Source organism: Streptomyces sp. NPDC040405, from assembly GCF_055595765.1.
Map to the genome: position 1 here is coordinate 57672 of NZ_JBVIVI010000005.1, position 55584 is coordinate 113255.

At 70.4% G+C, this 55584-nt stretch carries 56 protein-coding genes and 1 pseudogene (2 of these 57 running past the window's edge); 27 read left to right on the forward strand and 30 right to left on the reverse strand.

The window, feature by feature from the left end; translation table 11 throughout:
- The 9 genes from ACZ59A_RS21405 to ACZ59A_RS21445 form a co-directional block, all read right to left on the reverse strand.
- A protein-coding gene (locus ACZ59A_RS21405) for a hypothetical protein (protein ID WP_470960692.1) crosses the window boundary here: on the reverse strand, positions 1 to 572 show its 5' portion. It extends 196 nt beyond the left edge of the window; the window shows 572 of its 768 coding nt (coding positions 1-572); it begins with the start codon at positions 570 to 572; its stop codon lies beyond the left edge, outside the window.
- 70 nt (positions 573 to 642) lie between these two features.
- Entirely contained in the window at positions 643 to 1095 is a 453-nt protein-coding gene (locus ACZ59A_RS21410; RefSeq protein ID WP_470960693.1) for a toxin-antitoxin system YwqK family antitoxin, read from the reverse strand.
- Between the two features lie 121 nt (positions 1096 to 1216).
- Positions 1217 to 1603, reverse strand: a complete 387-nt coding sequence (locus ACZ59A_RS21415; protein WP_470960694.1) for a YwqJ-related putative deaminase — start codon at positions 1601 to 1603, stop codon at positions 1217 to 1219.
- Positions 1596 to 2072 (reverse strand): SUKH-3 domain-containing protein, encoded by a 477-nt coding sequence (locus tag ACZ59A_RS21420; RefSeq protein ID WP_470960695.1) that lies wholly within the window; start codon positions 2070 to 2072, stop codon positions 1596 to 1598. Before ACZ59A_RS21420 ends, ACZ59A_RS21415 begins: the two co-directional genes overlap by 8 nt.
- Positions 2073 to 2100: 28 nt before the next feature.
- Entirely contained in the window at positions 2101 to 4638 is a 2538-nt protein-coding gene (locus ACZ59A_RS21425; RefSeq protein ID WP_470960696.1) for a YwqJ-related putative deaminase, read from the reverse strand.
- The gene (locus tag ACZ59A_RS21430) at positions 4635 to 5027 is read right to left on the reverse strand and encodes a DUF6507 family protein (protein WP_470960697.1); all 393 of its coding nucleotides are present in this window, start codon (positions 5025 to 5027) and stop codon (positions 4635 to 4637) included. The genes ACZ59A_RS21425 and ACZ59A_RS21430 overlap by 4 nt, the downstream gene beginning before the upstream one ends.
- 40 nt (positions 5028 to 5067) lie before the next feature.
- A complete protein-coding gene (locus tag ACZ59A_RS21435) occupies positions 5068 to 5379 on the reverse strand; it encodes a pore-forming ESAT-6 family protein (protein WP_470960698.1) in 312 nt (103 codons plus the stop codon).
- A 33-nt stretch (positions 5380 to 5412) separates the two neighbouring features.
- A complete protein-coding gene (locus ACZ59A_RS21440) occupies positions 5413 to 5745 on the reverse strand; it encodes a hypothetical protein (protein ID WP_470960699.1) in 333 nt (110 codons plus the stop codon).
- 196 nt (positions 5746 to 5941) lie between these two features.
- Positions 5942 to 6553 (reverse strand): hypothetical protein, encoded by a 612-nt coding sequence (locus ACZ59A_RS21445; RefSeq protein ID WP_470960700.1) that lies wholly within the window; start codon positions 6551 to 6553, stop codon positions 5942 to 5944.
- 252 nt (positions 6554 to 6805) lie between these two features.
- On the opposite strand from ACZ59A_RS21445, the gene ACZ59A_RS21450 reads away from it, so the two are divergent.
- Entirely contained in the window at positions 6806 to 7681 is an 876-nt protein-coding gene (locus ACZ59A_RS21450; RefSeq protein ID WP_470961750.1) for an RNA polymerase sigma factor SigF, read from the forward strand.
- Between the two features lie 76 nt (positions 7682 to 7757).
- Here the strand turns inward: ACZ59A_RS21450 and ACZ59A_RS21455 are convergent, their stop codons facing one another.
- Positions 7758 to 7925: a hypothetical protein gene (locus ACZ59A_RS21455; protein WP_009716824.1), complete on the reverse strand. Its 168-nt coding sequence runs from the start codon at positions 7923 to 7925 to the stop codon at positions 7758 to 7760.
- 142 nt (positions 7926 to 8067) lie between these two features.
- Between ACZ59A_RS21455 and ACZ59A_RS21460 the strand changes: the two genes are divergently transcribed.
- From ACZ59A_RS21460 to ACZ59A_RS21470, 3 genes are all read left to right on the forward strand, one after another.
- Positions 8068 to 8421 (forward strand): PRC-barrel domain-containing protein, encoded by a 354-nt coding sequence (locus ACZ59A_RS21460; RefSeq protein ID WP_470960701.1) that lies wholly within the window; start codon positions 8068 to 8070, stop codon positions 8419 to 8421.
- A gap of 71 nt (positions 8422 to 8492) precedes the next feature.
- Positions 8493 to 8663, forward strand: a complete 171-nt coding sequence (locus ACZ59A_RS21465; protein ID WP_470960702.1) for a hypothetical protein — start codon at positions 8493 to 8495, stop codon at positions 8661 to 8663.
- 10 nt (positions 8664 to 8673) lie between these two features.
- Positions 8674 to 9843 (forward strand): glycosyl hydrolase family 8, encoded by a 1170-nt coding sequence (locus tag ACZ59A_RS21470; RefSeq protein ID WP_470960703.1) that lies wholly within the window; start codon positions 8674 to 8676, stop codon positions 9841 to 9843.
- 551 nt (positions 9844 to 10394) lie between these two features.
- Here ACZ59A_RS21470 and ACZ59A_RS21475 read toward each other — a convergent pair.
- The 10 genes from ACZ59A_RS21475 to ACZ59A_RS21520 form a co-directional block, all read right to left on the reverse strand.
- Positions 10395 to 11147 (reverse strand): polyprenyl synthetase family protein, encoded by a 753-nt coding sequence (locus ACZ59A_RS21475; RefSeq protein ID WP_470961753.1) that lies wholly within the window; start codon positions 11145 to 11147, stop codon positions 10395 to 10397.
- A 129-nt stretch (positions 11148 to 11276) separates the two neighbouring features.
- Positions 11277 to 12953: a sensor histidine kinase gene (locus ACZ59A_RS21480; protein WP_470960704.1), complete on the reverse strand. Its 1677-nt coding sequence runs from the start codon at positions 12951 to 12953 to the stop codon at positions 11277 to 11279.
- Positions 12950 to 13639: a response regulator gene (locus ACZ59A_RS21485; protein ID WP_470960705.1), complete on the reverse strand. Its 690-nt coding sequence runs from the start codon at positions 13637 to 13639 to the stop codon at positions 12950 to 12952. The genes ACZ59A_RS21480 and ACZ59A_RS21485 overlap by 4 nt, the downstream gene beginning before the upstream one ends.
- A 189-nt stretch (positions 13640 to 13828) precedes the next feature.
- Complete coding sequence (locus ACZ59A_RS21490; protein ID WP_468049908.1) at positions 13829 to 14506, reverse strand: response regulator; 678 nt, start codon at positions 14504 to 14506, stop codon at positions 13829 to 13831.
- Positions 14503 to 16434 carry a PAS domain S-box protein gene (locus ACZ59A_RS21495; RefSeq protein WP_470960706.1) on the reverse strand — a complete coding sequence of 644 codons (1932 nt, stop codon included), beginning with the start codon at positions 16432 to 16434 and terminating at the stop codon, positions 14503 to 14505. The genes ACZ59A_RS21490 and ACZ59A_RS21495 overlap by 4 nt, the downstream gene beginning before the upstream one ends.
- Before the next feature lie 2 nt (positions 16435 to 16436).
- Positions 16437 to 16868: a hypothetical protein gene (locus tag ACZ59A_RS21500; RefSeq protein ID WP_468049904.1), complete on the reverse strand. Its 432-nt coding sequence runs from the start codon at positions 16866 to 16868 to the stop codon at positions 16437 to 16439.
- Between the two features lie 128 nt (positions 16869 to 16996).
- A complete protein-coding gene (locus tag ACZ59A_RS21505) occupies positions 16997 to 18445 on the reverse strand; it encodes a hypothetical protein (RefSeq protein WP_470960707.1) in 1449 nt (482 codons plus the stop codon).
- Between the two features lie 24 nt (positions 18446 to 18469).
- Entirely contained in the window at positions 18470 to 20284 is a 1815-nt protein-coding gene (locus ACZ59A_RS21510; protein WP_470960708.1) for a glycosyltransferase family 39 protein, read from the reverse strand.
- On the reverse strand, positions 20274 to 21569 hold the full coding sequence (locus ACZ59A_RS21515) for a glycosyltransferase (protein WP_470960709.1): 1296 nt from the start codon (positions 21567 to 21569) through the stop codon (positions 20274 to 20276). Before ACZ59A_RS21515 ends, ACZ59A_RS21510 begins: the two co-directional genes overlap by 11 nt.
- On the reverse strand, positions 21566 to 22066 hold the full coding sequence (locus ACZ59A_RS21520; RefSeq protein ID WP_470960710.1) for a GtrA family protein: 501 nt from the start codon (positions 22064 to 22066) through the stop codon (positions 21566 to 21568). The genes ACZ59A_RS21515 and ACZ59A_RS21520 overlap by 4 nt, the downstream gene beginning before the upstream one ends.
- Positions 22067 to 22462: 396 nt before the next feature.
- On the opposite strand from ACZ59A_RS21520, the gene ACZ59A_RS21525 reads away from it, so the two are divergent.
- From ACZ59A_RS21525 to ACZ59A_RS21545, 5 genes are all read left to right on the forward strand, one after another.
- Entirely contained in the window at positions 22463 to 23518 is a 1056-nt protein-coding gene (locus ACZ59A_RS21525; RefSeq protein WP_470960711.1) for a S8 family serine peptidase, read from the forward strand.
- A gap of 14 nt (positions 23519 to 23532) precedes the next feature.
- The gene (locus ACZ59A_RS21530) at positions 23533 to 24612 is read left to right on the forward strand and encodes a glycoside hydrolase family 6 protein (protein WP_470960712.1); all 1080 of its coding nucleotides are present in this window, start codon (positions 23533 to 23535) and stop codon (positions 24610 to 24612) included.
- Positions 24613 to 24934: 322 nt separating this feature from the next.
- Complete coding sequence (locus ACZ59A_RS21535) at positions 24935 to 25264, forward strand: response regulator (protein WP_470960713.1); 330 nt, start codon at positions 24935 to 24937, stop codon at positions 25262 to 25264.
- The gene (locus tag ACZ59A_RS21540; RefSeq protein WP_470960714.1) at positions 25261 to 26547 is read left to right on the forward strand and encodes a glycoside hydrolase family 5 protein; all 1287 of its coding nucleotides are present in this window, start codon (positions 25261 to 25263) and stop codon (positions 26545 to 26547) included. The genes ACZ59A_RS21535 and ACZ59A_RS21540 overlap by 4 nt, the downstream gene beginning before the upstream one ends.
- A gap of 214 nt (positions 26548 to 26761) precedes the next feature.
- Positions 26762 to 27460: a signal peptidase II gene (locus tag ACZ59A_RS21545; protein WP_470960715.1), complete on the forward strand. Its 699-nt coding sequence runs from the start codon at positions 26762 to 26764 to the stop codon at positions 27458 to 27460.
- 37 nt (positions 27461 to 27497) lie between these two features.
- On the opposite strand, the pseudogene ACZ59A_RS21550 reads toward ACZ59A_RS21545, so the two are convergent.
- The 6 genes and pseudogenes from ACZ59A_RS21550 to ACZ59A_RS21575 form a co-directional block, all read right to left on the reverse strand.
- Positions 27498 to 27641 (reverse strand): annotated as a pseudogene (locus tag ACZ59A_RS21550) (zf-HC2 domain-containing protein); the annotation flags it as partial.
- Positions 27638 to 28192, reverse strand: coding sequence for an RNA polymerase sigma factor (locus ACZ59A_RS21555; RefSeq protein ID WP_468049885.1), 555 nt, complete (start codon positions 28190 to 28192; stop codon positions 27638 to 27640). The gene ACZ59A_RS21555 and the pseudogene ACZ59A_RS21550, both read right to left, overlap by 4 nt.
- 130 nt (positions 28193 to 28322) lie before the next feature.
- Positions 28323 to 29138, reverse strand: coding sequence for a zf-HC2 domain-containing protein (locus tag ACZ59A_RS21560; RefSeq protein ID WP_470960716.1), 816 nt, complete (start codon positions 29136 to 29138; stop codon positions 28323 to 28325).
- Positions 29135 to 29731, reverse strand: coding sequence for a sigma-70 family RNA polymerase sigma factor (locus ACZ59A_RS21565; protein ID WP_050799946.1), 597 nt, complete (start codon positions 29729 to 29731; stop codon positions 29135 to 29137). Before ACZ59A_RS21565 ends, ACZ59A_RS21560 begins: the two co-directional genes overlap by 4 nt.
- Before the next feature lie 171 nt (positions 29732 to 29902).
- Positions 29903 to 30931, reverse strand: a complete 1029-nt coding sequence (locus ACZ59A_RS21570; RefSeq protein ID WP_470960717.1) for a rod shape-determining protein — start codon at positions 30929 to 30931, stop codon at positions 29903 to 29905.
- A 104-nt stretch (positions 30932 to 31035) separates the two neighbouring features.
- Positions 31036 to 32733: a bifunctional 3'-5' exonuclease/DNA polymerase gene (locus ACZ59A_RS21575; RefSeq protein WP_470960718.1), complete on the reverse strand. Its 1698-nt coding sequence runs from the start codon at positions 32731 to 32733 to the stop codon at positions 31036 to 31038.
- A 190-nt stretch (positions 32734 to 32923) separates the two neighbouring features.
- Here ACZ59A_RS21575 and ACZ59A_RS21580 point away from each other — a divergent pair, with 190 nt between their 5' ends.
- The 3 genes from ACZ59A_RS21580 to ACZ59A_RS21590 all read left to right on the forward strand — a co-directional run bounded on the left by ACZ59A_RS21580 (position 32924) and on the right by ACZ59A_RS21590 (position 35747).
- Positions 32924 to 34039, forward strand: a complete 1116-nt coding sequence (locus ACZ59A_RS21580; protein ID WP_470960719.1) for a glycoside hydrolase family 43 protein — start codon at positions 32924 to 32926, stop codon at positions 34037 to 34039.
- A 267-nt stretch (positions 34040 to 34306) separates the two neighbouring features.
- Complete coding sequence (locus ACZ59A_RS21585; RefSeq protein ID WP_470961756.1) at positions 34307 to 34540, forward strand: DUF397 domain-containing protein; 234 nt, start codon at positions 34307 to 34309, stop codon at positions 34538 to 34540.
- Positions 34541 to 34595: 55 nt separating this feature from the next.
- A complete protein-coding gene (locus ACZ59A_RS21590) occupies positions 34596 to 35747 on the forward strand; it encodes a site-2 protease family protein (RefSeq protein ID WP_470960720.1) in 1152 nt (383 codons plus the stop codon).
- A gap of 62 nt (positions 35748 to 35809) precedes the next feature.
- Here the strand turns inward: ACZ59A_RS21590 and ACZ59A_RS21595 are convergent, their stop codons facing one another.
- The gene (locus tag ACZ59A_RS21595) at positions 35810 to 36313 is read right to left on the reverse strand and encodes an ATP-binding protein (RefSeq protein WP_468049873.1); all 504 of its coding nucleotides are present in this window, start codon (positions 36311 to 36313) and stop codon (positions 35810 to 35812) included.
- A 308-nt stretch (positions 36314 to 36621) separates the two neighbouring features.
- Between ACZ59A_RS21595 and ACZ59A_RS21600 the strand changes: the two genes are divergently transcribed.
- From ACZ59A_RS21600 to ACZ59A_RS21630, 7 genes are all read left to right on the forward strand, one after another.
- Positions 36622 to 37485 carry a helix-turn-helix domain-containing protein gene (locus ACZ59A_RS21600; protein ID WP_470960721.1) on the forward strand — a complete coding sequence of 288 codons (864 nt, stop codon included), beginning with the start codon at positions 36622 to 36624 and terminating at the stop codon, positions 37483 to 37485.
- Positions 37486 to 37576: 91 nt separating this feature from the next.
- A complete protein-coding gene (locus tag ACZ59A_RS21605; protein WP_470960723.1) occupies positions 37577 to 39034 on the forward strand; it encodes an aldehyde dehydrogenase family protein in 1458 nt (485 codons plus the stop codon).
- 126 nt (positions 39035 to 39160) lie between these two features.
- The gene (locus ACZ59A_RS21610) at positions 39161 to 39733 is read left to right on the forward strand and encodes a DinB family protein (protein WP_470960725.1); all 573 of its coding nucleotides are present in this window, start codon (positions 39161 to 39163) and stop codon (positions 39731 to 39733) included.
- A 57-nt stretch (positions 39734 to 39790) separates the two neighbouring features.
- The gene (locus tag ACZ59A_RS21615) at positions 39791 to 40444 is read left to right on the forward strand and encodes a PadR family transcriptional regulator (RefSeq protein WP_470960727.1); all 654 of its coding nucleotides are present in this window, start codon (positions 39791 to 39793) and stop codon (positions 40442 to 40444) included.
- Between the two features lie 91 nt (positions 40445 to 40535).
- A complete protein-coding gene (locus tag ACZ59A_RS21620; protein WP_470960729.1) occupies positions 40536 to 41540 on the forward strand; it encodes an ATP-binding cassette domain-containing protein in 1005 nt (334 codons plus the stop codon).
- Positions 41537 to 42322, forward strand: coding sequence for an ABC transporter permease (locus ACZ59A_RS21625; protein WP_470960731.1), 786 nt, complete (start codon positions 41537 to 41539; stop codon positions 42320 to 42322). The genes ACZ59A_RS21620 and ACZ59A_RS21625 overlap by 4 nt, the downstream gene beginning before the upstream one ends.
- 76 nt (positions 42323 to 42398) lie before the next feature.
- Positions 42399 to 43736 carry a hypothetical protein gene (locus tag ACZ59A_RS21630; protein WP_470960733.1) on the forward strand — a complete coding sequence of 446 codons (1338 nt, stop codon included), beginning with the start codon at positions 42399 to 42401 and terminating at the stop codon, positions 43734 to 43736.
- Between the two features lie 18 nt (positions 43737 to 43754).
- On the opposite strand, the gene ACZ59A_RS21635 is transcribed toward ACZ59A_RS21630, so the two are convergent.
- Entirely contained in the window at positions 43755 to 45167 is a 1413-nt protein-coding gene (locus tag ACZ59A_RS21635; protein WP_470960735.1) for a glutamate decarboxylase, read from the reverse strand.
- Positions 45168 to 45243: 76 nt separating this feature from the next.
- Entirely contained in the window at positions 45244 to 45924 is a 681-nt protein-coding gene (gene leuE / locus ACZ59A_RS21640) for a leucine efflux protein LeuE (protein ID WP_470960737.1), read from the reverse strand.
- 125 nt (positions 45925 to 46049) lie between these two features.
- On the opposite strand from leuE, the gene ACZ59A_RS21645 reads away from it, so the two are divergent.
- The 3 genes from ACZ59A_RS21645 to ACZ59A_RS21655 all read left to right on the forward strand — a co-directional run bounded on the left by ACZ59A_RS21645 (position 46050) and on the right by ACZ59A_RS21655 (position 49635).
- On the forward strand, positions 46050 to 46808 hold the full coding sequence (locus ACZ59A_RS21645) for a MerR family transcriptional regulator (RefSeq protein ID WP_470960739.1): 759 nt from the start codon (positions 46050 to 46052) through the stop codon (positions 46806 to 46808).
- 179 nt (positions 46809 to 46987) lie between these two features.
- The gene (locus ACZ59A_RS21650; protein ID WP_470960741.1) at positions 46988 to 47683 is read left to right on the forward strand and encodes a DedA family protein; all 696 of its coding nucleotides are present in this window, start codon (positions 46988 to 46990) and stop codon (positions 47681 to 47683) included.
- Between the two features lie 242 nt (positions 47684 to 47925).
- Positions 47926 to 49635 (forward strand): threonine/serine exporter family protein, encoded by a 1710-nt coding sequence (locus tag ACZ59A_RS21655; protein WP_468049849.1) that lies wholly within the window; start codon positions 47926 to 47928, stop codon positions 49633 to 49635.
- A 76-nt stretch (positions 49636 to 49711) separates the two neighbouring features.
- Here the strand turns inward: ACZ59A_RS21655 and ACZ59A_RS21660 are convergent, their stop codons facing one another.
- Positions 49712 to 50203, reverse strand: coding sequence for an inorganic diphosphatase (locus ACZ59A_RS21660; RefSeq protein WP_254739803.1), 492 nt, complete (start codon positions 50201 to 50203; stop codon positions 49712 to 49714).
- 86 nt (positions 50204 to 50289) lie between these two features.
- Between ACZ59A_RS21660 and dacB the strand changes: the two genes are divergently transcribed.
- From dacB to ftsH, 5 genes are all read left to right on the forward strand, one after another.
- Entirely contained in the window at positions 50290 to 51945 is a 1656-nt protein-coding gene (gene dacB / locus ACZ59A_RS21665) for a D-alanyl-D-alanine carboxypeptidase/D-alanyl-D-alanine endopeptidase (RefSeq protein WP_470960744.1), read from the forward strand.
- Between the two features lie 98 nt (positions 51946 to 52043).
- The gene (locus ACZ59A_RS21670) at positions 52044 to 53183 is read left to right on the forward strand and encodes a zinc-dependent metalloprotease (protein WP_470960746.1); all 1140 of its coding nucleotides are present in this window, start codon (positions 52044 to 52046) and stop codon (positions 53181 to 53183) included.
- Between the two features lie 200 nt (positions 53184 to 53383).
- Positions 53384 to 54505, forward strand: coding sequence for a tRNA lysidine(34) synthetase TilS (gene tilS, locus ACZ59A_RS21675; protein WP_470960748.1), 1122 nt, complete (start codon positions 53384 to 53386; stop codon positions 54503 to 54505).
- Between the two features lie 62 nt (positions 54506 to 54567).
- Positions 54568 to 55107, forward strand: a complete 540-nt coding sequence (gene hpt / locus ACZ59A_RS21680) for a hypoxanthine phosphoribosyltransferase (protein ID WP_468049990.1) — start codon at positions 54568 to 54570, stop codon at positions 55105 to 55107.
- A gap of 268 nt (positions 55108 to 55375) precedes the next feature.
- Positions 55376 to 55584, forward strand: the 5' end (the start) of a protein-coding gene (gene ftsH / locus ACZ59A_RS21685; protein WP_468049842.1) for an ATP-dependent zinc metalloprotease FtsH. The gene runs 1834 nt beyond the window's last position; the window shows 209 of its 2043 coding nt (coding positions 1-209); its start codon is at positions 55376 to 55378; its stop codon lies beyond the right edge, outside the window.

Consider the following 55584-nt stretch of genomic DNA (forward strand, 5'->3'; position numbering starts at 1 on the left):
AGGACAGGCCCATGGGTCCCTGCTGCCGCGTAATACGTGATCCGCCCTTCGGCATCAAGGGCGTCCAAGGTGGCGTTGCCGAGCGTGAGGAAGGGCGTGGTCCTGAGGTTGTCGTGCAGACTCAGGGGTCTGATCGATACGCCGGTCAACTCGAGGAACCCTGCGTGATCGGACAGGAATTCTCCGCCACGCTCGTAGAAGAGGATCAGCGGCTCATAGAGGTCGGCCAGATCGGGAAGTGTTGCCGAGTTCTGGTCTCGGAGCCAGGCCAGGCGTACGGCGCCCCGGCACGTCTTTCGGATGGTGTACGAGGCGATACTGCTGAGTAGTTCGTCCAGCTCCGTGGCGAGTTCGGGCGGCAGGCGGAAGTTCGGATCGACGTAGTCGGTGACGTCGAAGAAAGGCCATGCAGCCTCGGAGGAATATGCCTGAGCCCATAGCGCGGCGCGCCGCAGGTACTCGCGCATCAACAGGCGGCGTGAGCGTGCACGAAGGAATACGGAATTCCAGTCGCCGATCCAGTCGACAGCTCGGAGCCGCTCCAGTGTGATGAATGACAACTTGCCGGGCACGCCACCTTCCCCCATGCGGTCGTACGGAACGATGAGATCGGTCGCGGAGGGCTATAGCCTCCCCGCAGGGTCAGTCTTCGCTCGTGAGCCCCCGCAACGATGCCAGGCCACGATTGCCGGGCTCGTCGTCGTCCCCGACCTCCCGTGGTTCGAAGCTCGCCGCGTTCTCGGCGTCGGAGGCCCATAGGTACCCGAGTCCCTGGCGCTCACTTCGCACGGGAACGTACAGGGTCAAGCCATGCTCTCCGAACACCCGCTCGGAGGCGAGTGCGCCGCTGGGGTGCCACTCCCGTGAAACACCGACGGGGCGCCCCATATGCGCCGTGCCCTCGGAGCGGAGCGTGCCGTCCTTGTACCACTCACGGCTGGGCCCGTCCTGGATGCCGTCCACGTAGGCGTCGAGACTGACCACCGCATCTCCTAGGCGCTCCTCGACCTCACCGGTGAACAGCTCGCCCTGGTACAGCAGGCGTTGGCCGTAGTCCATGTCGACGTCGGGGTCGTCGATGTCGATTCGCTTCACGTTAGCCAGCAGGGAATCCAGTTTCGTCATTCGGCAGATTACCGGTGAACCTGTTCTGAAGGCCATCTACCCGTCTAGTACATGAAGTGTAGGTGGTGTGCCTTGCTCGGGTGTGCCGTTGTCAGAGGATGATGCGCACGCCCAGTTCCTGGAGGAGGAGGGTGCATACGCTGCAAGGTTCTGTGGTCTTGCCGTGATCCGGGTGCCCCTGTCCGCGGATCATCTTGGAGATCATGGCGGAACCCTCGAAGTGTGGAGCCGCCTCTTGGAACGTTGTTGCACGGCCGTCTTCACGCGCGGCGTCCAGGGCCCAGAGCTGGTCGGAAATCAAAGCGGATTCGGCGCAGCTCCCGGTGAAGGACGTGTGTTGCTCTGGCGGTAGTGAGTCAATGAATGCCGAGATAGCAGGGTGAAGATTGACCCTTCCCTCGCCGACCAAGCTGGTGTGGCTGATCACTTTTCCGCCAACCAGCAAGGAAGAGGCTACCGCTGGGAACTGCTCAGACAAAAAAATCCTCCGCGTCCGGATCGGTTACGCCGCCCAAGAAGCGAGAGAATGCGTCGAATTCATTCTCCCCCAAATAGTACCCTCCGGTGTGATGGAGGTGGAAGAGGCGCCCTGTTTCGTCTACCAGTAGAAGCCCCTGCTCGGATGATTCATATCCGATGGGAAAGATTTCGACTCCGAGTCCGAGTGCCAGTTCTTGGATCGATGCGGCATCACCGTCATACCCCACCGTCGGTTTCACGACCCAAGTAACCCCCTGTACCGTGGGGTGGCTGAGGTTGAGCAGTCCATACGCGTGAATGAAACGTACGGCGGCTGGTACTGGTGTTAGGGGCGCTCCCTGTTGTTCGGCGTCCCGCACGCGCACCTGAATGAGATCATCGGCGCGCTCTCCGATGTCACGGCCCGGGGACCAGCCATTCCTGGTCAACCAGTCGCGTACTTCGGGTGGTGGCTGCTCGGAATCCATCAAACGTTCCGTTCCGTGAGTCGATGCATTACGAGTGTACGCGAATGCCCAACTGAGGCAGCACATGTTCGCACGTGTGGCAAGGAGCCAGGAAGTCGCCATGTGCTCGGATGAGCTCGCCCGTTCCTCGGTCGTGCAGGTCGCCGATCTGGCGTGTGTGCATCACGCTCCCATCCAGAGCGTTCCTCGCGTCATCGACAGTGCGAATTGATGTTCCAGTCGGGTCCATCTGATGCAGCCGGTCACTGATCAATGATATCTCGGCGCACTTCCCATGGCCGAAACCTTTCTTTGCATTGGGGGTTGCGTCGAGCATTTCGCCAACGTCCTTGAGGACGCCTTCGAGAACGTGATGAGTGTTCGGCAATTTCTGGCCGTGCATCTTTGTGGTGCTGCTGTGTACGGTAATTATATTGTCATGTAGAAAGCTTCCCGCGCAGCCCTTTTCGAGTTTATTCTGGCCGGGAGGCGCTGCTCCGTCCTTGGCGCCGAAAGCCTCATCCGCAAGCGTACTCGCTTCATGCTCCAGCACTGTCAATTGGCCTTCTGGAGACAGGTCCGAAACGTCTAGGGCCGGGCGTCGGTAGTGGCGCATCTTGTCCGCGCTTTGTCCATGCCAGTCGGGCTGCGGCGTCACATGCTTGCCCTGAGGCTCGCCGTCGGGACCGTTGCCGTCGTGGTGGTTGGGGCCGTCTGCTCCATGTCCGCCGCCACCGTGCGGTTCGGGTGCCGACCCGCCGTGCTCACTGCCTGTTCTGTCGTGCCCGCTGTGGTTTGAGGTGTCGTTGTGGCTGCTGTGGTCGGCGTTGTCGTGTCCGCCGTGATGGGGGGTGTCGGTGTGGTGATTGCCAGAGGGGGGCTCGTGGCTGGCGGTGGGGCCGTGGCCGGGGGCGTGGGCGCTGCCGCCGGGGAGGTGATCGCCTGCGTGACCGCCGGGCAGGTTGTCGCCGACTCCGCCGCCGGGGACGTTGTCGCCGGTGTGGGGGGTGCCGGGGATGTCGTCCCCGACGCGGCCGAGGTCGTCGGCGCTGTCGCCCAGGCGGATGGCATGCTCCGCATTGTCGGCGGTGCGGGCGCCGGTACCGACCAGGGCGGGTTCCTTGACGGGGCTGTCCACGTGGGGCACGTCCGCGTCGGAGGCCGGGTTGGTGGTGGGGGAGTCTTCCTTGCGGGCGTTGTCGATGCTGTCGAGGACGTTGCCGTGTTCGTCGAGGAAGTTGCCGTCCGGGTCGTAGTACCGGGCGGGTTCGCCCGGGTCGGTGGGCAGCTTGGTGGTGCCTTCCGGGAGCGCGGGTACGTCGTCGGGGAGTTTGACGGTGCCGGCGGGGAGCTTGGCCGCGCCCTCGGGGATGGCGGCTCCCTCGGGGAGGTCGATGGTGCCGTCGGGGAGTCTGACGGTGCCTTCGGGGAGTTTGATCGTGCCGTCGGGGAGTTTGGGGATCTCGATCGCTTGGATGCCCTTGAGGCCCTTGGCGATGTCGCCGATCTTGGAGAGTCCTGCTCCGGCGCCCTTGGCGACGTAGGTCATGGGGTCGATGACGCGGCCGACTTTTCCGGTGGCGGAGAGGACCTTGGCGACGGCTCCGGCTTTGCCGGCGCCGGAGGCGGCGCCGCCCGCGCCGCCGGTGAAGACGGTGGTGACGACGTTGAAGGTGACGGCTCCGGCGGCCCGGCCGGGGTTCTTGCCCCATTCGTCCCAGGCGACGAGGGCTTTGCCGGTCTGTTTCATGGTGTTGCGGGAGTCGCGGAGCCAGGAGGGGAGCTTGTCGTCGGGCAGGCCCCAGAAGGCTTCCCTGGCGCCGGGGATGGCGCTGATGGCCAGGCCGGTGCCGAGTTGGGCCAGGCCTTTCCAGGCTTTGCCCGCCGCGTCCCAGCCGTCGACGCCGACGAGGGTGCCCAGGCCCTTGATGGTGCCCCAGACGCCGTCGACGATCACGCCGTCCCAGACGAAGGACTTGACCCAGTGGCCGACTTCCCAGGCGTGGTGCTTTTCCTCGACCGGGTCGCCCCAGGGGAGTTTGGCGTTCTTCAGATCGTCCGCGTTGAACCCGTATTGGTTCTTGGCCTTTGATCCGTCGCCCGCGACCATCTGGGTGCCGCCGAACAGGGCGGTGATCTTGTTGTGGCAGGTGCGCTCGGCTGCCCAGAAGGCCGCGACGGTGGCGGTGATGTCGTCGCGGAGCTGGTTGTGCTCGTCGACCTTGTCGCCGTCGTACTCCCAGTCGTCATCGTCCTTGTTGTCGTTGACGAAGGTCGTGGCGTCGGCTTTGAGGCGGGTGAGTTTGGTGACCAGGGGGCGGATCTCGGTGGCGTACTCCGACAGGGCGCTGGAGACTTTGCCCAGATCGTCGGCGAAGGTGTCGGCACGGTCCTTGACCGGTTTGGTGGTCGCGAAGAGCCGTTCGGCCTCAGGAGCCTTGTAGTAGGCGGACAGGCCCTGGAAGTGGCTGTGGACATCCGCGCCGGTGTCGCGGATGTGCCCGGCATCGGTCTTGAGATCGCCGTGGGCCTTTTCCAGCAGTTCCAGATTGCCGGTGTACTGGGGAATTTCCTCAGGCTTGATCATCCGGTCTGCTTCCCCGGCTTCTTCGGATCCAGGTCCGGCGCGCTCAGGGTCTTGTCCTGGGCCTGCGCGGCCATGTGCAGATCGCCCTTGAGGTACTCGGTCGTGGCATCCATCGCCCCGTTCAGCGACTTGCCCGCACGCGCCGCGATGAACTTCAGATCAGGCGTCGTGTGCTCCGCGAACTGGGACAGGGCAAGGGCAACCAGGCCGCCCTTGGCCTCCTTGCCGCCGCCACCGCCGCCGTCGGCGCTGATGGTGCCCGCATGCTCCGCGGCCGACTGCAGATGCTTCCCGTACGACGTCGCATGCTTCTCGATCTTCGCGGCGAACTCGCCCGTCGTCTTCAGCACACCCGAAATACCCTGCGGTTGCAGGTCCCAGCCCGTCATGCCTTACGTCACGCCCCCCGGCGATTGTCCGCTTCGTAAATCAGCCGATGTTGTCGACGGCGGACTTGGCGCGCGAAAGCGTGTGCTGCGCCGTCCCGTCGTTCTTCTCCAGCACCGTCTTCAGCAGCTGGATGATGCTCTTGACCTCCTGAGAGGCACGGTTCCAGCGCAGTTCCTTGCCGTGGTACTCATCCGCCACGCCGTCCGCGGTGAAGTCGGCCATCGCCGCCTTCACCTGCCCATCGCGCGCCGTGATGACCTGCTCCAGACGCCCGATCACCGCCTGGATGTTGCCCTGGGCGTCCGCCGAAGCGCCCGTGTCGTACGAACGGCGGTCATTGCCAGCAGCCATCAGTCACACCCTCCCCGTCAAGTCCCGCAAAGATCAACGGCCGCCGAAGCGGGCCGCGTCGAAGTTCGCCGACGACATCTGCTGCCGCGCGTTGTCCCCCTGCTCCTGGTCACCCGAGCCGAACGCCGAGTCCATCCCCGACTGACCACCCAGGATCGACGAAAGCGAGCTCTGCAGCGACGACGCGATCTCGTCCGACCGCGCCTTGAAGGAGTCGAAGGCCGCCTTCCCCGAACCGTTGAACTTGCCCTCCAACGGTTCGGCGGCCTGCACCAGCTGGCGGATCAACGTCCCCAGATCCTCGCTCGACCCACGCGACTTCGACTGCAGAGTCGACAGCGCCTGGGCCCCCATGTCGAACTTCATGCGGCTCCCCTTGCCGGACGAGAAGGTCGTTACCGGAGCTATCTTCACAACATCGGGAAACCGTCGCAATGGAGAATCGATCGGCTGTGACACATGCGTGACAGACACATCGGCCCGGCTACGGGCAGGGAGGGCGAAGCGGGACCGGCAGTTCTTCAGCGCCTGTAGCTGTCCTGAACCCTCTGCCCTGGAGCTTTCAGAGGGGGAGTCCGATCAGCCCCCACCGGCGTCGCTCGGCTTCGCCCACGGTTTCGGCCCAGCCGGACAGCAGCGCTGTGAAGTCCTCGAAGTCCGCGGCCCACCCCCCAGGGGATTCGGCGTGGCGCGCGTACGGTTCGCGCAGTTGCGGCAGTACGGGGGCAGCCGCCTGCCAGTAGCGGTTCAGGCGGGCCACGGTCTGGGGGCCGCGGGCGATGAGCGGCCCCGACCGCCACAAGCGAGCGCCGGAAGGGAAGACACCTGCGTCCACGTGCTCAGCGTCGGTGTCGACCTCAGGACCCCACCAGATCAGAGCGCTCAGGAAGCCGTCCAGGGCCACCCGCAGCTCGCGCTCGGCCCCGCCCCGGACGTAGTCCCATGCATGGGCGGCCCAGAAGTGCGGCTTGTACGAGCCGAGGGTGCCGCCGAACTCGTACCGGCCCAGCCAGGACCTGTCCGGCTCGGCAGGCCACACCCACCCCGCGTCGATGTCGAGGTCGCTGTCGTCGTCCGCGTACGCCGCCTCCTGCAGCACCTCGAGCCGGTCGTCCGGTGCGATCTCCATGAGGTGCTCCCAGTCGATGACCAGCACCGTGATGTCCACGCCCATGCCCTGAGGCTAGCCAGCACCGGCTACCGCGTGTAACGCGTTTTCCGTGTGGCGAGCCGGTAGCCGGCCGTCACTCTGAATCCGGCCCTGACCGGTCCAACCGGGCGGGTGGCTAAGTCGGTTGGCGGATCGGGGACCCAGGTGGGCTGCGGCGTCCTCTTCGTTGCTCAAGGAAAAAGGCATGGGGGTGTGAATGCTGGGTAGGCGGGTCCTCGTTCAGCTGAAACAAGCCGAGTGGGCCGGGAGGGCGAAGTGAACGGCACGGCAACCGTGGATTCGTCAGAGCTGACGGCAGGGGAGGCTGAGCGGACGTGCGTGGCGGTAGGGCTGCCGGCCGTGGCGGACCCGACCAAGGTGACGCCACAGGACGCTCGTGCGCTGACCAAGGTCTTCCTCGACCGTCTGACCGAGTTGGAAGAGGGGACGCACGACTATCAGTACGTGCGCAACACCCTGATTGAGCTGAACCTGTCGCTGGTGCGGTACGCCGCGCGGCGGTTCCGCAATCGCTCGGTGGAGATGGAAGACGTCGTCCAGGTCGGCACGATCGGACTGATCAAGGCGATCGACAGGTTCGACCTGAGTCGCGAGGTGGAGTTCACAACCTTCGCGGTTCCCTACATCGTGGGCGAGATCAAGCGGTTCTTCCGTGACACGAGCTGGGCGGTGCATGTGCCGCGTCGGCTGCAGGAGTTGCGGATCGATCTGGCCAAGGCGAACGAGGAGCTGTTCCAGCGCCTGGACCGGTCGCCGACGACGACCGAACTGGCCGAGCATCTCAACCTGAGCGAGGACGAGGTCCTCGACGGGCTGGTGGCCAGCAATGGTTACAGCACCTCGTCGCTGGACGCCCCCGCCGACCCCGAGACCGGTACGACCCGCGTCACCACGTACGCGGACCGGATCGGTGAGGTCGATCCCGCCATGGAGGTCGTGGAGAACCTGCACGCTCTCAAGCCGCTGGTCGAGCAGCTCGGCGACCGGGACCGGCGCATCCTTCAGATGCGGTTCGGCGAGGAGATGACCCAGTCCGAGATCGGTGCCGAGTTGGGTGTCTCGCAGATGCATGTGTCGCGACTGCTCACGAAGTCGCTGACGCGGTTGCGGCGCGGGATGCTGGCCGACTAGGGCGAGCGAGTCTCAAGAGACGTACGAGTGGGGCCCGACCGGGAATCCGGTCGGGCCCCACTTTCCGTGTGGTGGGCTACCAGCGGTACCAGCGTCCTCGGCGCCCGCCCGTGGTCGGACGGACGATGAAGCCGAGCAGCCAGACCGCGAGAACGATCACGGCGATCCACCACAGTGCCTTCAGGGCGAACCCGGCACCGAAGAGAAGGAGCGCGAGAAGCAGTACGACGAGAAGGGGAACCATGATTATCAACCTCCGCCGCCCGAGTACCCCTCCGCGAATCGCACACGCCTGATCATTTCGTTCAGTTGTCGAACGCCGTCGCGAGGCGCAGCCTGGAGGTGTAGCGGGCGGTGAGGGCAGGCGAGGGCAGAGGGTGATGATCATGATCCAGCCGGCTGATATCCGTGAATGGCGCGACCGCGATGTCGTGGACGACGAAGGGCGCAAGATCGGCGCGCTGGAGTCCATCTATGTGTCGACGGCGACCGACCAGCCCGAGATGGCGACGGTCCGTACCGGGATGCCCACCCGGCACCGCCTGCTCTTCGTGCCCGTCGACGACGCGATTCTGGGGCCGGGCTACGTGAAGGTGGCGTACGCGCGGGGACTGGTGAAGAAGGCCCCGTCGCTCGGTGTGGACGATGTGCTGCCCGCCGAGGAGGAGGGCGCGATCTTCCAGTACTACGGCAAGGCGTATCAGGCGAGCGCGGGCGAACGGCGGCTCGCCCGCCGCTGACCGGGGCGCCGGTCGGTCGGTCCCTGAGAGGTCTCCGAGAGGTCCCCGAGAGTACGGGGAGGTGTCGCGCGGTGGCTCTCTTCCTCTTCTTCGTGATCGTGGCGATGGTGCTCGGGCTCATCGGCACGGCGGTGCACGGCTTGGGCTATCTGCTGATCGTCGGCGTGGCGGTGTTCGTGGCCGATGTGATCTTCCTGGCCGTGCACTGGTCGCGACGTGCGCGGCGGCGGCCGCTGCGATGAGGATCGGGCGATGAGGACGGGGCGGGCGCCGGGTGTTCCGTTCGGTGGCCACGCGTTCCCGTACGCCCCCGGCACACTGCGGCTCTCCGGCGACCCGGCGGCGGCCGACCGGCGGGTTCTGGAGCACTACCGGCTGTGGAAGGGCCATTTCGTACGGTCCCACAGCGATGGCTCGTGCGCGGTGTACGCCCCCGACGCCGCGTATCCGTACGTCGCCGAGGCGCAGGGGTACGGCATGGTGATCAGCGCGCTGATGGCGGGCGCCGACCCCGATGCCCGGGACGTCTTCGACGGAATCCTCCGGTACGTACTCGCCCATCCGTCCGCCGGGCACCCCGATCTGCATGCCGCCCAGCAGGACGCCGCGGGACGGGACGTCGGAGGGGCGAATTCCGCGACCGACGGTGACCTGGACATTGCGTACGGGCTGCTGCTCGCGGACCGGCAGTGGGGTGGTGAGCGGGGCGGCGGGCGGGGCGGCGACTACCGGGTGTGGGCTCTACGGCGGATCGACGCCATCCGGGACACGGGGCTGCCCGCGGCGGGCGGGCCGGTCAAGCTCGGCGACTGGTCATCGGGCCACTTCGACGAGGTCTCCCGCACCTCGGACTGGATGCCCGGCCACTTCAGGGCGTTCCGGGCGGCGACGGGGGACCCGCGGTGGGGCGAGGCGCTGGACACGCACCTGTCGCTGGTGGGAGCCCTGCAGCGGGGGTACGCCCCGGACACCGGGCTGCTGCCGGACTTCGTGGTGGACACGAGGAGCGATCCGAAGCCCGCGCCGGGGCAGGTGCTGGAGAGCGGGCACGACGGTGACCACCACTGGAACGCCTGCCGCGACCCCTGGCGGATCGGGACGGACGCGGTGCTGAGCGGCGACGCGCGGGCGCGGGCGGCGGCCGGGCGGATGGGGCGGTGGATGTGCGCGGCGACGCACGGTGATCCGGGCCGCATCCGGTGCGGGTACCGGCTCGACGGCGCGGCGTACGGGGAGGGCGCGGCGGGCGCGTTCGTCGCGCCGTTCGGGGTGGCGGCGATGGTGGGCGGCGGCGGGCAGGAGTGGCTGGACGCGCTGTGGGAGTGGATGGCGGCGTCACCGCCGGAGCCGGGCCGGTACTACTCGGCGAGCGTGCAGTTGCAGGCGATGCTGGTGGTCAGCCACAACTGGTGGCCGCCGTAGGCGGTTTGCGCCGGCCCGCCGGGGGTGGAATCGGGTGGCGTGGGGTGAGGGTTCCCGTGGAGTGGAGACGCACAGGGGACGGAGCGAGGGCGAGGGCCGGTGCGGTGCCGGTGCCCGTGCCGCGGGCGCGGGTGCGGGTGCGGGTCGGTGCGGTGGTCCGGGCGACTGCCGGTGCCGTGGCGCGGGGGCGCGGCGGGCCGTGGCGCGGGCCCTGGTACGGCGGCGGGAGGCGCTGGATCCGGCGGCGCTGGCGCGACTGCGGCGGTTCGGGGAGGCGCTGTCGCGAGGCGTTCGGCCGCCATGAGCGTGGGTGGCCCTGAGCGTCGATGGTCGTGAGCGGTGGCGGTCCTGGGCATCGGCCGTGCTGGCGGCTGTGGTCGTGCGCATCAGCAGCCGCGGGCGTCGGCTCCTCCGGGCGTCAGGTCTGGGCGTCGGGCCCCTCCCCGGTGCCGAGCCTGGGCGTCGGGCCCTTTCCGGGTACCAGGCCGGAGTGTCAGGACCGGGTGCCGGTGGGAGGGCTTTCCGGCCGTTGGCGTTCCTGAACGCCTCCGTCAGTCGTTCTCGGCCACCGCGTCGCACAGGTTCGCCAGGGCCGTGCGGGCCGGGCCGGTGGGGAGGGGGGTGAGGGCCGCGTGGGCGGCGGCGCATTGGCGGAGGACCTCGTGGCGGGCCTGGGTCAGGGCCGGTGCCGTCGGGTCGCCGGAGAGCAGGACCGGCAGTGTGGGGGTGCCCTGGACCGGGGAGCGCAGCTCGGCGGCGAGGTGGCGGGCCACGCCCAGCCGCTCGCCGTACACCGCGAGCGCGTCCGCGATCTCCTCGGTGGCGCCGGAGGTCAGCGCGCCGAGGCGGCCGGAGACGGCGGTGAGGGCGCCGGAGCGGGCGGCCAGGGTCCGCAGGTGGTGGGCGACGGGGTCGTGGCCGTCGCGGGGGCCTGTCGTCTCCAGGATCTGGCCGCTGACCAGGCTTTTGAACGCGTCGGCCTGGAGCCGTACGGCCCGTGGCCCCAGCCCGGCCAGGAGGCGCGAGGCGCGCGCGAAGAGGAAGTCGCCGATGAGCACGGCGACGGTGGCGTTCGCCTCGTGCCGTACGTCGTCGTGGTAGCGCGTCGCCAGATAGGTCAGCTCGACGACGACCGCGGCGGGCACCACGCCCGGCGCGTCCGGGTCGCCGAAGCGGGCGGCCAGCAGCACCAGCAGCGGCCGTAGCCGGCGGCCGCGCGGGCGCGCCAGATGCCGGGCGGCCTCGGTGATGAACGGCACGTCGCTGCGCGTGGCTTCCACGAGACTGTGCTCGACCGCCGCCATCGCGGTCCGCAGGTCCGGTTCCCGCGTGTGGTTCCCGACGACGGTCACCCGGGGCTCCCTTGCGCAGAGGGGTACAGAGAAGGTCAGTAATGTCTCATATGTCGCTCGGGGTCGGCTCAAACGCTCCGCCTACGGCTCCGCCGGAACCGTTGCCCGGATCCGGCTGCCCTGCCCCGGGCGGCTGTCCACGAGCAGGGTGCCGCCCACCTCGCGGGCGCGTTCCCGCATCGAGAGCAGCCCCAGATGGCCGGGGAACGTGCCCTGGGAGTCGAAGCCCACGCCGTCGTCGGCCACGGTCAGCGTGACCGTACCGGGGCCGCTGAGCAGGTGGAGGGTGACGTTCCGGGCCCGGGAGTGCTTGGCGATGTTGTGCAGCGACTCCTGCGCGATCCGGTACAGGGCGTGTTTGGCCTCCGGGGTGGTCTCCGGCTCGGAGCCGAGCGTCGCCTCGGCCGTGATGCCGTACCGGTCCCGCAGCGTCTCCACGTGCTGGGTGAGCGCGGCGACCAGGCCCTCGGCCTCCAGCGACTCGGGCCGCAGCTCGCACAGCAGGCTCCGGGTCTCGGCGATCGCGACGTCCGCGAGCCGTCTGATGTACTCGATCGGCTCACCGAGCTGGGCCAGCTCGGCCACCCCCGTCGGCTGGGCCAGATCGCGTTCCAGCAGCTCACGGGCGGTACGGGCGCCCAGGGCGATGCCGTACAGCGCCTGCGAGACCGAGTCGTGCAGCTCGCGGGAGACCCGCTGCCGTTCCTCTCGTACCGCCGTCTCCCGGGCGGCCGCGCGCTGCCGGTCCTCCTCGACCGCGCACGCCGCGTGGCCCGCGATGACCTCCAGTACGGTCATGTCGGTCTCGCCGGGGCGGCGGCCCGCCGGGAAGTGGCAGCACATCGCGCCGATCGCGGTGGTCCCGCGCAGCAGCGGCCAGGCGGCCACCGCGCCGCGCGCCGGAGCCTGCCCGGTTCCGGCCTCGCCCGCGTGGAGCACGGGCGCGGCGCCCGCGATGGCCTCCAGCGCGGGTTTACGGGACGGCGGGGTGTGCCCGTGGCCCCCGCCCGCCATGCGCAGGACGGCACCCGGACCGGGCTCCAGGAGGTAGACGGTGCAGCTCGCGGCGGTGGTACGGGCCACCGCGCCCGCGGCCAGGGAGTCCAGGGTGCGCCGCAGCGAACCCTGTCCGGCGGCCGCGGCGGTGGCGGCGGCCACCCGGCGCAGCTGTTCGCGGCCGCGCAGCCGGGCCACGGCGAGCCCGGCGGGCTCCGCGAACATCCGGACGGTCCGCACATCGGCCCGGGTGAGCCGTCGGCCGCCGCGTCTCGTCGCCACCTCGATCACACCCGCGGCCTGGCCGCGCACCAGCAGCGGCGCGTCCAGTACGGAGGCCAGGGCCGCGTCGTGGGGGACGCGGTGGAAGAGGGGCCTGCGCTCGCCTCCGGAGACGAAGAGGGGCCTGCGCTCGCCCCCGGAGACCGTGGGCCGTCCGGCGCGGATCGCCTTGCGGGCGGGCGCGGACCCGCCCGGGGTCAGCAGCCCGCGGGGGATGGCGTCGGGGGTGCCGTCGGTGGCACGTACCGCCAGGACGTCGCCCGGCTCCAGCACCATCACCCGCGCCAGGTCGGCGCCCAGCAGCTCGCGCAGCCGGTGGGCGATCAGCCGCAGCACCTCGTCGCCCGGCTCGCCCGCCAGGACCCGCTCGGTGACCTCGGCGAGCGCGGCGCGACGGCGGCGCCATCCCACGAACGGGAAGCCGTGCCAGTGCCCGTAGGCGTGCCCGTATCCGTGCCCGTGTATCTCGAAAGCGATCACGCCGACCACCACTGTTCCCTCGTCGTGGACTCCAGTGCCTCGGGCGGGGTCAGCTCACCGGCCGGTACCAGGCCCGACTGGACCGCGTACACCGCTGCCTGGGTCCGGCTGTGCACGCCGAGTTTGGTCAGGATGTGGCTCACGTACGTCTTCACGGTCTGCTGGCCGATCCGCAGATCGCGGGCGATCTCCTTGTTGGCCTTGCCGCGGGCCAGCATGGTCAGGACCTCGGTCTCCCGCTCGGTGAGCTGCTCGGGTCCGCTCGGCTCGCGGACCTGGCCCATCAGCCGGGAGATCGCGGCGGGGGAGACATGGATCTGTCCGGCGGCCGCGGACTTCACCGCGTTGCGCAGGTCGTCGGCCTCGGCGTTCTTCAGCAGGAAGCCGATCGCCCCGGCCCGTACCGCGCCCATCACCATGGCGTCGTCGAGGGAGCTGGTCAGCGCCACCACCTCGACCTCGGGGATGTCCTGGCGGATCTCCGCCGTGGCCGACACCCCGTCCATCACGGGCATCAGCAGGTCCATCAGGACGACGTCGGGGCACAGCTCCCGGGCCAGCCGTACGGCCTCGCGGCCGTTGGTCGTCTCGCCGACCACCTTGATCTCGTTGTCGAGCCCCAGGATCATGCGCAGGCCCTGCCTGACCACGGCATGATCGTCTGCGATCAGAACGCGAAGCGCCACGTTGACTCACCTGCCCATGAAAAAAGAGAACGACGGGATCGACGGGGACCACGGAACGGAGCGTCCAGGTACACGTACGGGGAGGGAACCCGGCGAGTGCTGTCCGGAATTCCATCAGTCGGGGGATTTTGTCCCCCATTCGTCCGCCCCCGGTTGGCGGAGCCACTCCAGGGGCCGAGAGACCTGGGCCTATTCGGGCTCGACGGGGCGGAAGCCCCATTCGGTGGCCCTGGCGACCGCCTCCAGCTGCGAGCGCACTTCCAGCTTCTCCAGGATCTTGCGCACATGGGTGCGAACGGTCGCGTAGCTGATGCTCACCCGCTCCGCGACCGCCCGGTTGTCCAGGCCCTGGCTCATCAGGGTGAGGATCTCCTGCTCGCGCCGGGTCAGGCTCTCCAGCCGCCCGGTCTGCTCGGCGGTCGAGCGCGCCGACTCGCGGTTCCGGGACAGCACCTCCACCAGCGTGCCGGCCGGGATCAGGGTCTCGCCCTCGGCGGCGGAGCGGATGGCGGAGGCGATCTCGTCGCCGCTCGCCGACTTCAGCAGATAGCCGCAGGCGCCCGCCTCCACCGCGGCCAGCAGTGCCGAGTCGCTGGTGTCGGCGCTGAGGATCACGATCGCGCAGGAGGGGTCGTGGGCCCGGATGCCCGCGGCCGCGTCGGCCCCGGTGCCGTCGGGCAGCCGGAAGTCGACCAGGGCCACATCGGGGGACAGCTCCTTGGCCATGGGCACGGTCTCGGCGACCGAGTCGGCCCAGCCGACCACGGTCAGGTCCGCGTACTCGGCCAGCAGCGCCCACAGCCCCTCGGCGACCACCCGGTGGTCCTCGACGATCAGGACCTTGGTCAGCTCCGCCGGTGCGGTCACGGCTCCGGGTCCCCTTCCGAGGACGGGGAGCCGAGAGACGGTGCTCCGAGGGCGGGCGCGCCGAGCTCCGCGATCGGCGAATCGCCCAGCGGCACCCAGAACTCGACCGTGGTGCCCGCGCCCGGGGCGCTCTCGATACGGCACCAGCCGCCCGCGATCTGGGCCCGTTCCTGGATCAGGGACAGCCCGAGGTGGCCCGGGCGGGACTCGACTTCGAGGGGGTTGTAGCCCTGGCCGTCGTCGACGATCCGTACGAGACAGCCCTCGTCGAGCCCGAGCAGTTGGACGTGCACCGTCTTCGCCCGGGCGTGCTTGCGCACGTTCATCAGGGCTTCCTGCGCGGTCCGGTAGATCAGCGCCATGGTCTCGGCGGGCGGCTTGGCCGCGAGCCGGTCCTCCAGCCGGTAGGTGAGCCCGGTCTCGGTACGGATCTGCTCCAGCAGCCCGCGCAGCGCGGCGGCCAGGCAGCCGTGCTCCAGGCTGGACGGCCGCAGGTCGAAGATCAGCTGCCGCAGTCGGCTCAGCGACAGCTTCAGCGTCTCGTCCAGCTTGTCCATCACCCGCTGCTCCTCCGGGTCCCGCAGCCGCCGCCGCAGCTGCTGGAGCCGGAGGCTGGCGGCGGTGATCACCTGGATGGTGTCGTCGTGGATGTCCGCGGCGATCCGCCCGCGCTCGACCTCCTGGGCGTGCACGAGATGGCTGAGCAGGGCCTGCCGGTCCCGGTCGGTGACCTCCAGCAGCTCCAGGCTGCGCTCCAGGACGAACTGGGCGCGCTGCACCTCGGTGATGTCGCGGACGGTCAGGACGGTCAGCAGCCCCTCCTCGGTGCGCAGCGGGCTGATGCTGACGTCGGCCGGGAACTGCTTGGCGTCGCTGCGGCGGCCGACCAGCTCCATGCTGTGGCCGAGCGGTTCCTCGGTCTCGTCCCATTCGCGCAGCGAGATGGTCAGCGGCTGGTCGGGCAGCAGCGCCTCGACGGCGCGGCCGATGAGATGGTCGCGGTCGTAGCCGAAGAGACCTTCGGTGCGGTGGTTGGCGGCCTGGATGCGCCCGCCCGCGTCCACGATCATCATCGCGTCCGGGGAGGACTCGATGAGCTGGCGGAACCGGCTCTCGGCGGCCCGCAGCTGGCTCAGGTCGGCGACGAAGACAACGCCGCGGGCCCGCTTGCCCTGGAGATGACCGCCGCCGAACTGGGCGGGGAACTCGGTGCCGTCCCGGCGGCGGCCCGCCATCGCGGAGGGCGCGCTGAACACCCGGCCGACGAGCTGTTCGGAGGCGGTGCGGTAGCGCTCGGGGAGGAGGTCCCGCAGCCGCTTGTCGCGCAGCTCTGCCGCGCTGTAGCCGAACATGTGCCGTACGTGTGGGTTCGCGAACTCGATCCGGCCTCGGGAGCCCAGGACCAGCACCCCGCAGGGGGCGTGGCCGAGCAGGTCCAGATACGACTCCTCCAGACGGCCGCCCACCAGGTCCTCGAACCGCCAGGAGGCGCGGTCGGCGCGGCGCAGCGGCTCCGCGCAGTCGGCGAGCAGATCGGCGGCCATGGAGAACTGGTCGCGGGCGGCCCTGTTGATCGCCTCGAGTATCTCCTCGGCGGGGGTGCCCTTCACCAGGTAGCCGGTGGCGCCGACGGCGAGCATGTTGAGGACGGTCTCGCGGTCGCCGTGGGCGGACAGCGCGACCACACGGGCGCCGGGGGCCTGGTCACGGATGGCGCGGACGCTGCCCGGGGCGTCGCCCTTGGGCATGTGCACATCCATGATCACGACACGGGGGTGGTGTTCGACCGCCGCGTGCACGGCCTGTTCGTGGTCGACGGCCAGCCCCACGAGTTCCAGGTCGGGGTGGGAGTCGATGAGGTCCGCGAGGGCTTCCCGGACCGCCGGGTCGTCATCGGCCACCACAACGTCGATCCGGTCGTCACCCATCGCTACCCACCTCCCTTGAGGACGGCACCCTGCAGTTCGCGGATGCTGAGCTCATCGCGTCGGCAGTGCGACAGCGACGGCATGACCGCGGCGAGCGGCGCGACCAGCACGTTGTAGTGGCTTCCGATGCGATCGCACACGGCGACCGCCGCCGCGGCGTCCCACACCGCGGCCCAGAAGGCCCAGTCGTGCCGCCGGTGGTTGCGGGCCGCGTCCAGGGCGGCGCGGCGCGCGACGGCGGCGGCCACGAGGATCCGGTACCGCTCTTCGTCGGTCGTGGTGCGGTGGACCTCCGCCCATCCCTCGGCGCGGGTCTGGCTGGAGGTCTGCTTCCACAGATCGGCCACCCGGTCGATTTCTTCGGGGGAGAGGTCCTCGATATGGGTCAGGAACTGGAGGACTCTTCGCGAGTTCGGGCCGAAAATAATACTCATAGGACACTCCAGGACGCATGGTACATCTCCGGACTATCGCGAACGTGGGCCCGGGCCCCCGGGGCGGCCGGACGGACCGGCCGGCCCACGTTCCCGCTCGGGTGTCATCGCCGATGTCACCGGCGTCCCTAATTGTTCTGTCCGTGGCCCGAGGACATGTTGATGCTGGCCTTGGCGATGCCGCCGCTCTTCTGTCCGACGAGCTGGAAGGCGACGCCGTTCTCGTCGGCCGCGGTGATCCGGTACGAGCCCACCGCCGACGCCTTGCCCCGGCCGTCGACCTGGAAGGTCGCGATCTTCCGCTGCCCGGTGGAGCCGGACCCGGCGTACGCGACCACCGTCTCGCCCGGGGCGAAGCCCGCGACGTAGAAGCTCAGCGTGGTGCCCGCCCTGCCGCCGAAGGCGCTGGGCTCGGCGGACGGGGAGTACGGCAGCACCGTGAATCCCGAGCGCACCACGGCCCGGCTCTGGTCGCCGATCGCCATCAGCGTCTGGCGGCCCTTGAGCCCGAACGGCACGTTGAACGCCACGTCGCGGATCTGGCCCATGCCGTTCGCCTGGGCGGTGAAGGCGGGCAGCCCGCTGTTGCGGTTGATGTAGACCAGCACCCGCTCGCCGGGCGCGAACTTGTTGGCGGACAGCGTGATCCGCTGACCGGCCTTGAGCGCGTACGGCTTGGACTTCATCGACGGGTACATGGCCAGCATCTGGAAGGGCGCGGTGGCCGTGGTCTTGCTGCGCTTGCCCACCAGGACCAGCGTGCTGTTGCCGGTCGGGGCCACCCCGACCTTGATGTCCGCCCGGCCCACGCTGCCGCCGCTGTCGGAGTGCAGCGTGGTGACGGGGATGCCGGTGGTCCGTCCCCAGAACACGTCGATCGACTCGCCGGGCCGGAAGCCATGGGCGCTGACCATGACGACGTCGCCCGGGCGGCCGACCATCTTGTTGATCCGCGCGGTGCCCACCGCGCCGCCGGTGATCACCTTGGCCTCAGCGGTCTTGGTGCCGCCGCGCTGCTGGGCGACCAGGGTCGCGGGCCGGCCGCTGTTCGACTCGGGCACGGTGAACCGGGCGTAGATCGATCCGTAGCGGTCGGTCCGGACGCTGCCGATCGCCCGGCCCTTGGTGTCCGTCGCCCGGGCCTTGAGCAGCAGGTCCACGGTGGACTTCTTGTCGAAGCCGCCGCCTTCGACCGTCGCCTTGCCGCCGGGGGTCACCAGGCCCGGGTTGAGCACGATGATCGGGCCGGACGCCTGCGGGATGCGCTGGTTGCCCAGCTTGATGGTCTTGGGCTGCTTGGGCGGCCGTACTTCCTGCCGCTCGTGCGGATGCCCCTTCTTCGGGGCGCCGCCGCCTCCGTTGCCGGTGGTGTCGAGGGCGCCACCGAAGCCACCGCGCGCGATCACCTGCACGAGCGATCCGACGATCGCGAAGACCACGAGAGCCAGCAGGACGGTCTTCCAGGTGAGCTTCTTCTTGTTCTTGTTGCCCGGGTCGTTCCCGGCCGGGGATTTCTCCTCGTACTCGGGAACATCCCTGTCCTCCGGAACATCCCAGTCGTCGTCGTACTCAGGCATGGCCTTCACCTCCTCTTCCCGCGGCTATTGCACCCGGTAGATTTCGAGCTTGATATTGCCCTGGATTCTCGACCAGACCCGATCGGAATTCTGGAGGGCCTTGAGAATCCAGTTCTCGCGCCCGTCGGCGTTGTTTGTGGCCATCGACTTGCGCATCTTGTTCGACATGATGATGTAGTCGATGTTCTGCCATCTCTTTTTGAAGAGTTTGTCGCGCACATCGGGGTCGGAAGCGGCGTTCCAGTGCGAATGCGCGTACGGGTAGAACGGGCGCACATCGTGCAGCTCACCCCATAGGTCGTCGTCCATGATGATGCGCGAATTGGAGGGGACGTGTTTGCGGATCCAGGCGATCTGATCATGCTGCATTTTGGTGAGATTGATCTTCGACTGGTACTGGTCCGCGATTTGCACAACGCCCTCGGTATTGGTGTGCACCAGATATCCGGAGGACGGTGACATCAGCAGGATGACCGCGACGAACGAGGGCACGCCGACCCGGACCATGGAGTGCGCCCCGCGCAGGAAGCGGTTCTTGAACGAGGCCTTCAGCAGCCGGTCCACGGCCATGCCGATGCTCATCGCGAACATGGGGATCAGCGGGGTGACGTAGAAGTCCAGCACCACGCTGCCGCGCAGCAGATAGAAGGTGTAGCCGAAGGCCAGGGTTCCGATGACCAGGTAGCCCAGGTTGCGCTGCCGGTCCCGCAGCCCCCACCACAGGCACAGCAGCATCGCCGCGAACCCGCAGATCAGCATGAACGAGTCGCGCATGAGCCAGCTCGTGTACAGCAGCCCGTCGTGGCTGAGCAGGTTGCCCTGGCTGCGGTTGAGCTGCCACCACAGGGTGTAGAGCAGCGAGACGTGGTCCGCGGGCGGATTGTTCAGGTCGAAGTCGAAGCTGCTCGGCAGAAGCTCGTTCTTGAGCAGCGCGTACGTCACATAGGCGCCGATCGGGGCCGCCGCGGCGAACGGCCAGAGCGTACGGAGGAACCGATGGCTGGCCGAGCCCTTGATCCGCCGGTAGAGCAGATAGATGAAGCTCGGCAGGAAGAAGATCGCGTTTTCCTTGGTGATCAGCGCGAGCCCAAGGGCCACCCCGCCGCCGAACACCGATCTGATGGTGGTCTCCCGGCGCAGCAGGGCGAACAGGCCGAGCAGCAGCCAGAACATCATCAGGTTGTCCAGCAGCACTTGGCGCTGGTAGTAGACCGCGATCGGCGAGACGTTGAAGAAGAACGCGGCGATGGTGGCGGCCAGCGTGCTTCCCGACAGCCGCCGGGTGACCTCGAACAGCAGATAGACGCTCGCGACATGCACCAGCAGCATCAGGAAGCGACCGGTGTTGATCGCGTTGCCGAACGTCTCGAACTGCTTCGGCAGCGGGAAGACCCAGCCGGCGAGGGTGATCCAGCCCGCCGGGGCGTGGTCGTAGTCGTAGGTGTACGGGGACAGGCTGGTCTCCCGCACCAGCGACCAGGCCCGCTGCATGTAGATGCCCTCGTCGGTGAGGTAGAGGGGGTAGCGGAACAGGTGGTAGCCGTGGGTGAGCGCCCCGGTCAGCAGGGAGAGCACCAGGGCGATCTTCCCGGCGTTCCCCAGCGGCGGGAACCAGCCGCGCTCCACGGAGAACCGGCGGCGGCGCCGCGCGGGGGGCCGCTGCGGGGCGGCCGGGGTCCCGGCCTGTGCCTGGTCCTGGCCCTGGGCCTGGTCCCGGCCCTGGTCCTGGTCCTGATCTCGGCCCTGGTCCTGGCCCGGTGCCTGGTCCTGGTCCTGCTGGGACGGATCGGCAGTGACCGGGTTCGAGGGTGCCCGGCTGGGCAGGGGGTCATGCGACACGCGACTCCGCCTCCTCGGTCTGGCCCCGGTGGGCGCCCACGTGCTGTGTCTTCTCCCAGTCGTGGCGACCGGCCATCTGCCGCCGCATGGCCCGCAGCGCCGCGTACGCGAGGACCATCTGGAACGGGAACCAGGCGATCGCCATCCGGACGACGGCCTTCGGCGAGGCTTCGAGCCCATGGGCGTCGGTGAACTCGTACAGGCCGACCATCTGCACCAGGAAGTGCGCGACCAGCAGCAGTACGGGCAGATACGAGCAGAGCGCGATCAGCACCGGCACCTTGAGGATCAGGATCATGCCGAGCGAGATCGGCAGATAGAGGCCGAGCAGCGCCTGCCCGCGCGGGAACACCAGCACATAGAAGGCCAGCCAGCGCTGTTTGCGCGTCGGCATCTTCTTCCAGGTGCCCTTCTTCAGGGTCTGCATGAAGCCCTGGCTCCAGCGGGTGCGCTGCCGGACGAAGTGGCCGAGGGTGGGCGGGGTCTCCTCCTTGGTCACGTACCGGTCGTCGTAGACCACGCGCACCCGCTCGCCCATGGCCGAGATCCGCAGGCCCATGTCCGCGTCCTCGGTGAGATTGCGGTCGTCCCAGCCGCCGAGCCGCAGCAGCAGCTCGCGGGAGAAGAAGACGGTGTTGCCGCCGAGCGGAATGGAGCCGTGGTGCGCGTGGTAGTGCAGTCGGCTCTTGAACCAGAAGAAGTACTCCAGGACGTTCAGCGTGGAATACCAGTTGGACTGGTAGTTCATGAGCTGGACGCCCGCCTGCACCACCCGGACCCGCTCCTTCACCATCACGGTGTTGACGAGCTGGAATATCTTCGGGTGGATGTCGTCCTCGGCGTCGAAGATGGTCACCACCTTGTTGGCGGTCTGCGGCAGGGCGGTGTTCAGCCCGTGCGGTTTGTTGATCGGCTCGTCGTCGAAGACCACGACCCGCACGTTGTGCAGCCCTTCCCGGGCCAGCTGGTCGATCTTCTCCTCGGCCTTTTTGATGGTGCCGTCGTCGTCCTGCGAGCAGATCACGAAGACCTCCAGCAGTTCGGCCGGATATTCGGCGCGCACCACCCGCTCGATGGTGGACTGGATGACGTCTTCCTCATGCCGGGCGGGCAGCAGCACGCTGAAGGAGAGCCGCGGCGCGATGAAGGTGTCCGGCGCCCTGGACTTCCGTTCGGCGTCCGCCCGGTCCCAGGTGTAGAGCATGAGATAGAGGACATGGGCCGATTGCACGGTGAGCAGGATCGAGACCAGGACCAGCACCAGATAGATGATCGGGATAATCATCGGCTCCGCCTCCCCCATACCCATCCCGTACTGCAGGCGAAGTTGACCGCGAACGCGGTAGCGATGCCGAGGAAATTCGCCAGCAGGAGATTCATTCCGGCGCGGACCAGCGACCAGACGAGAACGACATTGACCGCGAGTCCGCCCAGTATGGATACGTTGAACTTGACGAAACGTCTGGCCGACGGGGTGCGCACGGCGAAGGTCCACCGGTCGTTGAGCAGGTAGTTGTGGACCACGGCGAGTTCCACCGCGATACCGGACGCCACCAGAAGCGGCAGTCCGGCCCAGTGGTAGAGCGCGAAAAGCGCCGCCGAGTTCACCAGCACACCGCCCCCGCCGACCACCGCGAAGCGCAGCGCCAGACCGGGCAGACCCGCCATCCGTTTCCGCGGCGAGCGGGTGCGGCCAGGACTCCCGTTTCGCCTGCCGGTGGTCACGTCCGCCTTGTCGCCCGGCTCTCCGGTGCGCTCACTGAACGTTCGGAAACGCTGCATCGCGACTCCCTCGACAGGAGGCTCTTATCGCCGTCGAGTCCCAGAGTGCGTCACCCGCAAAGGAGGTAGTACCCGCGCTCGGGGGAGCGGTGAGTGCACCTTCGGCGGACCTCTTTCCTCCCCCATTTCGGGGAGCGCCGGTTTCTCCGGGTTCCGGCCCTTCCCCCGAAGAGGGGAACGGCGGATCCCTCGCCCGCGGGTGTCAGTACTTCCGGGGGCTGCCCAAGATGAAAGGGGCCCGACGGCCTTGCGTCCCATGCGACGAGAGTAGGTGACGTAATGTCAGGTCACGTGATGTCACGCCATCCATTCGCCGGCCGGGCCGGAGCGGTCATCGCAGCGATGACCCTCGCACTGGCCACGCCGGCTGCGGCAAGTGATTCCGACAGCAGTGCGTTGCACGATTCCGAATGGGCGCTCACCGTGCTCAAGGCGGAGCGCGCATGGAAATTCAGCAAGGGTGCCGGAGTGACCGTCGCGGTCATCGGCACCGGGGTGGACGCATCCCATCCGGATCTCCGCGGGCGGGTCGCCCCCGGAAAGGATTTCGCGGGCGGCGGCAGCCCCGTCACCCGGGACGACGGAAACGAGGACGAGCAGAGCACCCACGCCGCGGGCATCATCGTCGGCACCGGCCGCAATTACCGCGGCGACGGGGTGTACGGGCTCGCGCCCCGGGCCCGGGTCATGCCGCTCGGGGTCTACCGCGACGGAAAGCCCCAGGCCGCGGCCACCGCCCGGGCCATCCGCCACGCGGCGAGCCATGGCGCGCACATCATCCACGTCGCCGTGTCCTTCAAGCGCCCCACCCCCGATCTGAAGTCCGCGGTGAAGTACGCCGCGGGCCAGGACGCCGTGGTGGTGGCGGGTGCCGGGGACAACGGCAAGGACGGCAACCGGCCCACGTACCCGGCCGCCCTCCCCGGTGTGGTCGCCGTCGTGGCCACCGACAAGAAGGGCGCCGTGTGGACCTCGTCCCACCACGGCGGGGCCATCACGCTCGCCGCGCCCGGCGTCGCCATCCTCACCACGGCGGGCAACAACGACTACTGGACCGGCGACGGCACCGGCTACGCCGCGCCCTGGGTCGCCGCCGGGGCGGCGCTGCTGCGCTCGGAGCACCCCCGCTGGAACTCGCGCCAGATCGTGCGGAAGCTGATCGACACCGCCGACCGGAAGGGCTCCACGGGCCATGATCCGCGCTACGGCTACGGGGTGATCGCCCCCGCCAAGGCGCTCGCCGACCGGGCCGCGCCGCCGCCCTCCGCCGAGCCGACCGGGGCCCCCTCCCCGCACCGCACCAAGGCGGCCGCCGCCTCCCACGCGGCCGACGATCAATCCGCCCTGGTCACGATAGGGATAGTGGCGGCCGTGCTGGTCGTGCTCGCGGTACTGGCCGTGGTGCTCATCAGCCGCCGCCGGCCGCCGCCCGGCAACTCCCACAACAGCTGACGGCGGAGGTGGCGATGTTCACCGGATCGCCGCGCGGCCGCACCGCGGACCGGGACCGCCCGCCGGTGCGGCCGCGCCGGACCGCCTGGCTGAGCCGCGGCATGGCCCATGTGCTGGTCATGGTGCTGGTGGCCGAGGTCGTGATGGCCGCCACCACGGCGGGCACGCTGCTGGAGCCCTCGGCCAGCCATGTCCCCAAGCCGTCACTCCCCGTGGCCAAGCCGTTCTATCCCGCGACGACCCGCTTCTACATCGACCCCCACAACCCCGCCGCGTCCTGGGTGCGCGCCCACGCGCGCGACCGGCGGGCGGCGGCGATCCGCTCGCGGATCGCCGACCAGCCGCAGGCCGCCTGGTTCACCGAGACCAACGAGTCGCTGGTCGAGGAACGCGCCCGGGGCCTGGTCGACGCGGCCACGGCCCGGCAGCGGCTGCCGGTGCTGGTCGCGTACGCCATCCCGCAGCGCGACTGCGCGCAGTACAGCTCCGGCGGCAGCGGGGACGCGGGCGTCGCCTACCGGCGCTGGATCGACGCGTTCACCCGGGGCATCGGCGACCGGCCCGCCCTGGTCGTCCTCGAACCGGACGCCCTCGCCCACCTGGGCTGTCTGCGCAAGCGGCAGCGCGCGGAGCGATTCGCCGCCCTGGCGTACGCGGGCCGGACGCTCCGGGAGCGGGCCCCGCGGGCCCGGATCTACTACGACGCCGGAAACTCCGGCTGGCAGCCCGCGCGCACCATGGCCCGGCGGCTGCGGCGCGCCGGGATCGACCGGTACGGGGACGGCATCGCGGTCAACGTCTCCAACTTCAACGCCACCGGCGACGAGGTGCGCTACGGCCTGTCCGTGCTGCGCGAGCTGGGCCGCCCCCGGCTGGGGGTCGTGGTCGACACCAGCCGCAACGGGGCCGGGCCTACCGCCAAGCACCAGTTCTGCGATCCGCCCGGGCGCAGGCTGGGCCGGGCCCCCACCGCGGCCACCGGGATCCCCGGGGTCGACGCCTTCCTGTGGATCAAGCAGCCGGGGCAGGCGGACGGCTGTGCGGCCGGTGCGGGCGTCTTCGTCCCCGGCTATGCGTACCGGCTGACCGGCTGAGCCGCCCTCCTTAAGGGGCCCTGGGCCTCCGTAGGACCCCCTCCCGGGGCCTGCGGAGGCCCTTCGCATGCCCCCGCACGCTCTCCACCACCCCCTCCACCAACCCCTCAAAACGGACATAACCCATATAAAACGGCCGAATTCTGCTACCTCAACTGAGGTAGCCGGAATTCGGCCGTTTGGCGTGTCCTGAATTCCTGCAATTGAGGTATCCAGATTTCGGTCATGCGTACGGTGTTTCGAGCCCCGGGCTTTTCTAATGTCGGTGAGTGACAGGACAAGAAATCCCGAAGGAGCTCCATCGATGCAAAGAGTTCTCGTCGTGGAGCACCACACCCAGGTGCTGAGTGCTCTCGCCGATCTCGTGATCGAGGAGCCGGGACTGGAGTTGTCCGGAATTGCCGGATCGGCCCGAGAGGCAATTTCTCTGGCCCGAGCAGCGCAACCGGATGTGGTGCTGATCGATGTGGACGAGCCCAGCTGGAAAGCGCAAGGGCTGGACCGCTTGATCGGCGACCTCCTACCGCAGGCGCGGATTGTCCGGCTGACCGCCGTATCCGACCCCCAAATGGAATGCCTGGAATCTCCGACGAACACCCCCAGCATCCTCAAGACCGAAATACGCGAATTCCTCAGGAGTATCACCGAATGAATTCCCCCATGGACCAGAACAACGTCCCGACCAACCCCGAGACCACCGAGACCAAGGGCGCTCCGCGCTCCCGCCGTCTGCGCATGGGTATCGCCGCGGCCGTCGTCGCTGTCGCTGCCGTGGGTGGCACCGTCACGGCGTTCGCGATGAACTCCGACGACTCGGGCTCCTCGTCCGCGGCCGCCCCGGGCAAGCCCGCCGGTTCGGATGTGAAGTTCCCGCTGTCGACCAAGAAGGGCGACATCGTCGACTCGCAGGGCAAGAAGGTCGTCATGACCGGTGTGAACTGGTTCGGCTTCGAGACCGGCACCTTCGCGCCGCACGGCCTGTGGACCCGCAGCCTGGACTCCATGCTGGACCAGATGGCCAAGCAGGGCTTCAACACCATGCGGCTCCCCTACTCGAACGAGATGTTCGACGCCAAGAGCAAGCCCAACGGGATCGACTTCAAGCAGAACCCCGACCTGAAGGGCCTCACCGGCCAGCAGATCATGGACAAGGTCGTCAAGGGTGCCACCGACCGCGGCATCATGGTGATCCTGGACCAGCACCGCCCGGACCAGTACGGCCAGAGTGAGCTGTGGTACTCCCAGAGCCTCTCCGAGAAGAAGTGGCTGAGCGACTGGGTCAAGCTGGCCAAGCGCTACAAGAACAACGACCGGGTGGTCGGCGCCGACCTGCACAATGAGCCGCGTGGCCAGGCCACGTGGGGCGACGGCAACGCGAAGACCGACTGGCGCATGGCGGCCACCAAGGCCGGTAACGCGATCCACAAGGTCAACAAGAACTGGCTGGTCTTCGTCGAGGGCACCGACCGCCACAAGAACGAGCAGTTCTGGTGGGGCGGCGACCTCCAGGGTGTGAAGAAGTACCCGGTGAAGCTGGACGAGGCCAACAAGGTCGTCTACTCGGCTCACGACTACGGTCCGGGCGTCTTCAACCAGAACTGGTTCCAGGCGAAGGACTTCCCGAAGAACATGCCCGCCATCTGGAAGAAGCACTGGGCCTACATCAAGCAGCAGAACCTCGGTCCCGTGCTGCTGGGTGAGTTCGGTGGCCGCAAGACCGCCGGTAACAGCAAGGAAGCCATCTGGCAGAACGCCCTGATGGACTACCTCAAGAAGAACGGCATCAGCTACACCTACTGGACCTGGAACCCGGACTCGGGCGACACCGGCGGTGTGCTGAACAAGGACTGGAAGACGATCGACAAGAACAAGATGAAGATGCTGTCCGACTACCAGATGCCGCTGCTGGCGCCGAAGGGGAAGGCGTCGGAGTGACCCCTTCCGGCACTTCGCCGAGCATGGTGATGTGACAGCGAGGGCCCGCAGGCAACCGCCTGCGGGCCCTCCGTCGTGTCCGCACGCCCCACCGGCCGCCTGAAAAGTCCGGAAAGTCGTGGATGGAGGGAAGCGGGACGCGCTCCCGCCGGGTTTCCCTCCCGGGCCCGGCGCCTGTCCATGGACCGGCCCCCGGCATTCAGGGAGGCCGACCATGAACCCCCACCAGCACTCCGGCCGATTGCTCTTCCCACTGGTCGCGCTCGTGGTGATCGCGGCCGATCAGGTGAGCAAGGCGCTCGCACTGGCCGCCTGGAGCGGCACCTCGGGGCCGCAGGCCCGGCTGGGGCCGTTCCGCGCGCTGCTGGTGCACAACGCCGGTGTGGCCTTCGGGCTGGGGAACGGCCGCCCGGTGCTGATCTCCATGATCACCCTCACCGGCGCGGTCGCCACCCTGGCCGCCGTCGGCGCGGGGCTGCGGGCCCACCGCCGGGGCCTGGCGTTCGGCATGGCGCTGATCGCCGGGGGCTCGGTCGGCAACGGCGCCGACCGGGTGGTGCGGCCCCCGGGCCCGCTGCGCGGCGCCGTGGTCGACTGGATCACGGTGGCGGGGCGCGGCCCGGTGTTCAACCTGGCCGATGTCGCCCTCGTCTCCGGGACCCTGCTCACCGCGGCCGTACTGCTGCGTACCGCCACGCGGCGGCCGTACGTCAGCCCCCGGTCTTCGGCACCGCACCCGGCCCCGGCCCCGGCCCCGAGCCCGAACCCGGCATCCGGTCCGAGCCCGGTCTCCGATCCTGGTCCGGCCCCGGCTCCCGGGAGCTCTCCCGCTCCGCGATCGAGGCCGCGAACTCCTTCAGCCGCGCCAGCGCCGCTTCGTCGGTCAGCCCCTGAGAGGCCAGCGCGCTGGTGAGGCGCTGGTAGAGGGACAGCTCGCGGGCGCAGGCGTGGCACTCCGCCACATGGGCCCGCACCCGGCCCGCGCCCGCCGCGTCCAGTTCGCCGTCGAGATACGCCTGGAGCATCGGCGCGCCCACCGGGCACTCCCTCGTCCGGCGCCGTTCGGTCTCGCGCCACCACGTCCATCGGCTCATGCCTCACCTCGCTCTGGTTCCCGTCCGGTGCGCCCCGCGGCCAGCAACTGGTTCCGGATCCGTTTGCGGGCCCGGTGCAGCCTGCTCATCACCGTCCCTTTGGGGACGTCCAGCACCTGCGCCGCCTCCGCGTACGACAGCCCGTCCACGTGGACCAGCCGCACGACCTGCTGGTCGCGGAGCGGCAGTGCGGTGAACGCGGCGTCCACGGCCTCGTCGAACGTGGTGTCCACCACCAGTTCCTCCGGGGTGGCGTCGCGGGCCGGGGAGAGCCGCTCCAGTTCGGTGTCCGGATCGTCCAGCAGGCGGGGCCTGCGCTGACGGCGCCTGCTCACCTCCGCGTGCCGCATGATCGTCAGCAGCCAGGCCCGTGGATGTCTCCCGTCAAAACGGCCGACTGCCCGGTACGCCCGTAGTAACGTGTCCTGCACGAGATCTTCGGCGTCGGCTCGCTGAGCGGTCAGAGACATCGCCACGCGCAGCAGCACCTCGATCTCGGGCAGCACGTACTGGGTGAACATGCGTTGCTGATGGGCGTCCGGGTCAGCCACGTGTGCCTCCTCGGATCCGGACCCCCCGGGGACGCGAAAGCGACATATCACACTCTGTGTAACATCTCGCTCACGGCGCCGCGCGGGGTGGTCGGCGATCCGGGTGACACAGCGGCTTACGGGGCCTGAGCTACGCCTTGATGGACACCAGGCGCTTGCCGTCGCTCGTACGGACCTCGAAGCGCTCGATGTCGCCGCTCTTCATGCCCGCACCGCCGTGCGCCCACAGCGGATCTCTCGCGACCGCCTTGGCGCTGTTCTCGATCCCATAGCCCCACTCGGGCACGGACCAGGTCATCATGGTCTGCTCATGACCGTCCTTGGAGACCGCGACCAGGCTGCAGTCGAGCGGGCCCTTGACGTTCTTCAGCCGCAGCACGGCGTCGACGCCCCACATCTTGTCCTGCATCGCGACCGCCGCCGACACCTTGGTGGCCGGGTCGGTGCCCTCCATCTTCATCGGCATCTCGGCGAAGAGCGCCTTGTCGGTCGGGCTCGCCGTGACGGACGTCTCCGAGCCGGAGCCCGAGGTGGCGGCCATCGTGCCGAGCGGTCCGCCGACGATCAGGGCTGCCGCCGCCGCGACCAGGTAGAGGCCGCGCCGCTTGCGCTTGCTGCGGGCCGCGGCGACCTCGCCGACCATGCGGTTCAGCAGGGCGGGGCCGGGCTTGGCGGTCAGGGTGTCGATGGCGGTCGGGGTGGCGGTGAACGCGTGCGGGGTGTGGCCCGTGATCGCGGTCCGGCCGGGTGCCCCATGGATGCCGGGGATGTCCGCCGCGAGGTCCGCCAGCAGGGGTTCCAGTCCGGTCAGCTCGTCGAGCTGTCGGCCGCACTGGTCGCAACCGGCCAGATGCTCCTCGAAATAGGTGGCGTCCGCCTCGTCGAGCACGCCGAGCACATACGCGCCAACGGCGTCGTGTCCCGCGTGGTGCGCCTGCGCTGTCATGCCGTCACTCCTCTCTCCTCAAGCGCGAGCTTCATGGAGCGCAGCGCATAGAAGACCCGGGACCGAACCGTCCCGCTGGGTATGCCGAGCGTTTCCGCCGCTTCGTTGACCGTACGGCCCTTGAAGTAGGTCTCGACGAGCACCTCGCGATGGGCGTCGCTGAGGTCGTGCATCGCGTCGGAAAGTGTCATCAGCCGTAGTGCCCGGTCGATCTCGTCCTCCGCCGGCATCAGCTCCAGGGGAGACGGGTCGACCTCCTGGGGCCTGGCCTGCCTGCTGCGGTGCCCGTCGATGACGATCCGCCGGGCGACCGTGACCAGCCAGGGCCGGATGGAACCGGTGGCCCGGGACAGCTGGTCCGCGTTCCGCCAGGCGCGCACCAGGGTCTCCTGCACGACGTCCTCCGCGCGATGGCGATCGCCCGCGACCAGGCGCAGTACGAACGCGAGCAACGGTCCGGCGTGCTCCTGGTAGAGCGCACGCATGAGTTGCTCGTCCGGTGTACCGCGCTGCGATCTGGACGGACGCTCATCGGCCACGGCGGCGTCGTCGTGCACCAGAACCTCCAGGACAGGACCTGAGTTGGACAACATCAACTGACGACTCCCGGTCTGTGCCCCGGGGGGATGGGGTGGCCATGTCGGCCTCTTCCTCCCTTCGTACGGACGGGAGGGGGCGGCCACTCAACGCGTCGAGAAGAAAGTTCCGATCAGTTCCTGGAGTTGCCCGGAGGGAGAGGTGGGTCAGGAGGGGACGAAGGGTCCTCAGGTGACGGCCGAGCTGAGGACATGGGGCTGGACCTTGCCCTCCAGCATCGCGCCGAGCCCTTCCACCGCGCACACACCCGGGTTGTCCGCGATGTGCACCGGGACGCCGGTCGCCTCCCGCAGCAGGGTGTCCAGACCGGGCAGTACGGCGGCGCCGCCCGCCAGCATGATGCCGCGGTCGGCGAGGTCGGCCACCAGATCGGGCGGGCAGCGGCGCAGCACGGCGCTGATCGCGTCGAGGACGGAGGTCAGCGGGGTGCGGATGGCGCTGCGTACGCCCTCGACGTCGATCCGTACGGACCGGGCGAGCCCGGTGGCCACATCGCGGCCGTGCACCTCGGTGCCGAGCGAGGCCAGGGCCGTGTCGCCGAGGACCAGGTGCAGCGGGCGGACGGCCTGGCTCGGCAGCATCAGCGCGTGTGCGTTGCGCAGATGCTGGACGATGGCGTGGTCGACCGTCTCGCCGCCCACCGGCGCCCGCTCCGCGGCCACGATCGCGCCCAGCGACAGCACCGCGACATGGGTGGTGGCCGCGCCGCACACCACGATCATCGTCGCCTCGGGCCGCTCCACGGGCAGCCCGCAGCCCACGGCGGCGGCGATCAGCGTGTCCACCAGCTCGACCCGGCGGGCGCCGAGCCCGGAGAGCGTCTCCATGGCGGCGCGCTGGGCGAGCGGGTCGGCGTCGTGCGGTACACAGACGGCGGCGCTCGGCCTCGGCTTGCGGCGCCAGGCGCGGCGCAGCTTGTTGCCGAGGAGCAGCCGCAGCATGCGCTGTGCCATGGCGATGTCGACGACCGTGCCCCCGGCCACGGGACGCACCACCCGGATGTGGTCGGGCGTACGGCCCGTCATGCGCTCGGCGAACGCCCCGACCGCGATCACCGCGCCCGTGCGGGTGTTGACGGCGGCCACGGTGGGCTCGTCCACGATCAGGCCGGTGCGCTTGAGGTAGACGCGGGTCCTGGACGCTCCGAGGTCCACGGCGATGGAGCAGCGACGCAGCCGCTCAAGGCTGATGCTCATGTGGCCATCGTGTGCGGCCGGGCGCGCCCGCTGCCTCCGGAGGTGCGCCGGTCGGGCGAGCCGCTTCCCTCTTCGCCGGTCCTTGGCGTCCTTTGCGCCCTTGGCTAGTCCTTGGCGTCGGCGTAGCACTCCACCGTCGCCACGGTGAGGGGGAAGCGCACCGGGGTGGGGCCGAAGGCGATCGTGCCCGCCGCCTCGCCCGCCTCCGCGATGGCCTGCCGCACCGCCGCCACCTCCGGCTCCGGGCAGTGCACGATCACCTCGTCGTGCTGGAAGAAGACCAGCTCGGCGCGGAGCCCGGCGGCGGTCAGGGCGCGGCGGAGCGCCGCGAGCATCAGCACCGCCCAGTCGGCGGCGCTGCCCTGGACGACGAAGTTCCGGGTGAAGCGGCCACGGGCGCGGGCGCTCGGGGTGCTGCCGTAACGCGGCTCCTCGCCCAGGTCGGGCGGCAGGCCCGCCTCGTCGGCCGGGTCGGCGGCGCCGTCGACCGGTGGGCAGGTGCGGCCCAGCCACGTCCGGACGAGGCGGCCCTCCTCGCCCGCGCGGGCCGCGTCGTCCACGTAGGCCACGGCCGCCGGGAAGCGGCGCCGGAGCGCGGCGAGGTGCTTGAGGCCGTCGCCCGACGTCTGCCCGTAGACGGCGCCGAGCAGCGCGAGCTTGGCCAGGTCGCGGCGGCCCGCGAAGGCCCGGTCGGACAGCTCCGCGTACAGATCCCGGCCGGTGCCCGCGACCTCCATCAGCCCCGGATCGCGGGAGATCGCGGCGAGCACCCGGGGCTCCATCTGGTCGGCGTCGGCGACGACCAGCCGCCAGCCCGGGTCGGCGATGACCGCGCGCCGCACCACCTTGGGGATCTGGAGGGCCCCGCCGCCGTGGGTGGTCCAGCGGCCGGAGACGGTGCCGCCAGGCAGGTATTCGGGGCGGAAGCGGCCGTCGCGCACCCAGGACTGGAGCCAGGACCAGCCATGGGCCGTGTGCAGCCGGTACAGCTTCTTGTACCGCAGCAGCGGCTCCACCGCCGGGTGGTCGATCTCCTTCAGCTCCCACGCCCGGGTGGAGGTGAGCGGGATGCCCGCGCGCCCGAACGCCCGGATGACGTCGGCGGGCAGATCGGGCCGCACCCGCACCCCGCCCCCGAAGGCGCGGGACACCTCGTCGGCCAGCTCGGCCATCCGCCGCGGCTCAAGACCGCCCGGATAGCGCTCGCCGAGCAGCTCGTCCAGCAGCTCCCGGTGGCGGTCGGCCCGCCAGGGCACCCCGGCGCGCCGCATTTCGGCGGCGACCAGGGTCCCGGCCGATTCGGCGGTGGTCAGCAGCCGCATCCGGTCCGGGTGCTCGGCCGTCCCCGTACGGGCCAGCTGCGCCTGGTACACCGCCAGCAGCGCGTCGAGCGGGTCGGTGCCGGGCGGCAGCGGCGGCGGGCCGGGCTCGAACAGCGACGGCTGGGTGTCGGCGGTCCGCACGGGCGGGTCCTCGGGAACGGGCAGCCCGCGCAGCCGGGCCCAGGCCGCGGCGAGGGAGCGCGGGGCGCCCGAGCGCCCCTCGTGGCCGAGCAGCAGCGCCTCGGCCGCCTCCACGTCGTAACACCGCTCGACCCGGACCCCGGCCGTCAGCAGCCGCGGATAGACCTCGGCGGTGGACCGCCACACCCACCGGTCGGCCTCCGGGCGGGACCGCACCGCTTCGGCGATCCCGCCCCGCGCCGCCGGGACCTCGACGACCGGCCCGGCGGCCTTTCCGGAGGCGTCGAGCGGGCAGAGACGAACACCCCCGTCGCTCGTCTCCGCCGCTGCCCACCTCATGACCGTGAGTCTGGCAGGGGGGTCTGACAACGGTCCGGCAGCGGCCGCAGGGGCAACGGCGAGCGGTGCGCGAAGGGTTGACCCCGCGACCGGGCGGCTCTACGGTCCGTTCGCAATGACGGAGCGTGTTCGAAATATCGACCGGGCGGAGCGCGTGGCCGCCCGGGCCTCTCGAACCCTGGAGCCTTCCATGACCCGCATCCGCACCAGAGCGCTGCCGCTGCTGACGGCCGCGCTGCTCATGCTCGTCGCCCTGCTGCAGACGGGCAGCGCCTCCGCCGCGAAGGCCGAACCGGTCGCGAAGGCCGCACCGGCCGGTTCCCCGGGGGTGAGGGCCGGGAGCTTCACCAATCCGGTCGTGACCCAGAACGGCGCGGACCCGACGGTCATCCGCTACGCCGGGTACTACTACCACCTGGGCACCACCTGGGCCTCGCACTGGGAGATGCGCCGTTCCGCCACCCTCGGCGGGCTGAAGACCGCGGCGCCCACCACCATCTACCGCGAGACCGTGGCGTCCCGCTGCTGCAACTTCTGGGCGCCCGAACTGCACCGGCTGAACGGCCCGAACGGGCTGCGCTGGTATCTGACGTACAGCGCGGGCGTCTCGGCGAACATCGACCACCAGCACGTCCATGTGCTGGAGAGCGCCGGATCCAACCCGCTGGGCCCGTACACCTACAAGGGCCAGGTCGATCCGTACGGCGACAACCGCTGGATGATCGACAGCAGCTATCTCTCCCTGCCGGACGGCCGCCTCTACATGCTGTACTCCTTCTGGGAGGGCGGTTCGCAGAACCTCTACGCGGTCCGGATGAGCAACCCCTGGACCCCGACCGGCGCGGGTGTCCGGATCGCCACGCCCACCTACGGCTGGGAGAAGTCGGGCAGCGCGGTCAACGAGGGGCCGGTCATCCTGCAGCACGGCGGCCGGACGTTCCTCACCTTCTCCGCCTCGCACTGCGACACCCCGGACTACAAGCTCGGCCTGATGGAGCTGACCGGGAGCGATCCGCTGGCGGCGGGCGCGTGGAAGAAGTACGCCAACCCGGTCTTCCAGCGCAATGACGCGGCCGGGGTGTACGGACCGGGCCACAACTTCTTCTTCCCCTCGCCCGACGGCAAGGAGGTCTGGATGGCCTACCACGCCAACTCCAAGGCGACGGACGGCTGCGGGGGCACCCGTACCACCCGGGCGCAGAAGGTGAACTGGAACGCGGACGGCACCCCGAACTTCGGCGTCCCCGTCTCCACCTCCACCGCCCTGGCCGAGCCCTCCGGCACACCGGCCGCCCTGCGGCGCTGACGCCGCTCGACGACACCCGGCACTTCCTGGCGGCTTCCGACGACGAGGGCGCCCCGCGGATCAACCCGCGGGGCGCCCTGCTCGTCTTTCATGACGACTGACGCGCTCCGCGCGGGGCAGAAGACGCCGTGATCATCTCCGGCCAGCTTCTGCACGTGCATTTGCCCATGCATATGCACAGGAATGCGGCTATGATCCGAGTCAGTTGACAGTTGCACTAATGCATGAACAGTGGAGAGCCCTGTGCGCGACCACCCGTACAACGGCATGGCGGCCGCGGACCTTCAGGGGGTCGTCTGGCAGAAGAGCAGGCACAGCAATTCCCAGGGGTCCTGTGTCGAGTTCGCCAAGCTGCCCGGCGGGCACGTGGCCGTACGGAACTCCCGCTTCCCGGACGGACCGGCGCTCGTCTACACCCCGGCCGAGGTCGAGGCCATGCTGCGCGGCGTCAAGGACGGGGAATTCGACCACCTGGCGCACGACCCGCTCGGCCGTGTGTGAGCGACACTGGTAGTGATCGGTGGGGGGTCCTGCTGATGTGAGACGGCGGTGAGCGATGAACGGCTCCATCCGCGTCGGACATGTCCTCGGGGTGCCGCTGCGCATGCACTGGAGCGCCCCCGTACTGATCGTTCTGCTCGCCTATGGACTCGGCCGCGAGACGCTGCCCGCCTGGACGCCCGGCCGGACCGGTCTCGTGTACGCGGTCGCGAGCGTGATCGGCGCCCTGCTGCTGATGGTGAGCCTGCTGATGCATGAGGCCGCGCACGCGGTTACCGCGCGCGGCAGGGGCGTCTCGGTCGAGGACGTCACGCTGTGGGCGCTCGGCGGCGTGACCCGGATGGGGCGGCCGCGCACCGCCGGGATCGCCTTGCTCGTGGCCGTCAGCGGCCCGCTCACCAGCCTGGCCATCGGCGGCGTCGCCGTGGGCGCCGGGATCGGGGCCCACGCGCTGGCCGGGTGGGGGCTGCCCGCGGCGGTGCTGATCTGGCTGGGCTGGGCCAATCTGCTGCTGGGCGTGTTCAACCTGCTGCCCGCCGCGCCGCTGGACGGCGGCCGGGTGGTGCAGGCGGTGCTGTGGTGGCGTACGGGCGACCGGGACCGGGCCGAGCGGGCGGCCGGGCGCAGCGGTCAGATCTTCGGGATATTGCTCATCGCGGTCGGCTGGTTCTCGTTCGTGCGCGGTCAGGGCGGCGGGCTGTGGATCGCGCTCGTCGGGCTGTTCATGATGGTGGTCGCCAACGCGGAGCGGCAGCGGGCCGGTGTCAATACGGCGCTGCGCGGGGTGCGGGTGGGCGACGCGATGTCGGCCCCGGTCGCGGCGGGCGCCGACTGGCTGCCGGTGGGGCGGTTCATCGACGAGGTGGCGGCGCACTCACGCCACTCGGTGCTGCCACTCCTGGACTTCGAGGGCCGGGTCAGCGGCGTGGTGGACCTGCGGGCGCTGGCGACGGTTCCGGCCGGGATGCGGGAGGAGCGGCGGGTGCGCGAGGTGGCGACGCCGCTGGAGCGGTGCACGGTCGCGGTGTCGGACGAGCTGCTGAGCGAGGTGCTGGAGCGGGCCCGGCCGGGCGCCGCGGGGATGCCGGTGCTGGTGGTGGACCACGGGCAGCTGGAGGGGATCGTCACCTCTCACGATCTGTCGCGCCTGTTCCAGCTGCACTCGCTGGGCATCACGACGGCGCCCCCGGAGGCGACGCCCCACTAGACGCGTCCCACTGCGCCACATCTGGAGGCGCCCCACTGGATGCGCGTCAATCCGCTGAGGGTCTACGTGCGGGGCAGGCGGAACAGGGCCCAGACGATCTTGCCGGGCAGCGTTCCGGCCAGCGGATGCCAGCCCCAGCCGTCGGTGAACGACTCCACCAGGTGCAGCCCCCGCCCCGACTCCGCGCAGGAACCGGCCTCCCCGGCGGCCGGTCCGTCCTCGCTGGGGTCGCGTACGGCGCACACCAGCCGTGAGGCGGAGTACATCAGGTGCAGCCGCACCAGGGGCGGTTCGTGCCCGTCGCCGGGCGCACCGCCGGGCAGGACCCCGGCGACCGCGTGCCGCAGCGCGTTGGTGACCAGTTCGGAGACGACGAGGGCCACTTCGTCGAGCAGCTCGGGTATGCCCCACTCCCGCAGCGTGGCCCCGGTGAACTGCCGTGCCCCTTTGACCGCGTCGTAGCGCGCGGGGAGCGTACAGGAGACGGCGCCGGAGACGGCGGAGGGATCGATCGCGGGAAGCCCCCTCCATAGCGGTTCCAGCAGGGCCGAACCTTCGCTCCCCATGCGAGCACTCCTGCATCCGTGGCCCTGACGAATCCTGGCCAGATCTCGTACGAGCTTGCACGTGCGCGAGTCCCATGGTTTCGAATGCCGACGGCAGATGCAAGGGCAAATGCACGTGCACGGAGTAGCATTGAGATGCTGTACCCGGCTTTGCCGCACTTTCTCCCTACGCACATGTGCGTAGGTCTCCCGGTCGGGTAACCGCTTGGGCACAGGCCGGAGCCCGGAAAGTGGCAGACTTCGGCCTGCCGGGTTGCGGGGGCCCATCGCCGGAAGAGCGCGTTCCGTCCAGGGAGGGTCACGGACAGATGACCGCAAGCGAGTCGAGCGGATCGGTGGTGCGCCGCATTCTCCTGGGCTCCCAACTCAGGCGGCTGCGCGAGGCCCGCGGTATCACCCGCGAGGCGGCGGGCTATTCGATCCGCGCCTCCGAATCCAAGATCAGCCGGATGGAGCTGGGCCGGGTCGGCTTCAAGGCGCGCGACATCGAGGACCTGCTCACGCTGTACGGGGTCGCCGAGGAGGCGGAGCGCGCGGCGCTGCTCGGACTCGCCCGCGAGGCCAACCTCACCGGCTGGTGGCACAGTTACGGCGATGTGCTGCCGGGCTGGTTCCAGACGTACGTCGGGCTGGAGGGCGCCGCCTCGCACATCGCCGTCTACGAGGTCCAGTTCATCCACGGCCTGCTCCAGACCGAGGGCTACGCGCACGCCGTGGTCACCCGGGGTCAGCCGCAGGCGTGCGACTCCGAGGTGGAGCGGCGGGTCGCGCTGCGGCTGGAGCGGCAGAAGCTGCTGGTCTCCGAGCGGGCACCGGCGTTCCACGTGGTGCTGGACGAGGCCGCGCTGCGCCGTCCGTACGGCGGGCCGGAGGTGATGCGCGCCCAGCTGCGGCACCTCCTCTCCGTCTCCGAGCAGCCGAACGTGACGCTCCAGGTGATGCCGTTCTCCTTCGGGGGGCACGCAGGGGAGAGCGGTGCGTTCACCCTGCTCCGCTTCCCGGAGCCAGATCTCCCGGACGTCGTCTATCTGGAACAGCTCACCAGCGCGCTCTACCTCGACAAACCCGATGAAGTGGGGCAGTACGAGCGGGTGTTGAGGCGGCTGCGGGCGGACGGCCTGTCCGGCGAGAAGAGCCGGGACCTGGTCTGGGGGCTCCTGCAAGAGCTCTGACCGATCAGTAGGATGACGTTCTGTCAGGAATACCCCCCACGCGTTCGCGGGTGTACCGGATGCGGTCCCGCGTCCTCCAGATAGGGATGGCATGTCCTACTTCTCCGAGCTGGCCTTTCAGTACATCGGCGGTGAGTGGCGAACCGGCAGCGGTTCCTGGGACATCGTCGACTTCAACCCGTACGACGGGGAGAAGCTGGCGTCCATCACCGTGGCCACCGTCGACGAGGTCGATCTCGCCTATCGCACCGCCGAGCGGGCCCAGCCGGAGTGGGCGGCCCGCAACCCGTACGCCCGGCGGACGGTCTTCGAGCGGGCGCTGCGCATCATCGACGAGCGCGAGAAGGAGCTGACCGAGGCGATCATCGCGGAGTGCGGCGGAACCCACGTCAAGGCGGGTTTCGAACTGCACCTCGCCAAGGAGTTCCTGCGCGAGGCGGTCCAGCTGGCGCTGCGCCCCGAGGGCCGCATCCTGCCGTCGCCCGACGACGGCAAGGAGAACCGCCTCTACCGGGTGCCGGTCGGTGTCGTCGGTGTGATCAGCCCGTTCAACTTCCCCTTCCTGCTGTCGCTGAAGTCGGTCGCCCCGGCGCTGGCCCTCGGCAACTCCGTCGTCCTCAAACCGCATCAGAACACCCCGATATGCGGCGGCGGTCTGGTCGCGAAGATCTTCGAGGAGGCCGGGCTCCCGGCCGGGCTGCTCAACGTCGTCGTCACCGACATCGCGGAGATCGGTGACGCCCTGATCGAGCACCCGGTCCCGAAGGTCATCTCCTTCACCGGCTCCGACCGGGTCGGCCGCCATGTCGCCACCGTCGCGGCCTCGCACTTCAAGCGCTCCATCCTGGAGCTGGGCGGCAACAGCGCCCTGATCGTGCTGGACGACGCCGACCTCGACTACGCGGTGGACGCCGCGGTGTTCAGCCGCTTCGTCCACCAGGGGCAGGTCTGCATGGCCGCCAACCGGGTGCTGGTGGACCGGTCGGTTGAGCGCGCGTTCACCGAGAAGTTCGTGGCCAAGGTGAAGTCGCTGAAGGTGGGCGACCCGGGCGATCCGGCCACCCACATCGGTCCGCTGATCAACGAGGGCCAGGCCGAGGCCATCACCGCGCTCGTCGAGCAGACGCTCGCCGACGGCGCGACCGCGCTGGTGCGGGGGCGGGCCGAGGGCACCTTGATGGAGCCGACCGTGCTCGGCGACGTCCCCGAGGGCTCGGCGATCCTCCGCCAGGAGGTCTTCGGCCCGGTTGTGGTGCTGGTCCCGTTCGACGGTGACGAGGAGGCCGTACGGCTCGCCAACGACACCGACTACGGCCTCAGCGGCGCCGTGCACACCGGCGACATCGAGCGCGGCGTCCGCCTCGCCAAGCGCGTCCACACCGGCATGATCCATGTGAACGACAGCACCGTGCACGACGAGCCGATCGTGCCGTTCGGCGGCGAGAAGCACTCGGGGGTCGGGCGGCTCAACGGGGAGTCGATGGTGGAGAACTTCACCACCACCAAGTGGATCTCGATCCAGCACGGCCGCAGCCAGTTCCCGTTCTGATACGGCGGTTCCTGATACGTCGGTCCGGATGAGGCTTGCGGACAGAAGCTGACCGCAAGCCTTCCTAATGTGGGGTTCGTCGAAAGGGCGCCCGGCCCGGGCCCCTCCTGGTGAAAGGCGGCAGCCATGCCCACCGTCGTGAACTCCGAAGCCTGCAAGGACGAGCGCTCCGCGCTGCTGGCCTACCTGGACGCACAGCGCGGCGGCATCCGGCGCGCCGTGTACGGGCTGACCGAGGAGCAGGCCCGCAGCGCGCCCAGCGCCAGCGCGCTGTCCCTGGCCGGGCTGATCAAGCATGCGACCCAGGGCGAACTGGGCTGGGCCGCAACGGGCCAGGGCCGTGGGGAGGGCCGGTTGTCGAAGGAGACGCTGGCGGAATTCGAGTCCGGGTTCACCCCCACGGCCGACGAGACGGTGCCGGTGCTGCTGGAGCGGTACGAGGCGGCGGCGCGCGCGACCGATGCCGCCGTGCTCGCCCTGTCCTCGATGGACGAGACGTTCGAGTCGCCCCGCTACCCCTGGGACGAGGGCGGCACCCGGACCTGGCGCTGGCTGGTCCTCCACATGATCGAGGAGGTCGCCCGGCACGCGGGGCACGCGGACATCATCCGCGAGACGATCGACGGGAAGGGCGCGTTCGATCTGGTCTTCGAGAGCGGTGCGATGCCCGAGCCCGATTGGTCGCTCCTGGAGGGCTGACACCCCTACCCTGGACCCCAGTGCAGGTCAGGCGGGGCAGGATGGGGAGACGGGCACATGTCAGCGATCCGGCTGCTGGTGCTGGGGGCGGTGCGCCAGCACGGGCGCGCACACGGCTATCAGGTCCGTAACGACCTGGAGTTCTGGGGCGCGCACGAGTGGTCCAACGCCAAACCCGGATCGATCTATCACGCGCTCAAACAGATGGCGAAGCAGGGCCTGATGCGCGCCCACGACGTGGCCCCGAGCACCGCGGGCGGCCCGCCGCGCACCGAGTACGAGCTGACCGCGGCGGGCGAGGCCGAATACTTCAAGCTGCTGAGGGACGCCCTGCTGCGGCACGACCAGAAGATCGACGAGCTGACGGCCGGGGTCGGGTTCATCGTCGACCTGCCCCGTGCCGAGGCCATCGCGCTGCTGAAGGAGCGGGTGGCGGCGCTGGAGGGGTGGCGGGCCGAGGTCACCAAGCACTGGTCGCCCCCGCAGGGCACCCCCGCCGCGTGGGGCCACATCGGCGAGATCATGAAGTTCTGGGTGCATTCGGCGGACAGCGGGGCCGAGTGGACCCGCGGGCTGATCGAGCGCCTCGAAGGCGGGGCGTACGTCATGGCGGGCGAGGGGGAGCGCTCGATGGACGTCCTGTCGGACGGGGCGCCGAACCCGTACGCGGAGTCCTCGGCTCCGGACGATGCCGAGGAATCCCGCCAGTAATCAAGTTTGACTAGACCCGGTTCGGGGAGTACCTTCCGGAGACTTGTAGTCAAGTTTGACTAATGAGTCATGCGGAGGAGAGGGGAAGACCGTGGCCGACAGCGATCCCGCGATCGTCGTCGAAGGACTGCGCAAGACCTATGGCGGAAAACCGGCGCTGGCCGGGCTCGACCTGACCGTCCCGACCGGCACCGTGCACGCCGTGCTCGGCCCCAACGGCGCGGGCAAGACCACCTGCGTACGGATCCTGGCCACCTTGCTGCGCCACGACGGCGGCCGCGCCGAGGTCGCCGGGTACGACGTGCTGCGCCACCCCGACGAGGTCCGCCACCGCATCGGGCTGCTCGGCCAGCACGCCGCGGTCGACGAGGAACTGAGCGGACGGCAGAACCTGGAGATGTTCGGCCGCCTCCACCACCTCGGCGGGCGGCGCGCGGCAGCCCGCGCGGACGAACTGCTGGCGCGGTTCGGCCTCGACGGCACCGGCACCAAGGCGGTCAGGCAGTACAGCGGCGGCATGCGGCGCCGACTGGATCTGGCCGCGAGCCTCATCGTGCGGCCGCGGGTGCTGTTCCTGGACGAGCCCACCACCGGGCTCGACCCACGCGGCCGCACCGAGGTGTGGAGTGCCGTCCGCTCCCTGGTCGGCGACGGTACGACGGTCCTGCTCACCACCCAGTACCTGGAGGAGGCCGACCAGCTCGCCGACCGCGTCTGCGTGGTCGACCACGGCCGGGCCGTCGCGGACGGCACGACCGACCAGCTCAAGGCCCGCATCGGCGGGGACCGCATCGACGTGGTGCTGCGCGACGCCGGTCAACTGGCCGCCGCCGCCTCGGTGATCGGCATGGCCGCCCGCGCCGCCTCGGTCGAGACCGACCCCGACCGGCGGCGGATCGGCGCCCGGGTCACCGACCGGGTCGCCGCCCTCACCGAGACCGTACGGGCGCTGGACGCCGCCGGGATCGAGGCGGAGGACATCGCCCTGCGCCGCCCCACCCTCGACGAGGTGTTCCTGCACCTGACGGGCGAGGACGACGAGGACAGGCCCGGGGCCACGACAGGGGCCATGACCGCGGAGGAGACGTCCGTATGACCGCCATGACCCTCGTCGACTCCTGGACCATGACCCGCCGCGGCCTCGCCCACTGGGCCCGGCAGCCCGTCCAGGTGGTCGTGAACCTGGTCTTCCCGGTGATGATGCTGCTGATGTTCGCGTACTTCCTCGGCGGCGGGATGACCGTCCCGGGCGGCGGCGACTACAAGCACTATCTGGTGCCGGGCATGCTGGCCCTCACCATGGCCTTCGGCCTCGAAGCCACCATGCTCGCGATCACCCAGGACCTCAACAAGGGCGTCATCGACCGCTTCCGCTCCCTGCCGATGGCCTCCTCCGCGGTGCTGATCGGGCGCAGCGTGCTCGACATGCTGCAGTCCGCGCTCGGCCTGCTGACCCTCCTCGGGGTCGGGCTGGCGATGGGCTGGCGCTGGCACGGCGGAGCGGTCGACGCGCTGGCCGCGGTCGGGCTGCTGCTCTGGCTGCGCTTCGCGATGCTGTGGATCGGCATCTATCTGGGCCTGCTCGCCGGGCGCGCCGAACTCGTCCAGGCCGTGCAGATCCTGGTCTGGCCGGTCGGCTTCCTGTCCAACGTCTTCGCCGCGCCCGAGACGATGCCCGGCTGGCTCGGCGCCATCGCGGCGTGGAACCCGATGTCGGCGACGGCCACCGCGGTCCGTGACCTGTTCGCGAGCCCCAGGGGCGGCGGCGCGTCGTGGGCCGCGGACCACGCCGGACTCCTCGCCGTCTGCTGGCCGTTGGCGCTCCTCGCGGTCTTCTTCCCGCTCGCGGTGGGCCGTTACCGGGGGCTCAGCCGCTGAGCGGCCGACAGCCGTCCCCGATGCCACGTATGTCACAGCACCACCCGCCGTCGCCGGATGCGGATACGGTGCACGTATGGGGAACGACACGGCGGGCACGGGGGCGGCACGGACGCGCGGACCCGGTTATGCCCTGCTCCTCGCCGCCGGGCCGATGGGCAAGCAGCGGCTGATGGACGCGGCCGCCGCGCTGCCACAGCTCGCGGCGGTGCCTCCGGCCGCGCTGCTGGGCACGCCCGGCGGCGCCAGCGTCGTCCAACTCGTGGATCCCTCCGATCCGCAGACCGTGCTGACCCATCTGCGGACCGCGGCCGCCCATCCGGGCCCGGTGCTCATCTATCTGGCGGGTCAGCTCACCCTCGACCACAAGCAGCGGCTGCCGCACCTCGCGCTGGCCCGTACGACGCCGAGGACCGCCCGCTACACCGCGCTGCCGTGGCACTGGCTGGCCGCCGAGCTGGCCCAGCGGCCACCGGGCAGCACCACCCTGTTCGCCGATCTGGTGGCCGAGGAGACGGCCTGGTCGCGGCTGGCCGACGGGCGGCTGCCGGCCGACACGCTCGCGGGCGGGCTGACGCTCTACGGGACGGTCGCCCCCGCCCCGCCCAAGCGCCAACTCGCGGCGCCGGTCTACAGCCGCGCCCTCGCCGGGCTGCTGCGCGAGGGCACGGGCAGCCCGGCGTTCGCCCTGCTGCACCAGCAGGCCGCCGCCGAGGCGGGGCTGGGCGCCGGACCCGGACTGCTGCTGGGCGCGCCGGTGGAGGGCTACGCGGCGTACGAGGCGTCGGCGGCGTACGAGGCGTACGGGGCGTCGGCGGCGTACGAGCACCAGACGCCCCGGCACCGCCAGCCCGGACCGGTCATACCGGGGGCGGCAGCGCCCTCCGGCTCGCCGCCCTCGCCCGGTCCGCCGCCGATATCCGCCGCGCCGGAGTCCATACCCGCCCGGCGGGCCGAGCCCGTACGGACTGCCGAGCCCCTGCCCGATCCGCACTCCGCGATCTTCGAGGCCGCGCACGCCGGACGGCACAGCGAGGCCGCCTCGATGGCCGCCGCCTGGGAGCAGGAGGCGCTCCGGTCGGCCGGTCCGCGCTCCTCCGGCGCGATCCACTGGCTTGAGGTCCGCGCCGACCTCGCCCGGCTCGCCGGGGACCCGGCCCGCGCGTGTGAGCTGTGGCTGGCGGTGGCCGACGCCCGGCTGGGCAACGGCGAGCCGACCGAGCACCCCGAGGTGGAGGGGGCCGTCGACCGGGCCCACCACCAGTGGCAGTTCGTGCGCGAACCGGCCCGGGCGCATGCCCTGGCGCCGATGCTGGTCGATCTGCGGGGCCGGGTGCCGGGCCGGAGGCCGGGCGCCCTGGAGGCCGTGCGGCGCAGGGTCGAGCTGCTGCGCGCCACCGCGCAGGCGGGCTGAACCCCGGCGGGCACCCGCTCAGTGGTGGAAGGCCGTGGCGACGGCCTCGGGCCGCCCCATCGGCGCGGACTGCTTGCGCAGTTCGGGCAGGAGCGTCCGCAGATCGTCCAGGAAGAGATCGGCCAGGTCCGCCGAGAAGCCGTTGCGGCACACCACCCGCAGTACCGACAGGTCCTGGCGGTTCGCCGGGAACGAGTACGCGGGCACCAGCCAGCCGTGCTCGCGCAGCCGCCGCGACACGTCGTACACGTCGAAGCTGGTGATCTCCTCCGCCGTCGTGAAGGCGAAGACCGGCAGCTCGTCGCCGCGTGTGAGCATGCGGAAGTCGCCCAGCTCCGCGATCCGTGCCGAGAGCGTGCAGGCCACGTCGCGGGAGGTCTGCTGGACGGCGCGGTAGCCGTCCCGGCCGAGCCGCAGGAAGGTGTAGTACTGGGCGGCCACCTGGGCGCCGGGCCGGGAGAAGTTGAGCGCGAAGGTCGGCATCTCGCCGCCCAGGTAGTTGACCCGGAAGACCAGCTCCTCGGGCAGGCACTCCGGCGTGCGCCACAGCGCCCACCCCACCCCCGGGTAGACCAGGCCGTACTTGTGCCCCGAGGCGTTGATCGAGGAGACGCGGGGCAGCCGGAAGTCCCACATCAGGTCGGTGTCGAGGAACGGCGCCACCATCGCGCCCGAGGCGCCGTCCACATGGACCGGCACGTCCAGCCCGGTGCGCTCCTGGAGGTCGTCCAGAGCCGCGCACATCTCGGCGACCGGCTCGTACGACCCGTCGAAGGTCGAGCCGAGCACGGTGACGACGCCGATGGTGTTCTCGTCGCACAGCTCGGCGGCGGCCCCGGGGTCGAGGTGGAACCGGTCGCCCTCCATGGGCACTTGCCGCGGCTCCACCTCCCAGTAGGCGCAGAACTTCTCCCAGCACACCTGGACGTTGATCCCCATGACCAGATTGGGCCGGGCGGTGGCCGGATAGCGGACGGGGTTCCGCTTGGCCCAGCGCCGCTTGAAGGCCATCCCGGCGAGCATGCACGCCTCGCTCGACCCGGTAGTGGAGCAGCCCATCACGGTCTCCGGGTCGGGCGCGTGCCACAGGTCGGCGAGGATGGTCACGCAGCGGTGCTCCAGCTCCGCGGTGCGCGGGTACTCATCCTTGTCGATCATGTTCTTGTCCCGGCAGTCGGACATCAGCCGCCCCGCCTGCGGCTCCATCCAGGTGGTGACGAAGGTGGCGAGATTCTGACGGGCGTTGCCGTCGAGCATCAGCTCGTCGTGCACCAGCTGGTAGGCGGCGGAGGGCGCCATGGGCCCGTCCGGGAGGCAGCGGCGCGGCGGGTTCGTCGTCATGCCGCTGACCGGATCGGCCACGCCGTAGAAGGGGTTGACCGAGATGTCGGGCCGCTTTGCCGCGCCGCGCCTTCCGCCGTGAAGTGCCATGCCCGTTAAATTACGGACGTATGGCGCAAATGGTTGGATCCCGCGCCGCCCGGATCCCGCGCCGTCAGCCGCGCCGTCAGCCCGCGCTGCTGAGCGACAGCTTCGCCGCGAAGCCCAGGAACGCCGCCCCCGCGCCCGCCGACAGCCCGGCCGTCAGCCGCTTGCGCCGCCGGAAGAGGGCCGCGAGATACGTGCCGCCGAAGATCAGCAGGGACAGATAGGTGATGCTGAACAGTTCCGCCCAGAGGCCCAGCGCCACGAAGGACAGCGCCGGATGGGCGTACTCCGGATCCACGAACTGCACGAAGAAGGAGATGAAGAACAGGATCGCCTTCGGGTTCAGCAGGCTCACGACCAGCGCCCGGCGGTACGGCCGCTCGACCGCCCCGGACGCCGAGCCTCCCTCGGCGGGGGCCTCGGCGGCCGCCCCCGCGGTCCGCACGCTGCCCGGCCCCTGGCGCCACAGCTTCCGCGCCCCGCGCAGCAGGCCCACCGCGAGCCAGGTCAGATAGCCCGCACCGGCGAACTTCACCACCGCGAAGAGCGCCGGGCTCGCCTGCAGCAGCGATGCCACGCCGCCCGCGGACAGCGCCATCAGCACCGCGTCCCCGCACAGCACCCCGCCCGCCGCCCGGTAGGCGGTCCGGGTTCCGCGGCGCGCGGCGACGGACACCACATAGAGCGAGTTCGGGCCCGGCAGCAGGATGATCAGGGCAAGGCCCGCCAGATACGTCGAAAGATCGGTTATCCCCAGCACAATCGGCAGGATGCCAGGGAACGCGGCCGGGGCCCGAACGATTTCGGCATCCGGACTTGCACCTCACGCGACGTGAGACGCCAGCGTGGAGCCCGTACGGAACACCAGGGAGAGCGGACCAGGTCATGAGCTACTCGGTGGGACAGGTCGCGGGCTTCGCCGGGGTCACGGTGCGCACGCTGCACCACTACGACGAGATCGGGCTGCTGCGCCCGAGCGCCCGCAGCACGGCGGGGCACCGGCGGTACGACGACGCCGACCTCGACCGGCTGCAGAGCGTCCTGTTCTACCGGGAACTCGGCTTTCCGCTCGACGAGGTGGCGGTCCTCCTCGACGACCCGGACGCGGACCCGCAGGCCCACCTGCGGCGCCAGCACTCGCTGCTGACCGACCGGATCGAGCAGCTGGAGAAGATGGCCGCCGCCGTCGAACAGGCCATGGAGGCACGGAAGATGGGCATCAATCTGACCCCCGAGGAGAAGTTCGAGGTCTTCGGCGACTTCGACCCGGACGCGTACGCGGACGAGGTCGAGGAGCGCTGGGGGGACACCGAGGCGTACCGGGAGTCCCAGCGCAGGGCGGCCACGTACACCAAGGAGGACTGGCAGCGGATCCAGGGCGAGGCCGACGCGCTCAACGAGCGCTTCGTCGCGCTGCTGGAGTCGGGCACTCCGCCGGAGTCCGAGGCGGCGATGGACCTCGCCGAGGAGCACCGCCAGGGGATCTGCCGGAACCACTACGACTGCGACCACCGGCTGCACGCCTGCATCGCCGAGATGTATGTGACGGACCACCGCTTCACCGAGAACATCGACAAGGCCAAGCCGGGGCTCGCCGCCTACCTCCGGGGCGCGATCCTGGCCAACGCGGAGCGCCACGGATAGCGGGTGGCTCGTATGGGGGGCGGGCGGACAGCGGGAACCACGGGCACGCACACGGCGTTGATAGCTTTGGGCGGCACACTGCCAAGCGATGAACCCCGCAGTCAGTCCGTACCCCGACCCTGCGGCCGGGCCTCGCACGAGCACGAGCCTGCACCCCTCGACCCAGGAGCCTGTGACCCGTGACCACCCTCGCGCTCGGCCCTCAGTGGCTGGACCCGGACTATCTGATCGAAACCTTCGGGCTGCTCGGCGTGCTGGCCATCGTCTTCGCGGAGTCCGGCCTGCTCATCGGCTTCTTCCTGCCGGGCGACTCGCTGCTGTTCACCACCGGTCTGCTGGTCACCACGGATGTGATCAAGCAGGATCTGTGGCTGGTCTGCGTGGGCGTCGCCCTCGCGGCGATCGTCGGTGACCAGGTCGGATATCTCTTCGGCCGGAAGGTCGGGCCCGCGCTGTTCAAGCGCCCGGACTCCAAGCTCTTCAAGCAGGAGAACGTGGAGAAGGCGCATGAGTTCTTCGAGAAGCACGGCCCGAAGTCGCTGATCCTGGCCCGCTTCGTGCCCATCGTGCGGACGTTCACGCCGATCATCGCGGGCGTCAGCCGGATGAACTACCGCTCCTTCATCATCTTCAACATCGTCGGCGGTGTGCTGTGGGGCACGGGCGTCACCCTGCTGGGCGCGGCGCTCGGCAAGGTCGACTTCGTCCACAAGCACATCGAGCTGATCCTGGTCGGCATCGTCCTGCTGTCCGTCGTCCCGATCGTGATCGAGTTCCTGCGGGCCCGGAGCCAGTCCAAGAAGGCGGCCGCCGAGGCACCGGCCGGACAGGCGGCCGACCAGCAGGGCCCGCGCGGCCGCCACGCCAAGCGCTGACCGGGCGGCGCGCCGAGCGCCGACCCGCCGCCACGCCGAGCGCTCCGACGCTTCCGGGGTTCCATTCGGCGCAGATCTTCACCGTCACTTCACAGGGGTCACTCCACTACACACCCGTCGCGCACGCTGCCCCCACTCCCACTCGGCGGCCACCTCCCCGCACAATGGGCTCCGGTGGCCGCCGATGATGCATCGCGGCTGCCGGCAGTGTGTACGGGGAGGCGGTCGAGGAGCGAGGCAGCGTGGGGACGGAGCGACAGTACGGGCAGCGGTGCGCGGGCGCGCAGGACGCGGACACGGCGGAGAGCCGCAAGCCGCAGTCCGATGAGGCGCACAGCGCCTTCACACCGCCGCAGGGCGTGCCGAAGCCGCCCTCGCCCGATGGCGAGCACCCGACTTCGGAGTTCGCCATCCCCCAGGGGCTGGCCACCGAGCTGAGCGGCCCCGAGCCCGAGAGCTCGGCCTTCGTGCCGCCCGCCGGGGTCACCACCTCGGCCAACCAGACCACCGGCGGCTTCCCGGCCTTCACGCCGCCGAACGGCATACCCATGGTCCGGCTGACCAAGGATTCGCCCTGGCAGGACCGGATGCGCACGATGCTGCGGATGCCGATCAGCGAGCGCCCGACACCCGCCGAGCGCCCCGATCCGCAGGACGAGACGGGCCCCGCCGTCCCCCGTGTGCTCGATCTCACTCTCCGCATCGCCGAGCTGCTCCTCGCGGGCGGTGAGGGGGCCGAGGACGTCGAGGCGGCGATGCTCGGCGTGGCGCACGCGTACGGGCTCGACCGCTGCGAGCCCACGGTGACCTTCACCCTGCTGTCGGTCAGCTACCAGCCCTCGCTGGTCGACGACCCGGTCACCGCCAGCCGGACGGTGCGCCGCCGGGGCACTGACTACACCCGGCTGGCCGCCGTCTTCCGGCTCGTCGACGACATCACCGTGCAGGAGGACTTCACGCTGGAGGAGGCGTACCGGCGGCTCGCCGAGATCCGCCGTAACCGCCACCCGTACCCCGGCTGGGCGCTCACCGTGGCCGCGGGCGGGCTGGCCGGGGCGGCGAGCATGCTGGTCGGCGGTGCGTGGCCGGTGTTCTTCGCGGCGGCGATCGGCGCGATGCTCGGCGACCGGCTGGCGTGGCTGGCGTCCGGGCGCGGACTGCCGGAGTTCTACCAGTTCGTGGTCGCGGCGATGCCGCCCGCCGCGATGGGCATCGGGCTCAGCCTCATGGGCGCGGGACTCCAGTCGTCCGCGGTGATCACCGGTGGGCTGTTCGCGCTGATTCCGGGACGGGCCCTGGTGGCGAGCGTCCAGGACGGGCTGACCGGGTATTACATCACCGCCGCCGCCCGGCTGCTGGAGGTCGGCTACCTGATCGTCGGCATCGTCTGCGGCGTGCTCACCATGCTGTACGGCGGGCTCCAGCTGAACGCCAAGCTGAACCCGGAGGCGGCGCTGGTGGGCCAGCCGCAGCCGGTCACCCAGATACTGGCGTCGATGCTGCTGGCGCTGACGTTCTGCATCCTGCTCCAGCAGGAACGTCACACCGTGCTGTTCGCCACGCTCAACGGCGGGGTCGCCTGGGTGGTCTACGGCGCGCTCTCCGACACCGCCCATGTGCCGCCCGTCGCCGCCACGACCGTGGCCGCCGGGCTGGTCGGCCTCTTCGGGCAGCTGCTCTCCCGCTACCGCTACGCGTCCGCGCTGCCGTACGTCACGGCGGCCATCGGACCGCTGCTGCCCGGTAGCGCGACGTACTTCGGACTGCTCGCGCTCGCCCAGGGAAATCTGGACCGCGGCATCCCGCATCTCACCCAGGCGGCGGCACTGGCCCTGGCGATCGCCATCGGGGTGAACCTGGGTGGCGAGGCGGCCCGCCTCTTCCTCAAGATCCCGGGCGGCGGAGACGACCCCTCGGGCCGTCGCGCGGCCAAGCGCACCCGCGGCTTCTGATCCGCATTCAGCCGCGCTGACCTGCGTAAATGCCGAACGGGCCGACCATGTGGTCGGCCCGTTCGGGTGTCGGGGCTCAGTGGCCGCCCGACGCCTCCAGGCGCTTGATGGACGCCTCGACCTCGGCCTCGGCCTCGGCGCGGCCCACCCAGTCGGCCCCCTCGACCGACTTGCCGGGCTCCAGGTCCTTGTAGACCTCGAAGAAGTGCTGGATCTCCAGGCGGTCGAACTCGGACACGTGGTGAATGTCACGCAGATGCTCGACCCGCGGGTCCGACGCGGGCACGCACAGCAGCTTGTCGTCGCCGCCCGCCTCGTCGGTCATCCTGAACATGCCGATCGCACGGCACTTGATCAGGCAGCCGGGGAACGTCGGCTCGTCGAGAATGACCAGGGCGTCCAGCGGGTCGCCGTCCTCGCCGAGGGTGTTCTCGACAAAGCCGTAGTCCGCCGGGTAGCTGGTCGAAGTGAAGAGTCGACGGTCGAGACGGATGCGCCCCGTCTCGTGGTCCACCTCGTACTTGTTCCGCGAACCCTTCGGGATCTCGATGGTGACGTCGAACTCCACGGGTGGCTCCTCCATGATCAACACATACGTCTGGTGATTAAGTGTCCCCCACGCAGGTGTGTGGTGGCGAAAGGGGCTGGTCCGTCGTGCCTGAAGCCAGATCACGGCAGTTCAGGGAGTTGATCGCGCGCGGGCGGACCCTCGTGCGGGACCAGTGGGGCCGCGTCGCCGCCGTCAGGGTCCGGCTCCGCGACCGCTGGTGGAACCGCCCGGTCCGGGAACGGCCGTGGCACGGCCGGATCGGCGACCTGTGGCGCCGTGCCGGGCTCCACGACCGCTGGCGGCGCACCTCGCCCCAACGGCGCGGCACCTGGCGGCTGGTGGCCATCTCCGGCACGGTCGGCCTCGCCGTCGCGGCCGGATCGGTCCTCGCCACCGGGCCCTGGGACACCGGCCAGCGTGCGGCCGAACGCGCCCGCGCCGCCCGGGGGCCGGGCGCGGGTGGCGAGCGTCACCCCGGGAACACCGCCCCCAGCGCCGCGCCCGTGCTGGCAGCCCTCGGCGCGCCCGGCGCCGTGCCGTCGCCGGACAGCGGCGAGGACGCGGTCCCGCCGCCCACCGGCGGCGGGCTCGCCGACGCCCTGGAACCGCTGCTGGACGACCCGGCGCTGGGCGACGACCGCTCGGCGTCCGTCGTGGATGTGACGACGGGCCAGCAGGTGTTCGGGACCGGCGCGAAGGACGCCGTGGTGCCCGCGTCGACTATCAAGCTGGCGACCGGCGCCGCCGCGCTCTCCGCCCTCGGCCCCGACCACCGGATCAAGACCACCGTCGTCCAGAGCGGCGACAGTGGCGGCGGCGGCATCGTGCTGGTCGGCGGCGGCGATCCGACGCTCACCGCCCGCAAGGCCAAGGGCGACGACCGCCCCGCCTCGCTGCGCGCCCTGGCCGACGACACCGCCCGCGCCCTGAAGAAGCGCGGCACGAAGTCGGTCCGGCTCGGGTACGACACCTCGCTGTACTCCGGGCCCGGGCAGCACCCCATCGGCCCCAACGAGAACATCTCGCCCGTCACCCCGCTGATGGCCGACGAGGGCCGCCTGGACGACAGCGACCACGGCCCGGCCGCCCGCTCCGAGGACCCCGCCGCCGACGCGGCGGGAACGTTCGCCTCGATGCTGCGCGACCGCGGCGTCGAGGTGACCGGGGACCCGCGGCCCCGGGAGGCCGGAAAGCGCCCCCGGCTGGTGGCCACCGTCCGCTCCCAGCCAATGTCCGCGCTCGTCGAGCGGATGCTGACCAACAGCGACAACGACATCGCCGAGGCCCTGGCCCGGCAGACCGCCGTCGCCTCCGGCGAGCCCGCCAGCTTCGACGGCGCGGCGAAGGCCGTGACCGCCCGGCTGCAGAAGCTCCGGCTGCCGGTCTCCGGCGCCCGGATCGCGGACGGCAGCGGACTGGACCGCGACGACCATGTCTCCGCCGCGCTGCTCGCCCAGGTGCTGGTGCGGGCCGCGGACATCGGCCACCCCGAGCTGCGGCCGCTGCTCACCGGGCTGCCGGTGGCCGGATTCAGCGGCACCCTGCGCACCCGCTACGACGCGGACACCGTCGGCCGCGGCGTGGTGCGCGCCAAGACCGGCACCCTGACCGGGGTCAACACCCTCGCGGGCAGCGTGGTCGACGCCGACGGCCGCCTGCTGGTCTTCGCGTTCATGACCAACGGCACCACGGACCCCCTGGGCGCCCAGCGCGCCCTGGACACGATGGCCTCGGCGCTCGCCAACTGCGGATGCCGGTGAGCCGGGAGTGACGCGTCGCCCGGTCGGGCCGGGGGCGGCCGGGTGTGCGGGGGGCTCGTCTTCTCCCGGATGGGGCGCGGGCCACGTACCGTGAAGCCATGACGAGCATCGGTGGTGTGGAGATGGTCGACTGGAACCTGGCCGTCGCGACCGCGACCCGGCTGGTGCGCCCGGGCCCCGAGGTGAGCCGGGACGAGGCGCGCGCCGTCGTCGCGGAGTTGCGCAGGCACGCGAAATCGTCGGAGGAGCACGTACGCGGCTTCACCCGGATGGCCGTCCCCGGCGGCCCGGCTTCCGACACCCCCGTCCTCGTCGTGGACCGCGCGGGCTGGATCCGGGCCAACGTCGCGGGCTTCCGCCAGATCCTGTCGCCGCTGCTGGGCAAGATGCAGGACCGGCGCGGCGGGATGCCCGGCGGGGCGGTGCTGGGCGCGGTCGGCGGCAAGGTGACCGGCGTCGAGCTGGGAATGCTGCTGTCCTTCCTGGCCTCCCGGGTGCTCGGCCAGTACGAGACGTTCGCGCCCGCCACCCGCGACCTGCCCGCCGGGGCCCCGGGCGGCGGACGGCTGCTGCTGGTCGCCCCCAACATCGTCCATGTGGAGCGCGAGCTGGACGTGGCCCCGCACGACTTCCGGCTGTGGGTCTCGCTGCACGAGGAGACGCACCGTACGCAGTTCACCGCGGTGCCGTGGCTGCGCGACCACATCGAGTCCGAGATCCAGGCGTTCCTGGGCGAGACCGACGTGGATCCGGCCACTTTGCTGGAGCGGATCCGGGAGGCCGTCCAGTCGCTGGGCGGCGGGCGGCCGGACGGTGAGGAGGCCGCGGAGCGCGGCGCCTCGCCGAGCATCATCGAGCTGGTCCAGACCCCGGCCCAGCGCGAGATCCTGGCCCGGCTGACCGCCGTGATGTCGCTGCTGGAGGGGCACGCGGACTATGTGATGGACGGGGTCGGGCCGGACGTCGTGCCTTCCGTGGCCGAGATCCGCGAGAAGTTCCAGAAGCGGCGGGCCAGCGGCGCGGGCCGCCTCGACCAGGCGCTGCGCAAGCTGCTGGGGCTCGACGCCAAGCTGCGGCAGTACCGTGACGGTGAGCGGTTCGTACGGGCCGTGGTGGACCAGGTCGGCATGGACGGCTTCAACCGGGTGTGGACATCCCCGAACACGCTTCCGACCAAGTCGGAGATCAGCAAACCCGCCGAGTGGGTCGCGCGGGTGCATCGTAAGGCGGAGTCGTAAGACCGGCTCACTCTGGAACGGATGAATGCTCCCGTTAATCACTCGTCCGAGGGACCGTTAGCGACGGGTAGGCGTGCGATGCTCGGGGAACAGCTCGCTTCTGTCACCATCGACATACACAGCGTGACGAATCCCCCCGCGTAACGACATCTCGTACGCTCCCCCGAGGCACCCCCTCGCATGACAGATGGGAAACGGACATGGGTCCCCATCCAGCGGTCGCCGCGATACGCCTGGCGGTCCGCCGCGTCCTCCACGACGTCCTCGTCGATTCCCCGGCCACCTCCGCCTCCGCGCAGCCTTCCCCCGCTTTCCCGGGCTCTCCCGCCCAGGCGCCCGCGCCCCGCGGCTCCGCCCCCCGCGAGGACCGCCCCCTCGTGCTCGCCGCCTGCTCCGGCGGCGCCGACTCCATGGCCCTCGCCTCCGCGCTCGCCTTCGAAGCCCCCCGGCTCGGCCTGCGCGCCGGTGGCGTCACCGTCGACCACGGCCTGCAGCCGGGCTCCGAGGTGCGCGCCGCCGAGGTCGCCGAGCGGATGCGGGAGCTGGGGCTGATGCCCGTCGAGTCCGTCGCCGTGTCCGTCGGCCGGGACGGCGGCCCCGAAGCCGCCGCCCGGGACGCCCGCTACGCCGCCCTCGACTCCGCCGCCGAGCGCCACGACGCGACCGCCGTGCTGCTCGGCCACACCCGCGACGACCAGGCCGAGACGGTTCTGCTGGGGCTCGCCCGTGGCTCGGGCACCCGCTCGCTGTCCGGCATGGCCCGCGTCTCCGGCACCGGCGGCCGCTACCGCCGCCCCTTCCTCCAGCTCGACCGGCACACCGTCCGCGAGGCCTGCCTGGCCCAGTCGCTGCCCGTCTGGGACGACCCGCACAACGTGGACCCGGCCTACACCCGCTCCCGGGTCCGCCACGAGGCGCTGCCCGTGCTGGAGAAGGCCCTCGGCAAGGGCGTCGTCGAGGCCCTCGCCCGCACCGCCCAGCTCTCCCGCGACGACGCCGACGCCCTCGATGCCTGGGCCGCCCGCGCCGAGGCCGACGTCCTGCGCACCGCCCCGGCCCCCGCCCCCGGGGCCGGGTCCGCCGGGCCGGACGCCGTCGAGCTGGACACCGTCGGACTGCACGGGCTGCCCCCCGCCGTCCGCCGCCGGGTGCTGCGCCGCGCGGCCATCGCCGCGGGCTCGCCCGCCGGTTCGCTCTTCGCCCGCCACATCGAGGAAGTCGACCGGCTGATCACCGGCTGGCGGGGCCAGCGTGCCATCAACCTCCCCGGCCGCGTCGAGGTCCGCCGGGAGGGTGGCAGACTGGTGATCCGGCAGGGCTGATCCGCCCGAGCCAGATGAGCCGGTTACGTCGAACGAGAGTGGCGCGGGTGGACGACAAGGACATGGGCACCGACCTCAAGTCGGTCCTCATCACCGAGGATGAGATCAACGCGAAGCTGGCCGAGCTGGCCGCCCGCATCGACGCCGAATACGAAGGCAAGGACCTGCTCATCGTCGGCGTGCTCAAGGGCGCGGTGATGGTGATGGCGGACCTGGCCCGGGCGCTGTCCACGCCCGTCACCATGGACTGGATGGCCGTGTCGTCGTACGGCGCGGGCACCCAGTCCTCGGGCGTGGTGCGGATCCTCAAGGACCTGGACACCGACATCAAGGGCAAGCACGTCCTGATCGTCGAGGACATCATCGACTCCGGCCTGACGCTGTCCTGGCTGCTGTCGAACCTGGGCTCGCGCGAGCCCGCCTCGCTGAACGTGTGCACCCTGCTGCGCAAGCCGGAGGCGGCCAAGGTCGCCATCGACGTGAAGTGGGTCGGCTTCGACATCCCGAACGAGTTCGTCGTCGGATACGGCCTCGACTACTCGGAGAAGTACCGGAACCTGCCGTTCGTCGGGACTCTTGCCCCGCACGTCTACGGCGGCTGAGTGCGGCACCCGAGGGGTATCGCCTCCCCTGGGAACCTGGCGCGGTTTTCCGCCGTTGGAGCAGGGGAAGGCGGATGTGTTAACGCTCCACGGCGGCGTCGGGTGACAATGCTGGGGTACCGTCCGAAGGTCAGTCTTTTTCGAGACTGAGGATTACACAGCTCATACACCACTAAATACACCGCAATACACCGCACGCACAGGCGCCCCTCCAGGGCTGCCGTGCCTCACTGTGGCAGGAGGGACGGGGCGGTTTCGCCCCGTATGGATGGACGTGAAGCGCTACTTCCGTGGGCCGGTCATGTGGATCGTGCTGGCCGTCCTCGCCGTGGTCGTGTTGATGCAGGTCGTCGGCTCGTCCGGCGGCTACAAGTCGGTGGACACCAGCCAGGTCGTCAAGGCGATCAATAGGAACCAGGTCCAGTCCGCCGAGCTGACGACCGGCGACGAGCACAAGATCAAGGTCGAACTCAAGGA

Excerpts from the sequence above, each read along its gene's own strand:
- ACZ59A_RS21540 (WP_470960714.1), top strand. The coding sequence starts at position 25,261 with ATGAATTCCCCCATGGACCAGAACAACGTCCCGACCAACCCCGAGACC.
- ACZ59A_RS21440 (WP_470960699.1), bottom strand. The coding sequence starts at position 5,745 with ATGAAGTTCGACATGGGGGCCCAGGCGCTGTCGACTCTGCAGTCGAAG.
- ACZ59A_RS21670 (WP_470960746.1), top strand. The coding sequence starts at position 52,044 with ATGACGAGCATCGGTGGTGTGGAGATGGTCGACTGGAACCTGGCCGTC.
- ACZ59A_RS21435 (WP_470960698.1), bottom strand. The coding sequence starts at position 5,379 with ATGGCTGCTGGCAATGACCGCCGTTCGTACGACACGGGCGCTTCGGCG.
- ACZ59A_RS21445 (WP_470960700.1), bottom strand. The coding sequence starts at position 6,553 with ATGGGCGTGGACATCACGGTGCTGGTCATCGACTGGGAGCACCTCATG.
- ACZ59A_RS21575 (WP_470960718.1), bottom strand. The coding sequence starts at position 32,733 with ATGAGGTGGGCAGCGGCGGAGACGAGCGACGGGGGTGTTCGTCTCTGC.
- ACZ59A_RS21455 (WP_009716824.1), bottom strand. The coding sequence starts at position 7,925 with ATGGTTCCCCTTCTCGTCGTACTGCTTCTCGCGCTCCTTCTCTTCGGT.
- ACZ59A_RS21470 (WP_470960703.1), top strand. The coding sequence starts at position 8,674 with ATGAGGACGGGGCGGGCGCCGGGTGTTCCGTTCGGTGGCCACGCGTTC.
- ACZ59A_RS21585 (WP_470961756.1), top strand. The coding sequence starts at position 34,307 with ATGGCGGCCGCGGACCTTCAGGGGGTCGTCTGGCAGAAGAGCAGGCAC.
- ACZ59A_RS21605 (WP_470960723.1), top strand. The coding sequence starts at position 37,577 with ATGTCCTACTTCTCCGAGCTGGCCTTTCAGTACATCGGCGGTGAGTGG.
- ACZ59A_RS21570 (WP_470960717.1), bottom strand. The coding sequence starts at position 30,931 with ATGAGCATCAGCCTTGAGCGGCTGCGTCGCTGCTCCATCGCCGTGGAC.
- ACZ59A_RS21520 (WP_470960710.1), bottom strand. The coding sequence starts at position 22,066 with ATGCAGCGTTTCCGAACGTTCAGTGAGCGCACCGGAGAGCCGGGCGAC.
- ACZ59A_RS21475 (WP_470961753.1), bottom strand. The coding sequence starts at position 11,147 with ATGGCGGCGGTCGAGCACAGTCTCGTGGAAGCCACGCGCAGCGACGTG.
- ACZ59A_RS21530 (WP_470960712.1), top strand. The coding sequence starts at position 23,533 with ATGTTCACCGGATCGCCGCGCGGCCGCACCGCGGACCGGGACCGCCCG.
- ACZ59A_RS21430 (WP_470960697.1), bottom strand. The coding sequence starts at position 5,027 with ATGACGGGCTGGGACCTGCAACCGCAGGGTATTTCGGGTGTGCTGAAG.
- ACZ59A_RS21500 (WP_468049904.1), bottom strand. The coding sequence starts at position 16,868 with ATGAGTATTATTTTCGGCCCGAACTCGCGAAGAGTCCTCCAGTTCCTG.
- ACZ59A_RS21625 (WP_470960731.1), top strand. The coding sequence starts at position 41,537 with ATGACCGCCATGACCCTCGTCGACTCCTGGACCATGACCCGCCGCGGC.
- ACZ59A_RS21590 (WP_470960720.1), top strand. The coding sequence starts at position 34,596 with ATGAACGGCTCCATCCGCGTCGGACATGTCCTCGGGGTGCCGCTGCGC.
- ACZ59A_RS21545 (WP_470960715.1), top strand. The coding sequence starts at position 26,762 with ATGAACCCCCACCAGCACTCCGGCCGATTGCTCTTCCCACTGGTCGCG.
- ACZ59A_RS21460 (WP_470960701.1), top strand. The coding sequence starts at position 8,068 with ATGATCCAGCCGGCTGATATCCGTGAATGGCGCGACCGCGATGTCGTG.
- ACZ59A_RS21635 (WP_470960735.1), bottom strand. The coding sequence starts at position 45,167 with ATGGCACTTCACGGCGGAAGGCGCGGCGCGGCAAAGCGGCCCGACATC.
- ACZ59A_RS21425 (WP_470960696.1), bottom strand. The coding sequence starts at position 4,638 with ATGATCAAGCCTGAGGAAATTCCCCAGTACACCGGCAATCTGGAACTG.
- ACZ59A_RS21615 (WP_470960727.1), top strand. The coding sequence starts at position 39,791 with ATGTCAGCGATCCGGCTGCTGGTGCTGGGGGCGGTGCGCCAGCACGGG.
- ACZ59A_RS21515 (WP_470960709.1), bottom strand. The coding sequence starts at position 21,569 with ATGATTATCCCGATCATCTATCTGGTGCTGGTCCTGGTCTCGATCCTG.
- ACZ59A_RS21580 (WP_470960719.1), top strand. The coding sequence starts at position 32,924 with ATGACCCGCATCCGCACCAGAGCGCTGCCGCTGCTGACGGCCGCGCTG.
- ACZ59A_RS21420 (WP_470960695.1), bottom strand. The coding sequence starts at position 2,072 with ATGGATTCCGAGCAGCCACCACCCGAAGTACGCGACTGGTTGACCAGG.
- ACZ59A_RS21630 (WP_470960733.1), top strand. The coding sequence starts at position 42,399 with ATGGGGAACGACACGGCGGGCACGGGGGCGGCACGGACGCGCGGACCC.
- ACZ59A_RS21595 (WP_468049873.1), bottom strand. The coding sequence starts at position 36,313 with ATGGGGAGCGAAGGTTCGGCCCTGCTGGAACCGCTATGGAGGGGGCTT.
- ACZ59A_RS21560 (WP_470960716.1), bottom strand. The coding sequence starts at position 29,138 with ATGACAGCGCAGGCGCACCACGCGGGACACGACGCCGTTGGCGCGTAT.
- ACZ59A_RS21600 (WP_470960721.1), top strand. The coding sequence starts at position 36,622 with ATGACCGCAAGCGAGTCGAGCGGATCGGTGGTGCGCCGCATTCTCCTG.
- ACZ59A_RS21505 (WP_470960707.1), bottom strand. The coding sequence starts at position 18,445 with ATGCCTGAGTACGACGACGACTGGGATGTTCCGGAGGACAGGGATGTT.
- ACZ59A_RS21495 (WP_470960706.1), bottom strand. The coding sequence starts at position 16,434 with ATGGGTGACGACCGGATCGACGTTGTGGTGGCCGATGACGACCCGGCG.
- ACZ59A_RS21565 (WP_050799946.1), bottom strand. The coding sequence starts at position 29,731 with ATGTTGTCCAACTCAGGTCCTGTCCTGGAGGTTCTGGTGCACGACGAC.
- ACZ59A_RS21610 (WP_470960725.1), top strand. The coding sequence starts at position 39,161 with ATGCCCACCGTCGTGAACTCCGAAGCCTGCAAGGACGAGCGCTCCGCG.
- hpt (WP_468049990.1), top strand. The coding sequence starts at position 54,568 with ATGGGCACCGACCTCAAGTCGGTCCTCATCACCGAGGATGAGATCAAC.
- tilS (WP_470960748.1), top strand. The coding sequence starts at position 53,384 with ATGGGTCCCCATCCAGCGGTCGCCGCGATACGCCTGGCGGTCCGCCGC.
- ACZ59A_RS21645 (WP_470960739.1), top strand. The coding sequence starts at position 46,050 with ATGAGCTACTCGGTGGGACAGGTCGCGGGCTTCGCCGGGGTCACGGTG.